At 52.6% G+C, this 57,671-nt stretch carries 40 protein-coding genes and 1 pseudogene (1 of these 41 only partly in view); 21 read left to right on the forward strand and 20 right to left on the reverse strand.

From position 1 onward, the window contains the following. Nucleotides 1-392 precede the first annotated feature (392 nt). The 8 genes from JIN87_RS11225 to JIN87_RS11260 all read right to left on the reverse strand — a co-directional run bounded on the left by JIN87_RS11225 (nucleotide 393) and on the right by JIN87_RS11260 (nucleotide 9,963). Complete coding sequence (locus JIN87_RS11225) at nucleotides 393-1,682, reverse strand: Gfo/Idh/MocA family protein (protein ID WP_200355655.1); 1,290 nt, start codon at nucleotides 1,680-1,682, stop codon at nucleotides 393-395. A gap of 126 nt (nucleotides 1,683-1,808) precedes the next feature. Next, nucleotides 1,809-2,546, reverse strand: coding sequence for a 3-keto-disaccharide hydrolase (locus tag JIN87_RS11230; RefSeq protein WP_200355656.1), 738 nt, complete (start codon nucleotides 2,544-2,546; stop codon nucleotides 1,809-1,811). A 101-nt stretch (nucleotides 2,547-2,647) separates the two neighbouring features. Continuing rightward, entirely contained in the window at nucleotides 2,648-3,787 is a 1,140-nt protein-coding gene (locus tag JIN87_RS11235) for a Gfo/Idh/MocA family protein (protein ID WP_200355657.1), read from the reverse strand. Nucleotides 3,788-3,836: 49 nt separating this feature from the next. Further along, nucleotides 3,837-4,874, reverse strand: a complete 1,038-nt coding sequence (locus JIN87_RS11240) for a TIM barrel protein (RefSeq protein ID WP_200355658.1) — start codon at nucleotides 4,872-4,874, stop codon at nucleotides 3,837-3,839. Between the two features lie 34 nt (nucleotides 4,875-4,908). Continuing rightward, a complete protein-coding gene (locus JIN87_RS11245) occupies nucleotides 4,909-6,180 on the reverse strand; it encodes a cupin domain-containing protein (protein WP_200355659.1) in 1,272 nt (423 codons plus the stop codon). 171 nt (nucleotides 6,181-6,351) lie between these two features. After that, nucleotides 6,352-7,107 (reverse strand): helix-turn-helix domain-containing protein, encoded by a 756-nt coding sequence (locus tag JIN87_RS11250; protein ID WP_200355660.1) that lies wholly within the window; start codon nucleotides 7,105-7,107, stop codon nucleotides 6,352-6,354. A 139-nt stretch (nucleotides 7,108-7,246) separates the two neighbouring features. Further along, nucleotides 7,247-8,833, reverse strand: coding sequence for a sulfatase family protein (locus tag JIN87_RS11255; protein ID WP_200355661.1), 1,587 nt, complete (start codon nucleotides 8,831-8,833; stop codon nucleotides 7,247-7,249). Between the two features lie 197 nt (nucleotides 8,834-9,030). Then, nucleotides 9,031-9,963 carry a ThuA domain-containing protein gene (locus tag JIN87_RS11260; protein WP_200355662.1) on the reverse strand — a complete coding sequence of 311 codons (933 nt, stop codon included), beginning with the start codon at nucleotides 9,961-9,963 and terminating at the stop codon, nucleotides 9,031-9,033. A 187-nt stretch (nucleotides 9,964-10,150) separates the two neighbouring features. Between JIN87_RS11260 and JIN87_RS11265 the strand changes: the two genes are divergently transcribed. Beyond that, nucleotides 10,151-11,527, forward strand: a complete 1,377-nt coding sequence (locus tag JIN87_RS11265) for an IS1380 family transposase (RefSeq protein WP_200355663.1) — start codon at nucleotides 10,151-10,153, stop codon at nucleotides 11,525-11,527. Between the two features lie 555 nt (nucleotides 11,528-12,082). On the opposite strand, the gene JIN87_RS11270 is transcribed toward JIN87_RS11265, so the two are convergent. Continuing rightward, complete coding sequence (locus JIN87_RS11270; protein WP_200355664.1) at nucleotides 12,083-13,303, reverse strand: FG-GAP repeat domain-containing protein; 1,221 nt, start codon at nucleotides 13,301-13,303, stop codon at nucleotides 12,083-12,085. 87 nt (nucleotides 13,304-13,390) lie between these two features. On the opposite strand from JIN87_RS11270, the gene JIN87_RS11275 reads away from it, so the two are divergent. Further along, on the forward strand, nucleotides 13,391-13,882 hold the full coding sequence (locus JIN87_RS11275) for a hypothetical protein (protein ID WP_200355665.1): 492 nt from the start codon (nucleotides 13,391-13,393) through the stop codon (nucleotides 13,880-13,882). Nucleotides 13,883-14,698: 816 nt separating this feature from the next. Continuing rightward, on the forward strand, nucleotides 14,699-16,192 hold the full coding sequence (locus tag JIN87_RS11280) for a Gfo/Idh/MocA family oxidoreductase (protein ID WP_200355666.1): 1,494 nt from the start codon (nucleotides 14,699-14,701) through the stop codon (nucleotides 16,190-16,192). Between the two features lie 193 nt (nucleotides 16,193-16,385). Here JIN87_RS11280 and JIN87_RS11285 read toward each other — a convergent pair whose 3' ends face one another. The 9 genes from JIN87_RS11285 to JIN87_RS11325 all read right to left on the reverse strand — a co-directional run bounded on the left by JIN87_RS11285 (nucleotide 16,386) and on the right by JIN87_RS11325 (nucleotide 32,130). Continuing rightward, nucleotides 16,386-17,885, reverse strand: a complete 1,500-nt coding sequence (locus JIN87_RS11285; protein WP_200355667.1) for a sulfatase — start codon at nucleotides 17,883-17,885, stop codon at nucleotides 16,386-16,388. Between the two features lie 271 nt (nucleotides 17,886-18,156). Beyond that, nucleotides 18,157-19,113, reverse strand: a complete 957-nt coding sequence (locus tag JIN87_RS11290) for a TIM barrel protein (protein WP_200355668.1) — start codon at nucleotides 19,111-19,113, stop codon at nucleotides 18,157-18,159. Between the two features lie 293 nt (nucleotides 19,114-19,406). After that, the gene (locus tag JIN87_RS11295; protein WP_200355669.1) at nucleotides 19,407-21,053 is read right to left on the reverse strand and encodes a N,N-dimethylformamidase beta subunit family domain-containing protein; all 1,647 of its coding nucleotides are present in this window, start codon (nucleotides 21,051-21,053) and stop codon (nucleotides 19,407-19,409) included. 47 nt (nucleotides 21,054-21,100) lie between these two features. Further along, on the reverse strand, nucleotides 21,101-23,104 hold the full coding sequence (locus JIN87_RS11300) for a hypothetical protein (RefSeq protein ID WP_200355670.1): 2,004 nt from the start codon (nucleotides 23,102-23,104) through the stop codon (nucleotides 21,101-21,103). After that, nucleotides 23,082-24,536: a sulfatase gene (locus tag JIN87_RS11305; RefSeq protein WP_200355671.1), complete on the reverse strand. Its 1,455-nt coding sequence runs from the start codon at nucleotides 24,534-24,536 to the stop codon at nucleotides 23,082-23,084. The genes JIN87_RS11300 and JIN87_RS11305 overlap by 23 nt, the downstream gene beginning before the upstream one ends. A gap of 98 nt (nucleotides 24,537-24,634) precedes the next feature. Continuing rightward, complete coding sequence (locus JIN87_RS11310) at nucleotides 24,635-26,137, reverse strand: sulfatase family protein (RefSeq protein ID WP_267909384.1); 1,503 nt, start codon at nucleotides 26,135-26,137, stop codon at nucleotides 24,635-24,637. Between the two features lie 139 nt (nucleotides 26,138-26,276). Further along, nucleotides 26,277-27,887 carry a N,N-dimethylformamidase beta subunit family domain-containing protein gene (locus JIN87_RS11315; RefSeq protein ID WP_200355673.1) on the reverse strand — a complete coding sequence of 537 codons (1,611 nt, stop codon included), beginning with the start codon at nucleotides 27,885-27,887 and terminating at the stop codon, nucleotides 26,277-26,279. Nucleotides 27,888-28,046: 159 nt separating this feature from the next. After that, a complete protein-coding gene (locus JIN87_RS11320) occupies nucleotides 28,047-29,636 on the reverse strand; it encodes a N,N-dimethylformamidase beta subunit family domain-containing protein (protein WP_200355674.1) in 1,590 nt (529 codons plus the stop codon). 238 nt (nucleotides 29,637-29,874) lie between these two features. Next, on the reverse strand, nucleotides 29,875-32,130 hold the full coding sequence (locus tag JIN87_RS11325; RefSeq protein WP_200355675.1) for a PVC-type heme-binding CxxCH protein: 2,256 nt from the start codon (nucleotides 32,128-32,130) through the stop codon (nucleotides 29,875-29,877). A gap of 870 nt (nucleotides 32,131-33,000) precedes the next feature. On the opposite strand from JIN87_RS11325, the gene JIN87_RS29065 reads away from it, so the two are divergent. Both JIN87_RS29065 and JIN87_RS11335 read left to right on the forward strand, forming a co-directional pair. After that, entirely contained in the window at nucleotides 33,001-33,417 is a 417-nt protein-coding gene (locus JIN87_RS29065; protein WP_200355676.1) for a PaaI family thioesterase, read from the forward strand. An 8-nt stretch (nucleotides 33,418-33,425) separates the two neighbouring features. Continuing rightward, on the forward strand, nucleotides 33,426-33,851 hold the full coding sequence (locus tag JIN87_RS11335; RefSeq protein ID WP_200355677.1) for a hypothetical protein: 426 nt from the start codon (nucleotides 33,426-33,428) through the stop codon (nucleotides 33,849-33,851). A gap of 752 nt (nucleotides 33,852-34,603) precedes the next feature. On the opposite strand, the gene JIN87_RS28580 is transcribed toward JIN87_RS11335, so the two are convergent. Beyond that, a complete protein-coding gene (locus JIN87_RS28580; protein ID WP_267909385.1) occupies nucleotides 34,604-34,732 on the reverse strand; it encodes a hypothetical protein in 129 nt (42 codons plus the stop codon). Between JIN87_RS28580 and JIN87_RS28760 the strand changes: the two genes are divergently transcribed. The 5 genes from JIN87_RS28760 to JIN87_RS11360 all read left to right on the forward strand — a co-directional run bounded on the left by JIN87_RS28760 (nucleotide 34,715) and on the right by JIN87_RS11360 (nucleotide 39,892). Beyond that, nucleotides 34,715-35,470 (forward strand): helix-turn-helix domain-containing protein, encoded by a 756-nt coding sequence (locus JIN87_RS28760; protein WP_200355678.1) that lies wholly within the window; start codon nucleotides 34,715-34,717, stop codon nucleotides 35,468-35,470. The genes JIN87_RS28580 and JIN87_RS28760 overlap by 18 nt on opposite strands. 246 nt (nucleotides 35,471-35,716) lie before the next feature. Next, nucleotides 35,717-36,286 (forward strand): SRPBCC family protein, encoded by a 570-nt coding sequence (locus JIN87_RS11345; RefSeq protein ID WP_200355679.1) that lies wholly within the window; start codon nucleotides 35,717-35,719, stop codon nucleotides 36,284-36,286. A 60-nt stretch (nucleotides 36,287-36,346) separates the two neighbouring features. Beyond that, nucleotides 36,347-37,243: a TIM barrel protein gene (locus tag JIN87_RS11350; RefSeq protein ID WP_200355680.1), complete on the forward strand. Its 897-nt coding sequence runs from the start codon at nucleotides 36,347-36,349 to the stop codon at nucleotides 37,241-37,243. Nucleotides 37,244-37,341: 98 nt separating this feature from the next. Continuing rightward, the gene (locus JIN87_RS11355; RefSeq protein ID WP_200355681.1) at nucleotides 37,342-38,400 is read left to right on the forward strand and encodes a 3-keto-disaccharide hydrolase; all 1,059 of its coding nucleotides are present in this window, start codon (nucleotides 37,342-37,344) and stop codon (nucleotides 38,398-38,400) included. A gap of 70 nt (nucleotides 38,401-38,470) precedes the next feature. Continuing rightward, entirely contained in the window at nucleotides 38,471-39,892 is a 1,422-nt protein-coding gene (locus JIN87_RS11360) for a sulfatase family protein (protein WP_200355682.1), read from the forward strand. A gap of 94 nt (nucleotides 39,893-39,986) precedes the next feature. On the opposite strand, the pseudogene JIN87_RS11365 reads toward JIN87_RS11360, so the two are convergent. Further along, nucleotides 39,987-40,314, reverse strand: a pseudogene (locus JIN87_RS11365) (alpha-hydroxy-acid oxidizing protein); the annotation flags it as partial. A gap of 921 nt (nucleotides 40,315-41,235) precedes the next feature. On the opposite strand from JIN87_RS11365, the gene JIN87_RS11375 reads away from it, so the two are divergent. The 11 genes from JIN87_RS11375 to JIN87_RS11425 form a co-directional block, all read left to right on the forward strand. Next, the gene (locus JIN87_RS11375; protein ID WP_200355685.1) at nucleotides 41,236-42,888 is read left to right on the forward strand and encodes a methyl-accepting chemotaxis domain-containing protein; all 1,653 of its coding nucleotides are present in this window, start codon (nucleotides 41,236-41,238) and stop codon (nucleotides 42,886-42,888) included. 14 nt (nucleotides 42,889-42,902) lie between these two features. Continuing rightward, on the forward strand, nucleotides 42,903-43,199 hold the full coding sequence (locus JIN87_RS11380; protein WP_200355686.1) for an STAS domain-containing protein: 297 nt from the start codon (nucleotides 42,903-42,905) through the stop codon (nucleotides 43,197-43,199). Then, a complete protein-coding gene (locus tag JIN87_RS11385) occupies nucleotides 43,196-43,561 on the forward strand; it encodes a response regulator (RefSeq protein ID WP_200355687.1) in 366 nt (121 codons plus the stop codon). The genes JIN87_RS11380 and JIN87_RS11385 overlap by 4 nt, the downstream gene beginning before the upstream one ends. A 20-nt stretch (nucleotides 43,562-43,581) precedes the next feature. Beyond that, nucleotides 43,582-45,546: a chemotaxis protein CheA gene (locus JIN87_RS11390; protein WP_200355688.1), complete on the forward strand. Its 1,965-nt coding sequence runs from the start codon at nucleotides 43,582-43,584 to the stop codon at nucleotides 45,544-45,546. A 38-nt stretch (nucleotides 45,547-45,584) separates the two neighbouring features. Continuing rightward, nucleotides 45,585-46,088 carry a chemotaxis protein CheW gene (locus JIN87_RS11395; RefSeq protein ID WP_200355689.1) on the forward strand — a complete coding sequence of 168 codons (504 nt, stop codon included), beginning with the start codon at nucleotides 45,585-45,587 and terminating at the stop codon, nucleotides 46,086-46,088. Between the two features lie 33 nt (nucleotides 46,089-46,121). Then, nucleotides 46,122-48,215 (forward strand): methyl-accepting chemotaxis protein, encoded by a 2,094-nt coding sequence (locus JIN87_RS11400; RefSeq protein ID WP_200355690.1) that lies wholly within the window; start codon nucleotides 46,122-46,124, stop codon nucleotides 48,213-48,215. An 85-nt stretch (nucleotides 48,216-48,300) separates the two neighbouring features. Next, the gene (locus JIN87_RS11405) at nucleotides 48,301-48,687 is read left to right on the forward strand and encodes a response regulator (RefSeq protein WP_200355691.1); all 387 of its coding nucleotides are present in this window, start codon (nucleotides 48,301-48,303) and stop codon (nucleotides 48,685-48,687) included. Between the two features lie 19 nt (nucleotides 48,688-48,706). Further along, nucleotides 48,707-49,561 (forward strand): CheR family methyltransferase, encoded by an 855-nt coding sequence (locus JIN87_RS11410; protein ID WP_200355692.1) that lies wholly within the window; start codon nucleotides 48,707-48,709, stop codon nucleotides 49,559-49,561. A 32-nt stretch (nucleotides 49,562-49,593) separates the two neighbouring features. Further along, complete coding sequence (locus JIN87_RS11415) at nucleotides 49,594-50,676, forward strand: protein-glutamate methylesterase/protein-glutamine glutaminase (protein WP_200355693.1); 1,083 nt, start codon at nucleotides 49,594-49,596, stop codon at nucleotides 50,674-50,676. A 282-nt stretch (nucleotides 50,677-50,958) separates the two neighbouring features. Next, a complete protein-coding gene (locus JIN87_RS11420) occupies nucleotides 50,959-52,323 on the forward strand; it encodes a hypothetical protein (protein WP_200355694.1) in 1,365 nt (454 codons plus the stop codon). A 390-nt stretch (nucleotides 52,324-52,713) separates the two neighbouring features. Further along, nucleotides 52,714-57,671 carry the 5' portion of a putative Ig domain-containing protein gene (locus JIN87_RS11425; RefSeq protein ID WP_200355695.1) on the forward strand. Its footprint extends 2,653 nt past the window's final position, so 4,958 of the gene's 7,611 nt are visible here — the first part of the coding sequence; its start codon is at nucleotides 52,714-52,716; its stop codon lies beyond the right edge, outside the window.

A 57,671-nucleotide genomic window follows, 5' to 3' on the forward strand; every position in this document is an offset into this window, starting at 1 on the left:
TTCCCCTCTCTGAAGCGATATTGCACTTCCTTATGGAAGCAAATCAAACCCGCACTTCAGTCACGCAAGAGAACCTCACTCAACGATGACACCCTATCTCTCGATCGGAAACTCCCGCCAAAACTTAAAAGCAGGACGCAGATCCCGGCAGCCCCAATCCATAGCACTGAGGGGCAAATCTGCCTGATGCCCTTTTACCGGCGAAACGCCTAACGAAACAAATGCAAAAATAGTCTCAAAGAAGAGTCGAACCCCATCTTGAACCAACAAGCCCAACAGTTTCCATTCTAGGCCAATTCAAAAAAAGCTCTGCCGTGTGGAGATGCTTCCACTCCGGCAGAGCCAATATCCTGTTACGACTAAAAAACTTAGGGTAAAACTCCTCGGCCAATCTAAACCCGATACGGAGCTCGCCTTTTGTAGGTACGCATCTTGTTGGCCTTCCGATCTCCGATGAATCGTTCCTTCACTGGATCAAATCGAACCTTGCGTCCCAGCTTCCAGCTGATGGCGGCCGCAAAGCAGGCCATGTGTCCGTAGCGCACTGCCGTGGAGTTACAAACCGGCTGTTCCCGCGTTTTCACGCAATCGAGGAAATTGCGGACATGAGTGACAGGATCCGTTCCTCTTAGCTGGTCGTAGTTTTTATTTTCGATGAGCTTGGGATTGCTAGCCTCCAATTTCTGAAAATCGCCTGCTTCCACCCACGCTTCATCGCCGACAAAGCGAACCGGGCAAGAGCCCATTCCCTTGATCCACTCGCCAACGCCTTCGCCAGAAGACAATCGCAGAACCAGCTTTATGCCGTTCTCATACTTAGCATGTATCAGACTGTCCGATACGGCTTCAAACTCAATCGGCGTCGTTCCGTCGGCATCGGCTGCCCACTGGCACAGATCAATCGTGTGCGTGCCCCACTCCGGGAGTCTCCATCCAGAATACAACCCTTTGTGGTTGCGCCAGCGCCCTCTGCAGTACGCTTCATTAAACGGAAGCCAGGGTGCCGGTCCTAGCCATTTGTCCCAATTAATTTCCGATGGATCCGGCTCGGGTTCGGCCGGCAACGGCTCGAGGTACTCCTGAAGTTTCAGAATGCCAGCATGTACCTCTGTAACTTGCCCCAGCTTTCCCTCCCGGGCCAGATCGACCGCGAGCTTGAAATTCGGGACACTTCGTCGCTGCGTTCCCGCTTGGAACACACGTTTGTGCTTCGTGATCTCGTCATCCAACTCCTGGCATTCCTGGATATTCATCGCGCACGGCTTCTCGCAATAGATGTCCTTGCCCGCACGGGCTGCGAGGATGGACGCGGTCGTATGCCAACGATCCCCAGTAGCAATCAGAACCGAGTCAATATCGTCTCGTTCCAAGATCCCGGACATATCGTCGTAGGTCACGCAATCCGAGTTCCCGTATTGGCGGTCCGTCATGCGCTTGACGATTTCACGCCGCTTCTTTTGCGGATCGGCAATCGCCACGAACTGGCTGTCCTTGTGCTTAAAAAAGCCCGCCAAGACACCACGGCCCCGTCCCCCCAAGCCAATGCCTCCCACGACGATTCGGTTGCTTGGCGCTACCGTTCCATTTTTGCCAAGTGCGCTCGCGGGTATAATGGTAGGCATACCAATCGCGGCTACCGCCGCAGCCTTCAAAAAGTCACGACGTGTCCTATTTGTATTCATATCTCCCATACTTTAATCCTCCTAATAAATCGTTTTTGTCGCACAATGATAGTCACACTCGTCACGGGGCGACGATAGAGCCGAGAATAGCGTTCATTCGAGCAGATAGGCAAGTCTGCAGCTTGTTCAGTTCCCCGCGACAGCCTCCCGAAGTGCCGACTTCGCAGCGTCTCCACTCAATTTTTTCAAGCGGATGTCTTTCACGTATGCCTGCATAGCAGGCCCACGATGCAATTGAATTCCGATTAGGCCACTCGTTTGAGCGCCGGGAAAACGATCGGCAACAGCGACAGTGACGACGCCATTCACCTTGTGAATCATTCGCTTCCCGACTGCGATAACCTCATAATCGTTCCACTCGTAGACGTCGAACTCCTCATCGCTCCCAACTTTACCCTTAACTTCAGGGAGTGACTTCCCCTTCGCGTTAACCTTATCGGTAACTAGAACCTTCTGGCCACGCCGTGCAACGATACCTCGACCGGTTCCTTCGCTGTAATACATACCCATGTATTCATGTTTTGGATGAACATCCAACTGAGGTCCCGAGAGAGCGTGTGCAGCTCCCTCGACACTCTGAGCCCGGTACATGACTCCCGAATTGTTCTCGCCTGCAATCTTGAGTCGAAGCTTCAAATGAAAGTTCGAAACTTCCCCTTCCTTCCAAACGAGAAAGGTATTGGCTTTTAATTCAACTCCCTCAGTCGAGCCCACGATGGCGTTGTCCTTAACGCTCCAAAGCCCCTCCTGCCCTTCCCAACCAGAGAGGTCCTTGCCATTGAAGATGGACTTGAATCCATCCTCAGCATTCACAGCGGCAGTGAAGAGAAGCCAGCTAGTTAGAAATGTGATGATGTTTTTCATTGCAGTCAAAAGAGGGAAGTTTTTGTCAATCAGCATATGCCAGCGATGCTTTGGGCAGGGGGTGAATAGATCGTTTCAAAAGGTCGAGAGAGCGACTTGCATTATGCCTGCTTCACCTTTGTCCAGCGGCCAGTCTTAGCCGATTTCAGGACTGCGTCGGTGACATAGTCAGTTGCGAGCCCGTCTCGGAAATTCGGTCTTGCCGGCTCACCGGAATCGAGACCAGCGATGAAGTCAGCCACCTGATGGGTAAAGGTGTGCTCGAAACCAATCTGCACACCTGGAATCCACCAATGCTCGATATACGGGTGTTCGCTCTCGCTGAGGTGGATTGAACGCCACCCGCGCACATTGCCTTCATCGCGATGATCGAACCACTCAAGACGGTGCAGATCATGCAAATCCCAAGCGAGCGACGCGTGCTCTCCATTCACTTCGAAAGTATACAACGCTTTGTGGCCACGAGCATAGCGGGTCGCTTCAAACGTCGCCAAAGAGCCATTGTTGAATCGCGCGAGAAACGCCGACGCATCATCGATCAGGACCTCCTGCTTCTTGCCGGTCAGAGCGTTCTTACGCTTTTTGACAAAGGTTTCGGTCATACCAGTGACAGACTCGATGCCGCCGTTGAGCCACATCGCCGTATCGATACAGTGAGCCAAGAGATCGCCTGTCACGCCACTGCCGGAAACCGATGCGTCCAGCCTCCAGGTCCCAGCACCACCCTGTGGGACGTCGGCGCTGATGGTCCAATCCTGCAGAAACTTTGCCCGATAATGAAAGATCTTACCAAGCTTGCCTTCCTCGATGAGCTGCTTGGCCATGGTGACTGCTGGGGCTCGTCGATAGTTATACCAAACCATGTTAGCCACACCGGCCTTCTCGACAGCGTTGACCATCTTGAGAGACTCAGAGGGGCTCATCCCGAGCGGCTTTTCGCAGAGGACCATCTTACCCGCCTTGGCGGCCGCAAGCGCGATCTCTGCGTGCACATTGTTCGTAGCCGCAATATCGATCAGGTCGATATCTGGACGTGCGACGAGGGCTTTCCAATCCGTTTCTACAGATTCGTAGCCCCAGTTCTTCGCGAAGGCTTTTGCTTTCTTGCCATCACGCCCGCACACTGCCTTCAGCACTGGACGATGCCCAAGAGAGAAAAATTGGTTGGCTTGACGAAACGCGTTTGTATGGGCACGCCCCATGAGGCCGTAACCGACCATTCCGATATTCAGTGGCTTCATATTTTGGAGGTAATTACTTGGAGTATTGTTTTATGAATACAGGCCAGAGTTACTCTGACCAGCCATGGTTGTTTCGCACTTCGATCATTGCAGCTAAGATGTCGTTCCACGTTTGCTGCTTCGTCATCACGTCATTTGAGAACATGCAGCCATCCCAGCAAATATGTCTCATCGCCTTGGTGACTTCGCCGTTGCCGTCACGAAGCCAATAGCCGGAATCGCGAGCGATGTTGAGCTTGCCCTTCGGATCCGTGGCTACGCAATGACGACCAGTCTTCTCGTGGTTGCCTGAACCGAAAACCGAGCCGTCATTCTGAGCGACGTGAAAGTCTATCGTCCAAGGACGCAGAGCGTTGGTCAGCGTTTTCATCGCTTCGTGAAAGACCTCTGGTTCCCAATTGTATTCATCAGGGACGATACGGTGCTCTTCTGCATTCTCGCCCAAGGTGTAAAGCAGTGTGTGCGACATGTCGGCTTGGAAACCGACCACATCCGGCATCGCCGTTTCCTCGAGAAGATTGATCATATGCTTCCAGCTATGCATCCCTCCCCAGCAAATCTCCCCTTCGGCAGCGATACGTTCGCCAGAAGCTTGAGCGATCTTGCCAGCCTCCCGGAATGTTTGAGCAATGAGAGAGGTATTGCCCTTGGGATCCTTGTCCCAATCCGTAACTGAGGCTGCGGAATCCACGCGGATGATGCCGTTCGGACGCACCCCCAGTTCACGCAGTCTCGAAGCGATCTTCGTAGACTTTCGCACCGCATCGAGCCAAGCCGAACGATGAGCTTCGTCGCCCATCGCCGACGCGTCGAACCAGACTGGAGCAACCACCGAACCGATTTCAAGTCCCTTGGCGGAGATCTTTTCGGCAAGCGCTTTGATTCCATCATCCGAAATGTCGATGTCGACATGCGGACTGTAGAGGAAGAGATCGACGCCATCAAACTTCACGCCATCGACTTCGGCATTCGCCGTCAGGTCGAGCATGGTATCGAGTTCGATCATAGGTTCAGAATCGGATTCGCCTTTACCGACGATACCAGGCCACATGGCGTTGTGTAGCTTAGGGAAATTGTTTTCAGACATAGTCTTTCGTAGTGTTAAATTGGGTACTTGGATTCTAGAACGAGTTATTTCGATACGCGCCCATAGCAGGAGCATCAGGATTCACCTCTGGTCCAAAATAACGAAGACAAACCAGAGGTTCAGTGCCGCTTGTGTTGCTAAAGGTTATGCCTTTCTTGGCACCCTCCTCGGAGCAAAAATACTCATCCTCGGTCAACTCGTGGAATCGAATCATCTTCGGGCTCACCAATGGCTCGCCGTTGATCGTACCACTACCTTGCACGCAAATGAGCCCATACGCCCCCGAATCCTTGACCAAGGCGCTACATCCCGGATCCACTGTCAGTTCCTTTGCGGTAAAATACTGCATTTGATCAACCTTCCCATACACGATCCAGCGATCAAGGTAGCCTTCATCGCGCGTGTCGGCGACAGGCACCGGTTCGAGGTAGTGATTGTCCTTGAAATTTGGATCTACGTTTTTGTCCCAATCCAGTTGATCCACGATAAAGTCAATATCCTGATGTTTGCTCTCAGGCATGTCCTTCACAAGTAGACTCCACGGCACCTCCCGACCTTCCACGAGATTCTGATACATTCCAAAAACATCGCTCCCCCATTGCGGCTCGTATGTACAAAGACTACCTGGTGCGTGCAGGATGCAAGGGTCGATCAACCAGCCCGTACCTGGCTTGAGACGATACGCCTTGGACAAATCAAGGATACCATTGTCGCCCTTATTCCAATCCTCGATGCACTTACGAACCTGAGCCTTGGTCGTACCTGGCTCCAACCCCATGAACGTATAAGGAAAATTGTTACCTACATTATTGTGCTGCGGCGGAAAATAGTAGGACTCCGGTTTTCCTTCTTGTCCAACCAAAGCCGCCTGCTCTGCGCTTTGGTGCATATGATGTGGGATAGGCCCCATATTGTCGAAAAATTTCGAATACACCGGCCACTTGCCATACTTGTCCCAAATCGAACTACCGATCAAAGCAGCGCCACAACTATCCACCGCGTCCCTGAGAGTAAACTTGCTGTCGCCAACCACGCAATAGCTCAGCCCTTCATCATCGGCTCGACCCACATTCGCCGTCTCGGTTGTAGAGGCAAACCAGCGTTCGTCGATACCTCCACGATCCAGCCCATAGGCATAGGTATCATCGGGGTGGAGCTTGATGCGTAGTCCGGGCTGAAGAAAGGAGCGCGGCACCCAAGCGGGAGCGAGGCGAAGCAGCCCTCCCGTCCTACTGAGTTCACCTTCCACAAGGGATTGCACGTTAGTCTCGACTGATTTTAATTCAGTAACGCTATTGATGGCCATATCTGATCAAGGGGGTTGAAAGAGTAGACAGGGTGGGTCTACATAGGTCAGGGGTCACGATACCCTAATGTAAACCTTCAGGCCTCGATAAACTAGACTTGAAACGGCAAGAATTGGTCCAAAAGCGTCACCGGCCGCTTTCAAAGATAGTCCGCAACCGGAAGCCAAACGCTACTGATAGCGCTCACGATACTCGCTGGGCGTCTCCCCCATCGCTCTTCGAAATTCCTTGGCGAAATGGCTCTGATCCGCGTAGCCAAACTCGCTCGCGACCTCAGCGATGGAGTTCTTGGAAAAAACGAGGGAGCTACAACTCATCCGAATCCTCAAACGCCGAACGTAGTCATGAGGCGTACTACCGTAGGCAGCGCGAAACCGCCGCTCGAACGCGCGAACCGACAAGTTGCAGGCCTTAGCCAAATCGGAGTTGGTGATCGGCTCCTTGTAATGCTCGCTCACGTAACGAACCGCTTCGCTCAAAGGAGAATTCCTCTCCCGGCTCGTAGCCAAATTTTCAAGCGGACGCGTCACCCCGGCATTTCCTACGATTTGGCCAGCTGCATCATGCAACGGGACCTTCGAAGTAACGCACCAGCGCGCCGTGTGGTCGAATCGACCAACGAGTTCAAGCCGAGAGCGAATATGCTCACCCTTCAATACGCGCTCGTCATCAATCCGGTACTGGTTAGCCAGCGTTTCCCCGCAAAGCTCAAAATCGTTGTGCCCGATAACATCCTCGCGCGTCTTCAAGCCGAAATTAAGAATAAAAGGCACGTTAGCCCATTGATAGGTCCCCTCCACGTCCTTTATCCAAAGCGGCACATCCTCTAGATAATCAAACAATCCAAGCACTTCCGGAGCCACAACACCAATACGGGCGAACGTAGAATTTAGGTCTTCAGTCTTTCCAGGGAGATTCTTATCCATCAACTCAGAGTCCGCACAATGGGCAGGCTCACTCGCCCCCGCAACAAAATCATTGCACAAGCTGGAATTTGACACGCGTATTGCAGCCTCCCCTACATTTTCCGCCTCCAGCTCAATCCCGGGAAATGTCACCGACCGACTAGTTCCAGTGCTCGGCAATGACTTTCTGCAAATCCGGATATGCCTCGTCGCCATCCTGGTACTCGTCCTTCAGACGCAAGAGCTCCAACTTCAGTTCCTCAATCACAGCCCTGTATTCAGGATTGTTGTACGAGTTGTTTATCTCGTTCGGATCTTTTTCCAAATCGTAGAACTCCCATCCCGCAGGCGTTTGCCGGTCCACCGCCCCCGAACTCCCAAGAGGTAGCCCGTAAATGAAAATCAGCTTATAACGATCGGTCCGCACCCCGAAGTGCCCCGGATTGTGGTGACCATTCAAATGCATCCAATAGCGGTAGTAGACCGACTCGCGCCAGCCCTCCGGCTGCTTCCCAGTCTCCAGAATGCTTCGGAACCCTTTCCCCTGCATCTCCTCCGGCACGGGAAGCCCCGCATAGCTGAGAAGCGTTGGTGCGAAATCTATATTCGCGCATAGAGCTTCGGTGTGGCTGCCCGCAGGAATGTTGCCCGGTAAGCGGGCGATAAAAGGCATCCGAAAGGCTTCCTCATAAATCCAACGCTTATCGAAGTAGTCGTGCTCGCCCAGAAACATGCCCTGATCCGAAGTGTAGATAACCAAGGTGTTCTCCTCCAGACCTGACTCCTCGAGATACTCCAGAACCCGGCCAATATTCTCATCCACCGCCTTCACGCAACGAAGGTAGTCCTTCACGTACTTCTGGTAGGCCGCCTTGGTTTTCTCCGTCTCGGTCATACCCGTCACATCGATCGGTCCCGCGGCCCATTTCGGGCTCGTAACGTCGTCGATCATGTTGCGGCGATCCGCTAAACGATGCGAAATCGAAGTGCCAAAATCACGGGTCGCCTCCGAACGATGACTGAAGTCCTCCCAAAGGCTATCCGGCTCGGGCAACTCGACGTCCTCTAGGAAGGATTTATGCCTATCCGCCGGCTCCCAGCGTCCATGCGGCGCTTTGTGATGGAGAAAGAGCGCGAAGGGTTTGCTCTCATCCCAATTCTCCAACCAATCCAAAGCATAATCGGTAATCAAGTCGGTGTAGTAGCCTTCCACCCGCGGCCCGGCATCCCTTCCCGTTTTGTAAGGCGTCCCCTTTTCGAGAAAGATGGGGTCGTGGTAGTAGCCCTGCCCTGGCCCCACCTTCCAATAGTCGAAGCCAAAAGGCTCCGTATGCAAATGCCACTTACCAATAAGAGCCGTTTGAAAACCACCCTTGCGCAGCAAATCGGCCACATTTATCGCATCTGCCGGAATTGGGTCTCTCAACGTTTTGACACCATTAATGTGCCCATACTGGCCAGTAAGAATGCTCGCCCGGCTTGGGGTGCAAATCGCATTAACACAAAATGTCCGGTCCATCCGGATACCTTCCTTTGCCAAACGATCGATATTGGGCGTCTTGAACACATCCGTCAGATGGCTGCCATAAGCGCTGATCGCGTTCGTCGCATGATCGTCCGACATGATGAACAGTATGTTGGGACGCTTGGCGGCTTCAGCTGAGGCCGCTGCGATCGACCAAACGAAAGTCAGCCCCGCACTTACAGAGGTAAAAGAGCTAAAAAGATATCTTAAAACTGAGTTCATTGCGTCTTGGCCTAGAAGCGACCTGTTATGGATATTTGACCTGGAAAGTCGCAACGAGACTCAAATCCACTCCTCAAAAACCTAAGAACTTACCCCTCAATTTCGCTTCATTTCCAAAAAATCAGTTACTGGGAGGACATCAAATAATGAGTCTCTTGCCGTCGGCGGGTCGACGCCCCGCCCTACTGTCTCTAAAATCACTCAGTTCGATTCCATTCTCTAAACTTGGCCTCCCATAGTGTACGCCTTCCATTGGCCCATTTTGCGTCAGGCACTCCCGGATTCATACTTTCCAGGAACTCCAGTGATGGATTTTCTGATACAACCCCCTCTTCAGGAATCTCTATTCCCGCAAGCCACGCGCAGGCGTTCAACACGAGCCCACGCATCTCAGAATGGCCAAGGTTCCAATAGTGATGCAGTCCTGTAATGGCAAAACCACGCCCTTTCTCCCCGTTATCAGCCACCCAGGCAACATGCTCCGGTCTTCCGCTCTGGGCGCTCACGAATGGATTTCCCCAGTGGGGACCATGTTTCCTCTGCCTAGTCTTATCGGGTGGGACAGCGGTTAACAGCGGAGTCACCCCTGTCATATCTTCCCGGAAACGCATGTTGTAGTACCACTCGTCATCGATGACGAACGGTTCAACTCCCCGATTCACCTCATGGTCAGGTATCGTTAGAAACTCAGCTTCCCAATGGGGATTCACAGACCAATAGGTTTCATAATATCCCCCAATGCACTCCAATATCCGGTCGCCCCTAGCTCCTTTTTCAAACGCACATGCATAATGCATGACCCCCAATCCGACTCCCCTGTCATGAAGCTCTTTGAGCTGAATCATATGAGAGTCTTCGAGTATGTGCTTGTGAAGCCCATCGGAATAAACAACCACCGCATCCGCGCCATCAAAGAAGTCAAAATCCTCCGGCCACCCGCCCTCATGAATATCGACAACCAAGTCTGAAACGCTGCCCCTCAAGCAATGAGCCAAGTACCTCACACCTCCTCGAAAGTCATGCATCCCATAGGAATGACTGTCTGGGCCTGCTATGAATACGATTCGTTTCCCTAGCCCCTCTTTGACGTCCATATTGTTCTCCGTATCCGCACATACTATACAGGACACACTCGCAACGAGAACGAATAGCAAACTCCTAAAATAACACATAAGGCTCCCCTTGCTTTTTCAGCTAAACCCACCAGTTTCATAAAAACGTATCCAACGAACGGATAAGGAATTGCAAGTGACTGATTGGCAACGCATTGTTTTGGTTACCACACTAAAACTAACGAAAACCAAAAAGCCACTCGAAGTGAAGTTACCAAAACGCCTTTCCAGAACAAGAAAATCCTCCATTCCCGTCATCAAATTCGAAAGGCACAACCTTAGCTCCTACGGCGGACTTGTCGTATTCCAGAAGCTCTTCGCCGATCTCGGACTTTCGGCCAGGCTGGGCAAGTGCGTCCCGGGAGGATCCAAGCGCTCCCGCCATGCCAGCTACTCGCTGCTGTGGCGACTGCTCGTCGTCAACGCCCTGATCGGCATGCGAAGGCTACGCGATCTCGATCACTACCGTGACGACCCTATCGTTTTGAAAGCTTTGGGCGTCGATCGCCTTCCGAGCGTCCCGACGGTCAGCCGCATGCTTGAGGACTGTGACGGGGTATCCGTATCCAGACTTCAAGCGCAGAGCCGGGATGTCGTCCTCGAGCGGGCAGCCGTCGAAGGCTTCGCCACCGTCACGCTCGACTTCGACGGCAGCGTGATCTCCACTGGGCGCAGGGCTGAGGGATCGGCGGCGGGCTTCAACAGGAAAAAGAAGGGAGCGAGAAGCTACTATCCGCTTTTCTGCACGCTAGCCCAGAGCGGGCAGGTTCTCGACCTCCTCCACCGCAGCGGCAACGTCCACGATTCCAACGGTTCGGTCGAGTTCGTAGAGCGCTGCGTCGAAGCCGTCCGGGCGGCATGCCCGCGGGTGCGGATCGAAGCCCGCATGGGCGGAGCCTTCTTCTCGGAGAAGATGATTCGAAAGCTCGATGCGCTCGGCGTGGAGTACGCCATGAGCGTTCCCTTCGAACGCTTCGCCAAGCTCAAGGCCTTGGTCGAGCAACGAATGCGATGGACTGCTGTTCCCGGTGGCGAGCGGGAGCGATCCGCCTTCGAGAAGAGCTGGAAGCCCGAAAGCTGGAAAAGCAAGGCTCGCTTCCTGTTCGTACGCTCCGAGAATCCCAAGCAGAGCAAAGGGCGGCTGCAGCTCGATCTGTTCTCGCCAGTGGAATACGGATACGACTACAAGTGCGTGGTCACCAACAAGCGATGCTCGCTCAAGACAGCCGTCGTCTTCCTCGAAGGGCGCGGGGCGCAAGAGAACGTCTTCGCCGAACTCAAGAGCCAAGGAGCCTTGGCCTACGTGCCCTGCCGCCGCCTGGCGGCGAACCAGAGCTACATGCTATGCTCGATCATGGCCCACAACCTCGGCCGCGAGCTGCAGATGAGAACCTTCGAGAAGCTGCGCCCGACCACTGCCAAGCGGCCCGCCCTGTGGGTGTTCGAGAAGATCCAGACGCTGCGAAACGCCTTCTTGTGCAAGGCGGGCCGTTTCACTCGCCCCGGAGGTAAGCCCACTTTGACGCTCAACGCCAACCCCATCGTCGAGCAATACATGCGAAACTACCTCGGCGCCGCTTGAGTATTTATGAAACAGTTAGCTAAATTCAAACGATTGTCCAATAAACACGATTCGGGCAGTACCGATGCCCGGACGGCTACCCACTATTAGGTATCAAGACGGAATCACAAGCTCATCGGACAGTCTCCAAGCTCTCTTCTTTCCCAAAGACTCACGGACAAGATCACACCGATTGCAAATACCTTAAACTAATCGCCCTCCTGCATGATCCACTATTTCCGAATTGGATCATCCCCCCTGTTCAGACGAGGTATAGGTATAAATAGAAGATTCAGGAAAAATGCCGGCTGGGTCACGACCGTGAATAAGCCCACTATACCACTACTGAACTTTCGAGGCGACTGTGCCGTTCTCCATATTCAAGGTCTCTTCCATCTCCTCGAGACTCTTCCCCTTGGTCTCGGGAACGATAAAGATGCCCCATATGCAGCCGACACACACTGTAGCGATGCGACAGAAAGCACCACAGCAATGAGAGGAGAGATCGTTTTTAGTATTCTTATTCCAATGACAGTAACAATCAATTCAGACAATTAGCAGATACTCGTTGCACCGCTACTTTCGCCCTTCATTGAAGATCGCATAAGTGCCGCTCTTCCCGGCCACCACGATATCCAAGCGACCATCACCATTCAAATCCGCCGTATTGATCTGGAGCCCTGTGCCGGCACTTCCGGTCATGATCGTTTTCCGATTGAAGCTCTTCTTTCGTTTATCCCAATTATAGTAGTACAGCACAGCCTCTTCGTTGCCTCCTGGATCCTTCCCATTGTGGGCAAACACCCGCTTACCGGTAATCAACTCGTCCTCTCCATCTCCATCGATATCCGCGAAGTGAAGAACATGCGGCTGAGAAAAGCTATCGTCGATCAGGTGCTCTTTCCACTGCAATTTTCCATCCGCCGCAGGCTCTAGTTGTTCTCTCCAGAACAAGCCGTAATCGTGTCCAAGACCGTATATAAAGTCGTTGCGTCCGTCGCCATTAAGGTCGCGCACCAGCATCGGGACTGATGCGTGTAGAAACCAGTCCTCGTGCAAGGTCCAAGGATTGTCACCGATCCCTTCTGCAGGCTGCTCATACCAACCGGATTGGAAAAGCACATCCACTCTGCCGTCGCCATTCAGATCACCCACGCCTAGCCCATGCCCGTTCTTCTTTAGGCCAATCGTTATTTTGCTCAAACTGGGCACTTCTTTCAGCTCCTTCTTCTTGCGAGGACCTTGCTGCACAATGACCTCACGCTCTTCAGTCGTAAACTTCCAAGCGACAAAGTCGTTTTCCTTGAAGTAAGAATTAACGACGAGTTCCGGAATGCCGTCGCCATCCAAATCCCTCATAACTTCCGCTTCATTCCGCGTGGCTCCCGCATCCTTCAAAAGATGCTTCTCCCACTGGTGCCCGCGCTTCAAACCTTCGTCCCCAGGATTCCGATACCAGTGAATCTCAGACGTAAAGAAAGACATCGATATCACATCTATCCAACCGTCGCCGTCTACATCATAAGGAAAATCGCCATTGGAGTGAACGTACCCCCTGTTATCTTCAATCGCGCGTACAGGTCTTGGCGTATAGTCGGGGCCCGCAAACCAGTTGCGGCCTGCTACGATGTCCAGCACGCCATCCTTATCCACGTCGAAAACAGCACTTCCCTCATTTGCATCCAAGGCCAGCAGCTTTGCGGAAAACTTAAGATTTGGTTCCGCGCCGCATAAGGACGCAGACAAACCAAGCCCTAGGATTGAGAAGAGAGAGAGGGTAATGATTGGCGATTTCATAATTATGTTTCTTACAAGATTTAACCTGCTAGCCACAGCTGGTCACCTGTGTCATCTAAGCACCGAGTCATAGAAGAGTTAGGGGTTATGACATCAAAAGAGCAGCTAATGGGGTCCGTTGATTTCCAGATCGAAGTCGTACCCTTGGGTGCCGGGACCAAAGCTTCGGTCGCGACCAAGGTGCCATTTTCCGACATAGCCGGCGGCATAACCGGCTATCTTGAGGGACTCGCAACGGTCACCGTATCGTGCGGCAAAGCCATAGTAGTCTGCGGCGTATCTATAATATCTTTACAACAACAACCTACATCGCCCCACCTCATATTGTCGATAAAGATAAAGACGATATTCGGTTGCGAAGCAGAGAGCATCGAACCGGCAAAGCATGCGAGGGACGGGGCTAGGGCTTTAAGCGCATTCATGGGAACAAAGGGATGGCAAAGACGAGATAGAAACAGGGATACTCGGAGCTTCTCCATTTTGAGAATGGAGAATATTGCAACCAAACTAACAAACAAAGGAAATCAGTCACCAAAAATAATCGCGGGCGACTTTGATGCTCCCAGATCCCAAAACTAGTTAGACGGTATAGGGAGCGCGTCTTTTGTAGCCTCGCAGGCGATTGGCTTTTCGACTGTTGATGAAACGCTCCTTCACTGAATCAAATCGAACCTTACTGCCTAGCCTCCAACTGATCGCAACAGCGAAACAGGCCATATACCCGTAGTGCATTGAGATCGAGTTGCTTGATGCCACCGCTCCATTTTAGCCGAGCGCGCTGGTAGGAATGATCGAGGGCATTCCAATTGCGGCGATCGCAATGTTTTTCAGAAAATGGCGGCGACGTATTCTCGCTTAAATGGGGTGACTTTTCGGGGTATTTAGTTCAGGTCAGACGGGTGTGCCGCAATGACACCCACATCGATTTTCGTTCGTATCAAATGAGCCATTACAATTGCTCCCCCCTTTCGACGCTACTGCCACCTTGAAGCGTAGTAAGCTACGCAAGAAAAAGCAGAGCGAACGAATCCAGGCTCATGCGACACTTAGAGACGAGTCCAACATTTGTGGGAGCGTGCCTGTCACGCGATTACTGGCTGTTTTCCCTTTTCGAATAGCGTGACAAGCACGCTCCCACTTTACTCAATTCAAGAAATTCCGTTTTCTTGAACCGTCTCCCCCCAGCAAGCGGATTACCTGCGTAGCCCTCTAGGTTCGATTGAGGAGCAAAGTTATGCATAAAAGGCTAAACGTTCCACAATTGCGCTCGCCAGAATTCACAAGCTTGATTCGACACCCCCGATTCGCCACCTTGCGCCTTGATCGGATACGGATCAACAAGCGGTCGAATCTGGTTAATTCATTCGTTTTAAACCTCCCAAAGGACATCACCCCATGAGTCATATTACACGTCGTAAATTCATCCAAACATCAACTACAGCCGGGATCGGGATCCTCGGCGCCCCAGCTATCCTCAGCACCGAGAACAAGGGCGACAAGCTGCGCGTCGCCTTCATCGGAACCGGGGGCATCAATAAACGCCACATTGACGACACAATCAGCCACGGCGATATCTGCGGAGCCTATTGCGATGTAGATGCCAACCTCTACGGCAACATCCACAAGGGAATCAAAGGTCTAGAAACAGAAGGTAAGACTTGGCTCGCTAAGCAGTGGAAAGCCGCCAAGCCCTTCCAGGACTACCGCGAAATGTTCGACAAGGCAGCAGACAGCTTCGATGCCGTCATGATCGGCACACCGGACCACAGCCACTACCCAGCGACGGTGCTAGCCATGGAGCATGGCAAGCACGTCTTCACTCAAAAGCCTCTCACCCACACCGTTTGGGAAGCCCGTCAACTCGCCATGGCCTGCGACAAATACAAACTCGCGACCCAAATGGGCAACCAGGGTCACGCCAACGAAGGCAACCGACAAATCGCAGCCTACGTGCAAGGCGGACATCTCGGCGATATCAAAGAAATTCACTGCTTCACCAATCGTCCGGTCTGGCCTCAAGGCTTCATCTGCCCTCCTGGCGGCGACCCCGTCCCAGAATCGCTCGATTGGCAAAGTTGGCTCGGCCCTGCCGCTGAACGACCTTTCCTTGGCGAGCGTGGTCTCGATGCCGGTCGCAAGAAAAAGCGAGGCGGCTGCTACCACCAATTCAACTGGCGTGGCTGGCTCGACTTCGGCGGCGGCGCTCTAGCCGACATGGCCTGCCATACTATGGACTCGATCTTCATGTCGCTCGACCCTGGATTCCCGACTCATGTCGAAGCGCTCAACGTGGACACCATGACCGATTCAGCCTTCCCCAAGGGCTCCACTTTGAAATGGACCTTCGGCCCAACCGCCACGCGCCCCGGCTTCGACGTTTATTGGTACGACGGAACCGACAACGCCTACATCGACAAGAACGGCAACCCGCGTCGTCACGAACGACTCGAGGAAATCGCCAAAGGCGCAAAACTCTCTAACTCCGGCAACATCTACGTCGGAACCGAGCGTACCCTACTCGTCTCTGGCGACTACGGAGACAGCTGCCGTATTATCCCGGATGATGCCCGCATAGAGCTCGCTAAAGAGCTCAAGGAGAAGACCGGCGACCACCGTCCTGCCCGCGTATACGAACCCTCGATCGGCCATCACACCGAGTTCCGCGAAGCTGCGATCGGCAACAAGCCTTACGAATATCCGGGTTCGAACTTCAAATATGCCGGCCCCTTCACCGAAACCATTCAACTGGGCAACGTCTGTCTGCACTTCCCAGGAAAGAAACTAAAATGGGACGGGCCGAAGCTCCGGTTCAAAAACAGCCGCGAAGCCAACAAGCTCATCAACAAAGAATATCGCGAAGGCTGGGACTTCAAACTCAGCAAAGTCTAAGCGACGCGTTCATCAGTTCGACGAGCACATGACGTGATCTTACGAAGGACCGGCAAAAGCCGGTCCTTTCAGGATGTCGAATAACTAAAAGCTAAAAACTAATCTCTTCAAAACTCCGTGTAATCCGTAGTTAAAAACAAATCACTGGACAATCTCCAAGATTATTAGCCTCGTTTGAGGCATATGCAGCCCCTCAATCGCGATAATCCACGCTATCTTGCGGAACGGGATCGTCCTTGCCGATGACCTGCCCTTCCCAGACGGGCACCTTGTCGTAGTAAGTGAGTACGCGAGCGCGACTTCCAGGAGCTGGGCCATTGTCGATTTTAGGTATCCACTTTCTCATGGTCTTCATCACTCCCGGCCGCTTCGTCGCCAGATTCGTCCACTCGTGAGGATCGTTGACGATGTCATACAACTCCTCGGCACCGTCCACGTAGCGGATATAACGCCACTCTTCGTTCACGATGGCGAAATTGCCTTGGTTGTGCGATGTAATGGCTGGACGACTACGCGGCGCTTTCGCGCTGGTGAGCTGACGCGACAAACTCAAACCTTCCAAATGATCGACTTCCGGCAGGTCTGCCAGATCCACCAAGGTCGGATAAATATCGAGCAGCTCGGCGGGGCGATTACACACTTGCCCTGGGGTGACTCCTGGACCGGCGAAGATCAGCGGCACCCGCGTCGAGTTACGCCAAAGCGTATTCTTCCCCGTAATCAATTTCTCTCCGAGGTGATAACCGTGATCGCTCCATAGCACGACGATCGTATCATCGGCATGTCCGGTCCTTTCGAGGGCATCGAGAAGACGACCAATCTGACTGTCGATGAAGCTGGTCGACGCCATGTACGATCGCACGAGATTGATCGCCTGATCGTTTTCTTCGATCCACTTCTGGCGCGGCTCGGGCAAACTCCAGTGCGTCCACCATGAAGAACGGGGCGTGTCGTCACGGTCGTCCTTCGGCATTGGCGGGAGGATCGAGGCATCGTTTGGATACAAATCGAACCACTTCTGAGTCGCGAAGCAGGGCACGTGAGGAAGAAAGAAACCCGCACTTAAGAAGAAGGGCTTCCCTTCGGGCATATTCTCAAGCATCTTGATCGCCCCCGATGCGACTTGCCAGTCGCTCTTTGTGGTGTCGTCATTATCCAGTGGATAAACGCCCCAGTCCATCAAAGGATGATTCCCAAAGGGCGTGGTCGGAATCAGTTTTTCGGGAGGCATCGGAATACCGAAACCGCCCTTCACACCCCAGTGCTGAAACTCGGGATTGGGAGTATTCGCAGGTTGCTTACGCAGGCTGTGATAGATCTTCCCATTGCTGTAGGTCTGGTAGCCATTGTTGGCGAAGTGCTGAGGCAGCGACAAGAGGTCCTCCCACTGAGGCACATCCCGAAACCAAGGCGCCAAGCCGTGAATCCCCGTCGTGCTAGGACGCAACCCGACCATCACACTGGTACGAGAGGAATTGCACAAGGGCGACTGAGTATGCGCGTTCGTGAAAAGCGTTCCCCTTGCAGCCAATTTGTCGATGTTGGGCGTCTTGACCAAAGGGTGCCCGCCCATGCAGCCAATCCAGTCGTTCTGATCATCGATCGCGATGAAAAGAATATTCGGCTTATGAGCATGTAGCCAAGTCGAAGACAAAGCCAGAAAAGAGGTAATAAAAAGTAGGATACGATTCATGGATTCAGGACACAGTCGATTTAGGATCCTTGGGGTGATGGCGTTGTTTTTAGAAGTGTTTCTTGGATACAATTGGCATTTTCGAGTGAGAACATAGCCAGAGCGATGACACAGATTCGTATCATGGGATCTAGGGGCTTATGTTTTATCCACGGGCCTCGGGGTAGATTGAGCAGCAAAGGACAAGGACCAGTCTCAGGGAAAACCGGATCGGATTCGACATGCATTCATATGCGCGAGAGGTCAATTCGCGTGCAAAGAGAGCCTGAGACTATTCGACGCCCGCCAACCGCTTCACTTGCTTAAAAGCGCTAGTGAAGCTCGTCTTGGAGTAGTGCTCCATGCCGATGAAGCCATCGTATTTCAGGCGACGCAGCTCGTTGAAGATGTGCTGGTAATTCACCTCTCCGGTTCCCGGCTCCATACGCCCGGGCACACCGCCGACTTCGACGAACTGGATCAGCCCTTCCGCCATGCCCTCTCGCAGGTTCCGCGTCAGGTTACCCTCGGACTGCTGCAAATGGTGGATATCAAAGTCCAGCTTCACATGCGGATGGTTCACTTCGCGTATAATCTCAAATCCTTCCTGAGCCGATTGAACCGTAATCGTCGGTTTCCAATATTGATTGAGCGGCTCCAAGGTAAGGTAGACGCCCGCCTCTCCCGCGATATCGCCCGCTTTCCTCAAACCGGAGATGATCTGCTTGTACTGCGTGGCCCAAGGGATCGTATCGGAACGCAGGCCCACGAAACTCACCAAGTTCTGCGCGCCCAAATCTTTGGCCGCCTCGACCGCTGTCGTGAAGAAATCGAGGTATTCCTTCTCTTTTCCCGTGACGGTCAGGCCCGTAGTCAGACCCACTTGTCCCGTCCCCGCCAGGGAGGCGCAGCGCATGCCATGCTTATCCGCATTACGACGGTATTCGTCCAAATCCAAGTTGCTAAAGCCCCCAATCTGATAAGCCTTAGCTCCCAAACTGGCCGCCAGATTGAAACGCTCATCGAGCGGCACATCCTTAGCCTGCCTCACGAAATTGGCATTCATATGCACCGCCAAAGTGTACCGAGGAGGCGGTAAGGTATCCGCGTTCTTCTTACGCTTTGAAGAGTCGTCCGCCGCCAGCGCCTTCCCCGCCAAAACCACCGGAAGCAAGCCCGCCGCCCCCGCAATAAATTTACGTCGAGAGTACTGACTATCAGTACGAGAAAATCCGTGTTCGTTATTCATTAGTTTCCAAATCTAGATTACTTTCACAATTATGTTTTGCCCACTACCGAGCTCCAAGAACGACATGAGAAGGATAAGCGAGTGCCACTAAGAGACGGTACAACAAATCAAATATACTACGACTAGGGAAATTGAACCAACCGCTTCGCTGGAGTTCACTGAGATTAGGAGTTGAAAAGCTCATAACTGAAACCCTATCCCTCCAAAATTCCATGTTCTCCGTGGTTAAATATAAATCTATTGGACAGTCTCTAAAATCCCAACGTAGCCTCAACAAGGCACGCCCTATAACATCAGTGGCTCAATCCCATTCGTACAATCCGATCGAAGAGATTGGCCGCCATACGCTGCACGCGCGGTTCCGGCCCCTGAGGTTTCACAGCTCCATGGGCTGGCAGCACGTGCCCCGGAGGCGAAGACATCGCCTGCGCCCACCAGACCGAACCAGCGTTAAAGACGAGATTCCCCTTTGAACCGTCGTAGATTATTCCCGCGTGAGGCGGTTTGGGCTTTCCATTTCCCGCCTTCGTCTTGCCGTTCGCAAGAATTTCAAATCCCGGCAAGCCTGTGGCGGGGTTGCTGTTCCACTCCCACCCAACAATGCCTTTCACCGTATCCCCTTTCTTCATACCGGTGCCTTCATACAACCAATGATCCGGCTTCGCGCAGACCCAATCTCCTCCCCCTACGTTTCCAAAGGTATAACGGTTCCCCAGCAACGGCGCCGCATCCGGCCCAGCCGCATACTTCTCAAGAAATCCCCGTTCTTGATAAAACGCCATGGCATCCGCTTTGCCCAAGAACAGACTTTCGCGGCGTATGACCTTATGAGGCGTTTCCCCGGAGTCGCTCAAAGACACGACCGCCCAGGCTGTATTCCCGCTCAAAAACGCCAGATTGACGCCCGCATCCCGCGCCGCAGCAATATTCTCAAACATCTCCCGCGTCCAGAACTCGTCGTGCCCCACCGAAACAAATCCCTTAGCCCGCTGAAGCCCCTTTCCATCCGCATGCGTATCCACTCCGGAGATATACGACACATCATAGCCCTGCTGCTCGATCCAGTAGGAAAGCGGAAACTCCCATAGCAAAAACGCGCCCGAACCAATCGTATTGGGATTCTTGACAAGATGGTCTTGACTGAAATCTGCATGAGGGCGATCGAAACTCACCGATCCCGTCCCGCTCGGATCGACGTTCCACTTCTTTCGTCCATTCGCATTGTAGTTCTCTTCGTCGCCATGATAGATGGACCATCGATCATCCGGCCAACTGTTATAACAGGCCCAAGTGACGTCGCTGCACTGAAAAAGGAGATCGCAAGGACGGTCGTCCCTCACGATGAAAATGACATAACTTTGCAGGCCCTGCCTGGAGGTCAGACGTCCCCGAAAACCGCCTACCACCCTTTTCGTCGTGAGCTTGCCGAGATAAACGCCGCTGACCCAATCATCCGGAATCACAAACTCCACCGAAGGCTCCCATTTGCATTCGCGTAACCGATTTTCACCTACAGGCGGATCGGGTTGAATCTTCCCCTGAATAGAGGTGAATTTCTTCATCGAACGGCCGCCCATACCGCCGTAATAGCCCGTGCGGAAGATTTCCAGATCGAATTCCGCGACCGGATTCGTACTCACCATCACCTTGAGTTTTTCGCCAGGCCGCACGCTGGTCGCGGAACAGTAGCCCTCGATGCGCGGAGAACGCCACCAAGTATCCGGGTCAATGTAGGTGTTGGCAAGTCTCCAGTCCCTCGTACCCAGCTTGGCGTTCTCGAGTTGGATCCGATTCTGTTTTTCTTTTTTGGATACACTCGATCCCGCAAAAGCACTCGAGGAGCCAATCCCTCTGGCGGCGAGGCCAAACCCGGCGGCAGCCACGCCTTTAATGAGGTCGCGGCGGTGCAGGCCGCGCTTGGAATCGTTTGATTCGTTCATTGAGTTTTTTTAAGCATTTCAAAATAGCCAGCCTCGGCAACACCGACTCAGTGTTCAGAGAATCCTGCGATTACAGGGCCGAGCCTTTTGGGCAAGAGCCGTCCATAGGTTTTCTTCCAGAGCACCTCACCACTCACGAGGGTTTGTGCCAGCTTCTCATCCCAGATATGCAAAAAGACTTCCTGCCCGGTAACGCTATGGCTTTTGCCCAATTCCATTTCCTCCTGACCTGGCTTTTTGATCCAGAGGCGATATCGATATTTCCCAAGGGGCTGCTTTCGCGGAACGTCTACAAAACTCACACCCCTCATCGTCACATCTGCCGCAATAACTCCCTCTGCCTTAAAGGCAGGCGCCTCAAGACCGTCTTCAGGACTGATTTCAACGCGATAGGTGGTTCCCGGTTCTCCCGTACAAACCAGCGCTAGGGTATCGCCCCTCATGATGCCAACCGGCACGTCCATACTGAAAGGATGCATGCCGTCAGTCAGATTAACCTTTTCGAAGTTTCGCGTCTTTCTATTGATTTTGTAATAACCTTTACCGGGCTCGACTAATGGCCCCTTTGTCGCATTTGGATCCACGAACTGCGAAAGCGCGTCCCACAGTTTATCATTTAAAGCGAAACGACCTTGGGGGGTTCTTCGCCATGCATGGCCGGCGCGTGCGATATAATCCACGTGGAGCCGGACCTCTCCCTTCGCCTTCATTTTTTCTTCGAGCCTATTCGCATATTCAAGATGGTTGAAGTGAGGCAGAATATCATTCGTCCTTACTTCCAGAAATACCGACGTTCCCGCATCCAGGATCCCGTCCATCATTTTGTCCGAGAAGGGATTCCAGTCCGGGTTGGTCCTGTCTTTTCCTGCTTGGACATAACCCGCTACTTCAAACGCATCCTTACCGATGAAGTGCGTATTGATCAGCGCCTTCTGGTTGACGTCTTTTGCACGGAAATGGACGCCATCTGTCACCGGATATTTCCACCCCGGTTTCCAGGAATCGTGAAACCCGGTCATCCGGCAGAGATTCATGAGCTGCTTGGGATAGGTGGTCGAAAAGGAGAGTTCTTTGTTATCCGGATTCGAGGCAAATGAACCCGCCGAAACAAACTTTATGGTGTAATCAAGGTTCAGGGGATTGCTGGCCATTTTCACAGCAGTGAGTCCGCTTCGGGAATTGCCGGTCGTCATGACGCAGTGACGGTTTCCTCCAAGTTCTTCGGCAGCGAAATCGATGATTTTTCCGAATTGCCTGAAGGCCTGCGGATTTGACGTATACGTCGCCCAGGCGCCTCCCCCATTCCAGATGACTCCGATCGCGCCGGTGCGTCCCTCAATACCGCTCTTGGCAACCATGGAGCCAAAGGCATCCCCTCTCCCATTGGGTGTCGGCATGAACACATGCTCATTAAGATCGTAGTGCCCTACGGTAATGATCGGGTAAGTGCCTTCAGGCGCGTCGCTCTTCCAGTTTGGCGGTAGGAAGAAGGTCGCCAGGCAGCCCGGATCCTCGTCGCTGGCTTTAATGATCTTTCCATGTACCACTTGGACATAACCGGGAGCCTCTTTGAGCCGGGTGGGAGCATTTCGACCAGTGAACGCATCCGGACGATAAAACTTCAGATCGACACCGGTCGCTTTGACGACTCTTTCAGCTACCGCTCCAGCCTGCTTATCACTAACGGCTCTAATACTGAAATTCATGCCCACATAATTATTCAGATCCGGCAGAAAGTTGTTCTTTCCCTCCCGATAATAATAGTAGGAGCTCCCAGGCTGATATTTCTCTTCTGGCGGCGGCACCCTGTATTGCGGCTGGTCGCTGGCCATGTATTCAAAGGCGCCTTTCTGATTACTCCAGTGGGTGACAATGGGAAGTTCGTGCTGAACGCCTTCCTGAGCGCTTGCGCTCGAGAAGCCGAGCCCTACCGCCGCAAGGCCCAGACAGGCCGCTACCATTCCTTTGATGAGATCGCGGCGATGCATGCCGCCCTTGGAGTTCTTCGAATCTTTCATACTACTCAAATCACTTCTTTTTCCTTTTTTCAAATACGGTTTCCAAGAGCCCGATTGGTTGATGGTGCGTAGGAATCGCTTTACGCATCTTCTTCTTGATCGCGGCGTATTCAGGATTGTTCGCGAGGTTCGTCCACTCCCATTTATCCTTCGCGTGATCGTAGAGTTCCTCTGAACCGTCGGCGTATACAGTATATCGATACCGTTCGGATCTTAGGCTGTAATTTTTGTATCCAAAAGTCGTTAAGGTCGTTTCATCCCAGGACGCCTCCGGGTCCTTCATCAAGACCGAGAGATCGTTTCCTTCCAGCTGACCTTCCGGCAGCTCGAGTCCAGCCAAGGAGGCCAAGGTTGGATAAATATCCAGCAGGTTCGCCGGCTTGTGAGAGCTCGATCCCGGCGTGGTCACGCCCGGCGCTACCCAGATCATGTTGACCCGCGTGGCCCGTTCCCAGAGAGAGAATTTCGCAAAACGCTCTTTTTCGCCAAACTGGAAGCCATGATCGCTCCAGAGCACGATGATCGTATTGTCGGCATACTTCGATTCCTTGAGCGCCCCGGTAATCCGACCAATCAGGTCATCCACCATTGCGGTACAGGCCAGGTAAGCCTGAATCGCATTTTTCAACTGCCCCGCCGCGATTATTTTACTAGCCTTCTGATGCCCCTGCTTCGAACTCGCCGCAGGCACATCCTTCATATCGCCTTCAAGAAGACCTTGCGGGAGCTCAATCTCATCCAATGGAAATCGATCGAAATATTCCTGAGGAGCATAGAAAGGCTTGTGCGGCAGGAAGATGCCCGTCCCCAAAAAGAAAGGCTCCTTCAGCTCGCCTCCCAGCAGCTTCTCTTCAGCCCAGTTTGCCACTTTCCCATCGCCCGTATCGTCCACTGTAACCTCCGGGTGGAAAGGCCCCCAGTCGGTCTGCCCCCCAAATCGTACGCCGCTTTGGGGGAATCCAGGCTTGGCAAATTTGTACATGGTGCTCGGCATATCCTGCGTCTTGCTCGGGTAATATTCGTCGAAGCCACGCCCTTTTACTTCTCGAATGAAATGCCCGCCATGAAACAACTTTCCGGCCCCCGCCACATAGTATCCATTCTGCTGGAAAAGCTCCGGCAACAAAACCGAGTTGTTGAGAATCGGGTTTCGAGTCAGCGAATTCGAATTTATATAATTCCCCGATGTGGCTGGACTGATCCCGCTCATAATGGCCGCCCGCGAAGGACCGCAGGCCGGAGCCGCGCAATGGGCATTGGTAAAGAGCATTCCCTCTGAGGCGAGCTTCGCCATCTGCGGCGTCTCAGCCTGAGGATTGCCCTTCAGCATATCCGTCCAGTCATTCAGATCATCGATAGCAATGAACAACACATTCGGTTTATCCGCACCAGATGCCCCACTAAGCAGAAAGCACAGTGAAAGCCCCAATGACAGGAGTATTGTCATCAACTTAAGCGTATTCATATTTCCTACACAGAGTTCTTTTTTTTGCCCACGAAGTGCACGAAGAGTCACGAAGTCTTTCTCTTAGTGATTCTTCGTGTCCTTCGTGGGACAAAATACTACTTCCCTTCCGCCTTCCATTGCTTCATTAGATCGATGTTGTCCTGCAATTCTTGGGCGGCCTCGTTCTTTCCTCTCTTCACCTGGGATCTGAGGTATCCCTTCAATTGACTGTCGTAAGCGGCGTCCGACTCGGGGAAGCGTCCCTGGTCATCGCTTTCAATGATCCAATTCGATAGAATCGCCCGCATTTCTCTCAGCTTCTCGAGATGCCTGGGATCGTCTGCCAGATTGCGAATTTCCCAGGGGTCGTCGCTCAGATAATACAGCTCTTCTTCGGGTCGCGTCTCCGCCATGATCAGCGATTGAACCGCATTCAGCTTTCCATCGGCATGGAGCTGCTTCAACGGCCCCATGAACGGTTTCTTATCTTTATATAAGTTGGGCTGCAAATACGGCCGCTTGGGATAGAAATTGCGAATGTACTTGTAGTTGCCTTTGCGGATACTGCGAATCCGGTCGGTGGTTTCATCGCATCGATCACGAGCGGACACTACATACTCCCTCGGCTTCGCCTGCGGACCGAAGAGCGGTCGGCCCTGCATGTACTCTGGAATATCGATTCCCGCGAAATACAAAGAACTGGCCGCCATATCGATGTGCTCAATCAGTTCATCGCGCGTAGTCCCTGCATCAATACGCCCCGGAGCCCACACCACAAAAGGAATCTTGATGCCTTCTTCGTAGAGAAATTGCTTTCCCCGCGCTTGGCTAATGCCGTGGTCCGTCATGAAGAAGATGATGGTATTGTCCAAAACCTCGTCTTCCTCGAGTCGCTGCAAAATACGCCCCACTTCCCAATCCGTATATTGCACGCTATTGAGATACTCGGCCCAGTCCTTTCGAAACACAGGGTCATCGGGATAATAAGGAGGGACACTCACCTGGTCAGGCATAACCAAGTCTTCCAGTTCCTTCTTAACGCGGGCATAGGCCGCAGGAATATTTCTGTATTTCCCCCCAAAAAGCTGGACCTGCGCGAAGAAAGGCTGCTCGGCCTTACGTCCCGACCATTCCGGGGCATCGTAAATTTCCTTTGGGTTCCACACGAAGTCATAGTCGGCCTTGCCAAAATCCTTGAAGCCTATGTTCGTATTAGAGGTGTAGTAACCCGCATCCTTGAACAATTCAGGCACCATACGCACCGGTTCGGGCAAGTACTGCTTGATCTCACCGCGGCCCGAAGGGTGGTTGTGCGCCCCGATGCTCGTCTGGTACATCCCCGTAATCATGGCGCTACGGCTTGAGGAACAAACCGCCGCGGTGACGTAGGCATTGCTAAAGACGACGCCTTCCTTCGCGAGTCGATCGACATGGGGCGTATCCACAAGTGACTGCCCCTGGTACCCAAAATCGCAAGACATGTCGTCAACAACGATCCAGAGAATATTGGGCCGTTCCTGGCTCGCACTGCACAGTGAGAGCCCCAATGCGACGATCGCTGCGAATCTTACGGTACTGTTGAGATACTTTCGTATTCGTTTTGTGGTTACCGTTTTCATTCAGACAGTCTTAATCTTTTTAGATGTTGTTTAGTAATTGAAAAGGTAGGGCTTGACGGCCCGGCAAGCCGCATCGGTTGGGCATTTACTTAGCTAGAGCGGATCGCCCGGCGGTCGATCCCAACCTGCATATTAAAGACTATGCCTTCAGCATACGCTGAAAGAGGTTGTGAGTGATTTTCTGGACACGCTCGTCCACCCCTTGCTGAGCGACTCCATGCCTGGTCGGCGTTTTGTGCCCCGGTGGGCTCGAGAGCCCGTTGGCCCACCAAATGGTCGCGGCATTAAAGACGACGTTTCCCTTCGGCCCGTCGTAGAGCGTCGAGGAATATTGCCCCACCGTCTTACCGTTAATCGTGGCATCTCCTTGCGCGACGATATTCATCCCTGGAAGATCCATAGCCGGGGCTCCATGCCACTCCCAGCCCAGGAGCCCTCTAACGGAATCCCCTTTCTTCATCCCGGTCCCCTCGAAGAGCCAGTGATCCGGCATCGCGCAGGTCCAATCGCCCGCACCCATGCCGCGCCCAGTCTTTTGCTGATGATCCAGTCGCCCACCCATGAGCTGCGCACCATCGGGACCCATATTGAATTCAAATCCTTCCTGGTTTTGCAGCACCTTTTTTTGAGCTGCGGGAATCTTTTTAGGCACCGGCAAAAACCAACCTTCACGCCTCACCGCCCGATTGGGCGTACCGTCGCTGGAAGGCATCATCGGCACAACACAGAGAACGGAATTGCCTCCGAAAAAGGCTAGGTTTACGCCTGCGTCACGGGCTTTGCTGACATTGTCGTACATCTCCACCGACCAGTACTCATCATGACCTACTGAGATGAAACCTTTGGTACGTAACAATCCCTTGGGATCCGCGTGCGTATCGATATTGGAAATATAAGACACGTCGTAACCGTATTGCTCCATCCAATACGCTAGTGGGAATTCCCAAGGCAAGTACTCGCCGGAACCGCCGGAAGTCTTGTGCTTGTTAACCGGGTGAGTGAACAAGCCGTAGGGCCGATTAAAGCTCACCGTTCCACTGGGGACTCCCTTGGTATTGAAGCCAGGGTGATCGGTATAAATCGAGTAGTCCGCGGGCCAACGATTGTAGGCGCTCCAGGTCAGTTCGCTACATTGAAAAAGAAAATCGCAGGGACGGTCGTCGCGCACGATAAAGATGACATAGCTCTGAATGTTCTCCTTTTCCGCCGTCAGTTTCCCCAAATAGACACCGCTCAGCCAATCGGAAGGAATCTCGAACTCTACCGACGGATCCCAATTGCACTCACGCACATAGTTTTCGCCCACCGGCGGGTCTTCCTGCGTCTTACCCTCGAGGTCGTCGAATCGCTTCATCAGTCGGGCCCCGTCTCCATTGTAATAGCCAGTACGGAAAATCTCCAATTTGAAATTGGAAACGGGATTCGTGCTAACCATCACACGCAGCGTTTCCCCTGCCCGCACGCTGTTGGCAGAACAGTAGCCCTCAATCCACGGGCAGCGCCCATTGTTGAGGATTTTGTTGATCTTCCCAGGAAGCTGGCGGGTCTTAGTCAACTGCCAGTCACGCGTGCCCGGCTTCGAGTTTTCGATCTGAATCAGATTTCGTCGGGACGAACTGGATACATTCGATTTCCCGATCGACTGCGAAATGCCGATCGAGCCCGCTGCTAGTCCGAGACCGGCGGCGGTCACTCCTTTGATGAGATCCCGACGATGGAGGCCGCGTTGGGGGTCATTCGATTTCTTCATTATTTTGGGGTATTGGTTGCCCACGAAGGACACTAAGATCACGAAATGGTTGATGGGATTAGCTTACGTATCCTTCGTGATTCTTCGCGTCCTTCGTGGGCGGTTCGTTTTTCTATCGTTTGAGTTAGTTTTAATCCGGTTTCTTCTCTTAGAATAAGACTAAGGTTTGATCATGCGTTGAAAGAGGTTGTGGGTGATTTGCTGCACGCGCTCATCTACCCCTTGTTGAGCGACCCCATGTCGGACAGGGGTCTGGTGTCCTGGCGGGCTTGACAGCCCATTGGCCCACCAAATGGTGGCCGCATTGAACACGACGTTGCCCTTAGGGCCGTTGTAGACCGTCGCGGTATACTCCCCTTTCTTGTCGCCGGCCATTGTCGGGCCTTTAGCCACAATCTCCATTCCGGGCAGATCCATCGCGGGTTCAGCATGCATTTCCCAGCCCACTAGCCCTTTGATCGAATCCCCTGCCTTCATCCCGGTCCCTTCGAAGAGCCAGTGCTCCGGCTTGGCGCAGGTCCAATCGCCAGAACCATTGAATGCCAATAGAGGCGTCCGCGCCCCCATCAAGCGGGCGGCATCTCGATCAAAGTCCGGCTTGAAGCCCTTCTGATGGATCATATTTGGAGGCAGCTTAGCCCCTGGCGGCAATGGATTGAACCAGCCTTCCCGGCGTATCGTTCGGTTGGGTACGCCCTTACTGGATGGGAGCATCGGCACAACGCAGAATACCGCATTGGCACTCAAAAAGGCGAGATTCACCCCTTCATCGCGGGCCTTGCTCACATTGTCGTACATCTCCACCGACCAGTACTCGTCATGCCCCACCGAGATGAAGCCTTTCGTACGCAGTAGGCCCTTCGGATCGGCGTGCGTGTCGACATTGGAAATGTAGGAAACATCGTAGCCGTGCTGTTCCAACCAAAAGGACAATGGGAATTCCCAAGGCAAAAATTCTCCGGAACCGCCGGAGGCCTTGATCTTGTTGACCGGGTGAGTGAACAAGCCGTAGGGCCGATCAAAGCTCACCGAACCGCTAGGGAAACCAGTGGTCGATCCCCCTGGATGGCTCGTATAAATAGAAAAGTCCGCCGGCCAGCGATTGTAGGCAGACCAAGTCAGGTCGCTGCATTGAAACAGGAGATCGCAAGGACGATCGTCGCGCACGATGAAGATGACGTAGCTCTGAATGTTCTCCTTCTCCGCCGTCAGCTTCCCCAAATAAACGCCGCTCAACCAATCGGAAGGAATCTTGAATTCCACCGAAGGATCCCAATTGCACTCGCGCACATAGTTTTCGCCCACCGGTGGATCTGCCTGCGCCTTGCCCTCGAGGTCGTCGAAACGCTTCATCAGCCGGCCCCCATCGCCATTGTAATAGCCAGTGCGGAAAATCTCCAATTTGAATTTGGAAACAGGATTCGTGCTCACCATGATGCGTAGCGTCTCCCCTGCCCGCACGCTATTGGCGGAACAGTAACCCTCAATCCATGGGCAACGCCCATTGTCGAGGTTCTTGTTGATCTTCCCAGGGAGCTGACGGGTCTTAGTCAGTTGCCAGTCGCGCGTGCCCGGTTTCGCGTTTTCGACCTGAATCAGATTCCGTCTCATCGAACTGGATACATTCGATTGAGCGAAAGCGAGCGAGGAGCTGAGTCCTCCCGCAACAAGGCCCAAACCAGCTGCGGTCACGCCTTTGATGAGATCGCGACGATGGATACCGCCGCGGAGGTCATTGAATTGGTTCATACTGTGATAGGGGTTAAATAAAGGTCTGTGTAATCTGCGTCTCAAAAAAGGCCGACAATTGCCGAAAAGAATTCGTCTCTGAAGAAACTGAGGAAATCTTTAGGGAGATCATTCGAGGAAACTTGTAGGGGAGCGAAAACACAACTCACTGTATTAATATTTTAGATACTTTTAAAAAGGACACTTGGCACTGTCTCAATTTATCCGACTTCCAATCAACACTCCCCCTCAGGTTGCTCTATTTCGCTTTCTGCAAGTAGGCGACCAGATCGGCGAGCTCCTCGGGGCTCAAAATCCCATCGAAGCTAGGCATCAGCGAAGCACTTGAATATTTAGCTTCAATAATGTCCTCGGTGCGAATGGTTACTTCCGCTCCCGGCCATGCGGCCAGCGTCATGGAATTCTCCGTCTCATCAATAATGAGACCTGAAAACGCCCCTTCTTTCGTACGAACGTCCACTTTCTCGTAGTAACGAACGATAGAAGTTCCCGGGAAGACGATGGCTTCCAATATATCCCACTTGCCCCGTATGGCGCCGATATGCGTCAAGTCCGGACCATAGTCCACTCCCTGATCGCCCAACCGATGGCAAACGATGCAAAGCTTGGACGCATCCGCGAAGATCTTCTCCCCTCGCTCAGGATCCCCTCTGTGCTTTGCGAAGTGACTTCTGAGCTCGCCCATGCGCTTGAACTGATGTGTCACCTGCGCCGGATCGATCTCGGGCGGATCAGCCGGCGTAATGTCGGGACGCACATTCGGATTTGGCCCGCTACGAGCCACTTCCTCCATGCTTTGGAGCTGCTTTCCTAGCGGATGGCTTTCTGAAACGCTCTCGCCCGCCCCCACTTCGAAGAGCGCGTAAGTAATCGAATGTTTCAAGAACGGGTCGAGCTCGCCCTTCCCCGCCTCCAGCAACGCGTCCGTCGACGAAGGGTCGCCAATTCTGCCCAAGGCCATCGCGGCAATTCGGCGAATGTGCGTATCCTCAGAACGCAGGGCTTCGCTTAGAGCCGCCACCGCCTCAGGATCGCGCCAGAGCCCCGCGCTACGGATAGCCACCGAACGCTCCTCCGGGCTTCCATTATTGATTCGCTCCCTTACCGCTTCGCGAGCGGCAGCGCCCTCGATCCGGTGCAAGCTCCAGAGCGCAGGCACGCGAGCCTGCGCAGCTTTGAGAGCATCGATCTGCTCCACACTCGCCAATGCCTCAATGGCTCGGCTCACGACTACAGGGCGCTCGTCGGAAAGGTAAGCGATCGACGGGTTTTCCCAATCCAGCTCGAATCCACGCGGATCCTCATGCCTCTTGGCCCCGGTTTTTCGAATACGGTAAATTGCGCCCAGACTCTCTTCATTGGCATCAGACGAAGTCGGGCAACACATCGTATACCAGTTGCCCGTATCCGCTACGAGAATACTGCCATCGGCATCTTCGATCACATCGGTTGGATGGTAATCAGATTGATCGCTTTGCAGCAGGACATCGATCTCCGAGGAGAAACTAGATCCTGAGCGACTCAACTTATGCCTCGATACGCTTCCAAGGTTGAAGTCCGCGCACAGCAGGTCTCCCCTAAGGCCCGATGTGCCATTCCGAGGCATCATGACTCCCGAAGAGGCCGAAGGCCCCAAGTGACTCATGATGGGCAAAAAGTCTCCCGTTCGAGGATGCCCGGAAAGGACCGCAGGATTCTTCCTCCCGTACACCCCTCCGTAGACCGCATGCAAGATACCGTCACGCTGACCGGGATGAGTCGCAGGGTGCACAAAAAACGTTCCGCTAAGAAAGCGTTCTCCCGTCTCGCCGAAGGCCAAGCCAACCGGATTGTTCATGCCGCCTGTCATGACGACCTCAAGCTCAGTGCCATCCGGCCGCGCTCGAAAAGCATGGGCAGCCTTCGAACGGTGAAGCTTGCCGTCCCCTAAGACGAAATTCTGCTCCAGATAAAATCCCTTGGTCCAGTAAAAGTAGCCGTCCGGACCGAGATAAGGGCCGTGCATGTCATTGCCGCAGCCTTCGATCGTTCCACCATTAAACCAGGACGTCCGCTCGTCCGAAACATGATCTCCATCCGTATCGCTAAACTTCCAAATATGCGGCGGTGCTCCAACATAGACATCTCCCTCGTAAACGAGAATCCCCTCGGGAAACGGTACTTTATCCGCGAATACAGTCGACTCATCGAACAAGCCGTCGCCGTCGGTGTCGACCAGGCGCAGAATACGGTGGCTCGGATTCGACAACTGAAGCGGCGCCTTTTGACTGTCCCCTGAACTGTCCGTGACGTACAGCGACCCGTCCTCGTCGAAGTACATGTGCATCGGCCGCTCGACAAGCGGAGGCGGCGCTACAAGCTCCAACTCATAACCATCCGGCAAGGTAAACGTATGCGGCGGATAATCGGTGTTCGTCACCGCCGCGCTTAACGAGACACATACGGATGCGCTCAGAAGCAAGCTGGCAAAACAAAGGGGGGGGATAGATTTCATTATGTTGATAATAAGCTATTAGTAAGGTCTCATAGAATTATCTGGCGGGCGGTAACGAGGCTTGGCCGGCGGAAGCCGGTTTCACCCCAATTTTGATCAGTGAAGATCCGATATGCTCCCACCTCTTACTCTAGCTGAAACACGGGTGATGAGCTTGCTCTGATGACGCAAGAATGCGTGCTCTCGTCTCAAAACGCCCATCAATCGTACGCATTCCGTGCGTCGATCTTGAGTTTTTGCCATCCGGCCATACTGCAGAAACAGAAACATACAGGTAGTCATTTAGCTTATTTAGAGGGGTGATCACTTGCTAAGAACAAGAATAGTCAACAAGCTCCAAACAAGTCAGCAAGGCGGACCATTGACTGTCAATTTGTCAAAAGCTGTCCCAAGAGTCGGGAGGTACCTGATCACTCTCCCACAAAGCGCCCGCCCGAAAGAAAGTTCATCAGCAAATGAAGGGACGAATTCCTTCGCAAAGCTCGTAGACGCGTACCACTCTATGGTGACAGACCAAGATGTAACGGTCGAAACACAGTACGGTCTCCGTATTGGCGGTTAAGGACTCCGATCCTTAACCGCTTTCCGTTAATCCTCTCCCTTCAACTAAAACATGGATACATAAATTTTCATTCCCACGAACCTTTGGGAAGGTGGCTGTCAATGCGTTATCACCAACTGGCTCGCGCCAGACCAAGGGCTTGTCCAGGCAGGTGCCCCCTCGTCGAGGTCATGGTCGAGAAAGCCCAATTCGAGATACCCGCTCCAGCCAGCGGGAAGCTCCCTATCGAAGCCGAAGTAGACGATATCGTAGACAAAGGCGACATGATCGGCTTGATCTCCTGAGCATGTCGCGTTGACTCGAAATAAGTGGATTTAACTCAAATACCATTTCATTCCCTCCTCGGGCTCGAGAGATCGAGCAAGACGGGATTCGTCTTTTCGTTTCCCGATGACGAAAAATATACAAACCATATTGGGATTGTTCATGCGAGCGCCTTGACTTCGCTCGCCGAAATCACAAGCGGAGAATGCATCGTTTTATTGTCGAAAAGCCTACCATTCGAGATCGTTCCAGTGGTATGCCGACTTGAAACCCGTTTCAAACATCCAGCCGAAGGGGCCATACATTCTAGGTACCTGCTAAAGGACGAAGAGTTTGAAACCTGCGCTAGAAGACTTGAGGCGAGAGGGAAAGCAACCTTAGCAGTGGAAGTCGAGGTCTGCACCAGCAACGGACAACAAGTGCTAACGGGAACGGTCAATTATTTCATTTCCAAGAAATAGGTCGGCGAATGAGAACAAGCCCCCTCTGTGGCATCCAGATCCTGCATACGCCCAAATCCGAGAGGAATCTCTCCTCGATGAAGTGTGAACGGTCAGCGGAAACGAGGCTGCCTCGTTTGGTCGACATCCCCCTGCATGATCGCGCCCCGCTCGTACTTGCGGCAACGCAACTTCGCCAACGCGCGTTTCAAGATGCAACAGATGGGCTGGCCCCTCTACCTACGCCGAACCGGAGGCGACGTGACACCTCAATCGAAGTCGGGGTTAACGCGGTGAATCAATTTTATGAATACTGCGGACTTCCCGACCGCGTACGTCCCGAATCGCATATAGACTATTCGGAACTGCTCTCTCACAACCGCTCAGACATCAAGCTCCACGAACAAGAGAGAGAACTTAGAGAAAGGCTCGAAGCCGCTTTGGCACTAAGATAGGTTTAGGCCGTGTCTTCAAATTAGCTCAAAGCTGGCAGGAGCCCATTTTTTCGAGAACAAGGCGGGCGAATGGCGGCTGGAGCGAGCTCCTGTCCCTTTCGCCTAACGCAGTTCCCGTAAAAATGGGACCTGTCGCGAAGCGATTCGGCCCAAAGCGAAGGTCGCGGCGTCCGCCAAAGCCAACCGACACTTGTGTCGCAAGGCTTTGGCAGCCTTGCGCTGCTTCGATTTGGGCTCGAACCAGCAAAGAGCTAATTTGAAGACACGGCCTAGCCAGCAATTCATATGAAGATAAGATCGCTGAACTGCAACACGACCAAAGGTCCCGCCTACAGCACTCACGCATTCGTTCAAATCCACATCGTAGGGCTCGACCGCCGAGCGAGCCGCTCTGCTGGATCCACGCAAAGCTCTCGCAACCTACCTGCGCACACAATTTGAGCTTCCCCGCACATCAATGAGCCTCGAAGCAAACACGCAACTCCTCCATCTTTAGTCCCCGAAACCCCAAAAAATACTCATTCAACCATGAAACACGCTCCTATTCGGCCAATACGAAATCTGGCTCGAACGGACTTCCGAAGGCTGGAAGATCAACAAGCTGGCCCAAGCCAATCGCACGCTAATATACACAGCGGAAGCAAATCGATCCGCCGAAAAGTGACCTGACACTTAGTCCCCAATTCCGTATTGAAACGTATCCAAACGCCGCTACATACTAGATCACCCTGAATACTTCATCCACATCCAACCTACTCCGCATTCCAGGCGACCTTAGCGATGAGCCCAATAGTCGCTTCCTGCGGGCCGGCGACCTCTACTTCGGCGAGTACCATCAACGCGTCGAGCAAAAGCCACGCAACGTGTTCGTAACTGAGCACACTCTCATTTTCGTTTCCAAAGGGGCGAAAGTCTTTCGCTTTCCCAAAAGCGAAGTGGTTGTGGAAGCGGGCAAAGCAATATTTCTCAAGCGTGGATGCTACCTTCTGTGCGAGAGCGTAGCCCAAGACTATCAATACGAGAGTATTTCCATATTCTTCAATGAGTCTACCTTGCAGAACTTTTGGCTGGGTCTCGAGATGTCGGATACGGATTCCACCCCCATCTCTTCCGAAAACAAGGAGATGGTCATTCTTGATATGTCCCCTGCTTTGGACGCCTTTCGGGACACCATTTTAAACTGTTTCTCCTACAAGGGCAGCTTTCTGGAACAGCTCCTTACCATGAAGCTGCAAGAACTGCTGCTCCTTTTGCTCGACACTCCGATTGCTCCCGAGCTGAAAGCCTTTTTCGGCGAAATTTTCGACGAAAATCGCACCGACCCGGAATATGTGGTTTCCGAGAATATGCTGACGCCTCTCAGCCTCGAGGACTACGCTCGGCTCTCCAACCGCAGCCTCTCTTCTTTCAAACGTGCCTTTAAACAAAAGACCGGTCAAACGCCCGGAACGTGGATCCTAGAAAATCGCCTCAAACACGCTCGCATGCTAGTGCAGGCCACTACCAAAACCGTCGGCGAAATCGGCGCCGAAAGCGGGTTTGGCAACATATCTAGCTTCATCAGATCCTATCGCACGCGCTTCGGAACAACGCCCGCCGCGGACCGCAATTCCGCCTAGAGTGGTGTCAGCGAAATATCTCACACAATTCCCGTAGTTAGAATTTAAGTGGGAAGCGGCCTTGTGCCGCGATCTCAAGCGGAGTAATCGCGACACAAGGTCGCTTCCCACAAGACATAACTAATGCAACGAACATAGCTGACACTACACTAGTTCCGCTTTCTGGCACGATTTGCGCATTCTTTGAACGTCAAAGCACGATCTTTGGCGTAGATGTATCCGTAATTCGCAGACAGTTTAGTCTCTATGAACTCAAAACGACTAAACGCCAAATCAATCGTAAAACGGCTCTGCCTCAGCTGCCTCCTCCTCATGACTGTTTCCACCTTTACTTCCCAGCACGCCTTCGCGGGTAAGGCCAAAAGCGTCAAAAAGGACAGTCACGTCCAGACTTCTCACGAATTCCAACTCCCTGCCTCAGCAGTCTGGAAACTTATTTCCGGCTTCAATACCCTTCCCAAATACCATGCTGCCGTTCCTGAAAGCCATTTGAGCGAGGACGGCTCCATCCGCTACCTCACCATTTCCGAAGACGCTGGCGGAGGCGTCGTAGTCGAGCGCTTGATGGAGTTCGATCACGAAGACATGAACTTCAGCTACAAGATAATCGGACTCATCGAAAGCCCATTGCCTGTTGAAAACTATCAAGCGTGGGTGAATCTCGAATCGACGGGAGCGAATTCCTGCAAGCTCTACTGGCAAAGCACCTTCGATATCCCAGAAGGCGGCACCAAGAAAGAGTCGGAAGATATCATCGAAGCGATCTATAAAGGCTGTTACGACGGCATCATCCGCGTGCTCGTTCAGGATTCCTAATCGATTCCGAGCGCCAACGTTAGATAAAAGTTTGAGATTACACCCAACCTCTCGTCGTTCATGAAAATTGTTCTGCCGTTGGCGCTTTTACTTTCCGTTTTCACAGTATCCTGTATCCAAGAAGAAGTGACCGGTCCGGTCGATTTCCCTCTCGGAACCTTCAACTTCGATTTCGCCCGACTCGGGTCCGACGAAGCCAGTCAGATAAAGGAACTAGAATCCATCGGCTACGGCGGATTGGTCATGAATCTGACGAATCCCAAAGAACTCAAAACCCTCCAAAAGTATCAAGCGGCAGTCGGCGACGGAGCCTTTAATATATACGCCGCCTATGTCGTCGTCGATTTCGCGAAAGACCTCGCCGTCCAAGACGCGTACCTCGACAAGGTCATCCAAAGCCTCAAGCAATCGGAATCGAAGCTTTGGGTCATCCTACGCGTCCGTGACGGAAAAACCGTCGAACACGAACAGATCGTCAACTTCCTTCGTTCCACCGCAAAACGCGCCAAAGCGGGAGGAACAGAACTGGTCATCTATCCCCACTATTCCGGCAATAATCCAAACAACATTTGCCTCATCGAATCCGCCGAAGACGCGATTCCTTTTGTCGAGGAAATCGGGAGCGACAATCTCTTCATCTCCCTCCACCTCTGTCACGAAATCAAAGCAGGCAATGGAGACCGCCTCGATGAAGTGGCCGCCAAGATAAAACCTTGGCTCCGACTTCCCTCCATCAACGGTTCCGACATCGATGCGGTAAATGAAGTACAAGGATGGGATCGCGGCATCCAACCATTGACCCAAGGCAACTACGATGCGTCCAAGCTGCTCAGCGCTCTCAACTCCGTCGGCTACGAGGGTCCAGTCATCTTGCATACCTGGGGCCTTCAAGACGAAGCCGCCGACCACCACCACACTTCCTACGACCGCTTCCAAGAAATGCTGAAGGAGCAATAGAAGCGCATTGCGAGAACCTACTCTCTTGAGACGACAACATTGGTTTCCGCAGTCAGCTGCACTAGCGAAATACGCGGAAATAATGAACAATCAGTCTCATGATTTCTCGTACCACGCTTGTTGTTCTCATCACAGCTCTACTCGTTTCCTCTGCGTATAGCCAAGGCTCTGGCCCCGAATGGACTCAAATCGCCAAGGCTGACCAAGTCCTGATGGGCGACTACCAAGGCAAGTGGCTCAACACGCCCACCAAAGGTTACCTCAGATCAAATCCCAAGGTGTGTGCCCAAGTCATCAATACCGGCATAGGCAAGTATCGCATAAACCTGCTCCCCGATCACAACCGCCGGGCCGCGCTCATCTACTCCGGCGAGGCTACGCTCCAAGGAGATACAATTGTTCTGGAGGACGGCGATTGGAGTATTCGCGTCGCCGAGTCGGGACTCACCGGAAGCGGAAAAGTCGGCGGGCAAGAGGCTAAATTCTCCCTCAGTCGCCTACGCCTAGGATCGCCAACCCTAGGCGCCAAGCCTCCCAAAGGCTCTCTCATCCTTTTCGATGGAAGCAACTTCGATCAATGGGAACACGAAGACGGCAGAGCCGTCACCTGGGCGCTACTCGAAGACGGAGCCATGGAGGTAAACTCGAGGTTTAAAAACAAAAGCTCAACCCCTCCCATCGGCGGAGATATCTACACAAAGCAGTCCTTCAAAGACCTGCGCTTTCACATGGAATTCCGATACCCAGTCGAACCGGAGCAACAAGGACAGCTTCGCGGCAACAGCGGTCTCTTCTTCCAAGGATACGAGGTGCAAATCCTAAACAGCTACGGTCTAGACGGACTCTGGAACGAGCTCGGAGCACTTTACAAGTTGTCTCCACCTAAAGTAAACGCCGCACGCCCACCATTGGAGTGGCAAACCTACGATATCATCTATCGAGCTCCCAGATACGACGGAAATCAACTCAAAGAAAACGCTCGCATCACCGTCAGCCTAAACGGCATCGTAGTGCAACGCGATGAGGAGCTCATTCACCAAACGGCAAATGGACAATTGGGCCGCAATAAACCCGCCCCCAAGGAAGCCATGCCCATTCGACTTCAAGACCACATCAACCGTATCCAATTCCGCAATATCTGGGCCGAAGAGCTTTAGAAATTCTTAAGCCACTCGCCCTTCTACCCTCGAAGTCCATAGAGCACAGCAGAACAAACCAGGACACGCTATGAAATCTCAATTCAAACAGGCTGCGGCAATTGCCCTTCTATTACTCGCCGCCCCTCTAGCCATCGCTAAACCCAATATTATCTTCCTCTTGGCGGACGACCAACGTAGCGATGTCCTCGGTTCCTACGGCAACGCGCTCATCCAAACGCCGACCCTCGATAAACTCGCCGCTCAAGGCGTCCGTTTCGAAAACGCCTTTTGCGAAGTCCCTATCTGTGCGGCCAGCCGCGCCACGCTCTTCTCCGGCCTCTCCCAACGCACGCATGGCTTCAACTTCTTCGAAAACACAGTCCCCGCAGAATACCTCCCAACCAGCTATCCCGCGATGCTGAAGGAGGCCGGGTACCGCATCGGCTTCGTCGGAAAATACGGCATGGGCTTTGCCAAACCGGGACTGAGGGATCAATTCGACTTCTTCGAAGCAATTGGAAGGAATCCCTACCTCAAAGAGATGCCCGACGGCAACCTTCGCCACGAAACCGACCTATGTGTGGACGCCGGTATTCGTTTCATAGATACTGTTTCAGAAGAAGCGCCCTTCTGCCTTTCCATCAGCTTCAACGCCTCACACGCCGAAGATGGAGATAAGCGCCCCGGACAGCATTTCCAATGGCCCGAATCGGCAAACGGACTCTACGAGGAGGTCGAAATCCCAGCTCCCGCCCTGTCTGACGACAAATATTTCGAAGCCCTCCCTCCTTTCCTTCAGGATAAAGAAGGCCTCAGCTACGAACGCTACTTCTGGCGCTGGGACACTCCGGAAAAATATCAGACTAACATCCGGGCCTACTACCGAATGATCACCGGCATCGACAACGCCATCGCCCGCCTCCTTGAAACCCTCAAAGCCAAAGGACTCGATCAAAACACCATCATCGTCTACTCCGCCGACAATGGCTTCATGATGGGCGACCGCCAAACCGCCGGAAAGTGGAATCACTACGATCAGTCTCTCAGCATCCCATTGATTATTTACGACCCTAGGCTTCCCCAATCGAAACGCGGACGCGTCCTCACGGAATTGGTCAGCAACCTGGACATGGCTCCGACCTTCGTGGATATGGCAGGTCTAAAAGTCCCCGCCGTCCACCAAGGGCGTTCCCTAGTCCCCCTCATCCAGGGCCAGACCGTCAGCTGGCGCCAAGACTTCTTCTGCGAACACCTCTTCGACTGGTACAACGACTGGCACGCCGTCCGCAGCGCGAAATACAAGTACGCGGTGTATTACGATGATGACTACGAATGCCTCTACGATCTGGAAAAAGACCCGAACGAACTCCACAACTTGGCCCAGAGCCCTGAATACGCCAGCGTGCGACGCCATATGATAAAGCGACTCGAGGCCTACAAATCCGAATACCCGAAAGTGGAAGGTGCCCCCACCCAAACAAAGCCACGCCCCAAAGCGAAAAGTCGCTGATAATCCTTCCTCCAAAATAGCTCACTCCTACCACAAAAAGGTTTGATATCTTCGCTACCCAACTTCTTCGGCATAAGTCGACAGGCCTAGTTAATCAGACAGGCTGCAGAATGCTGCGGTTGAGCAGTCTGGGGGTCGTGTAGCCACTGAGCGCCATTGTGACGTCGTACTCACCGAGTATTTGCCGAATCACTTTTTGCACGCCTTCCTCTCCGCCCACCACAAGGCCATAGGCGTAAGGGCGGCCGAGCAACACGGCATCAGCCCCCAGTGCAAGCGTCTTTACGACATCGTCGCCATGACGAACTCCACTGTCAAAAAGGACGCAAATATCATCCCCCACCGGCATCGACTATTCCCGGCAGGACATCCAAAGCGCCTACGGCACCATCAATCTGCCTACCTCCGTGGTTCGAAATGACAAATACTTGAGTAGATACCGTATATCTCTGGTAGCTGTATTTTATTTTCAATACAGCTCTACAGAACACATGCTTAGCGGCTGTGTCACACTGATAAGCAAATCACTGTTCTTGTGATGCTCCGTACGCATCGCTGAGTTTAAAATTAGTCTTGCTCAAACTGACTGTTAAGCCGTGAGCCGCATCGCGACTGCTTCAGCAGTTTGATTTTTGCCGCACTGTTTTTTCCACCTCGCTTTCGATTGCGTAGCAACGAAACGGATGCCCCCCCCTACGTTCTTCCTCTAGCTGGCAAGTTTCGTAGTTTAGCCATCTAGTGACGGCTCCCCCTATCGTCTTCAATTGATTTCTAATAAAGGTCGTCCTATCGGGGCGGCATTTTTTGTACCCATATCCTCGGGACAGCCCCAGATCCGTTGAAAAGAACGATATAGGTAACTCGCACTATGCGAGCCCATAACTTCCCTGCCCTTAAATCAGTTTATCCCTAGTCCGATATCAGATCTTCCTCACCCTCGAGATTCGGTCCTTTTGTGACGTTTTTTTGATAGAGTTCTAAACAGTTCTTAATCTTCAACTTACGCAACCCTCAACCAAAATCACCCAAATTCCCAATGAAGACTTCAGTGCAATTACCGTAACTTACAGGGTTCTTACCCATCTTGTAAAACAGTGCTTACGCTTAGCCCAATTCCATCCATTCGACTAGGCTGCACTACAACGGAGGTAGGGCAAAATTCTCTACATCTAGTCTAGTCATTCAACTCTCCGACCCTCCTAATAGCCATCAAATCTCCTCTCGCAAAGCTAAGCAATCCGACGCGGAAACTCGCAGCTTATATTGAAAGAATCAAAAGCAGCGGAAAACGACTCGATGAAACGGCATCCTCTGTTGAAGCGAGTTTCGTCTCCTTTGGTGAAGTGTTTCGCGAACAGGTCCTATTAAGTGACAGTCTCCTTGAACAGGGCACCCGCATCTCAAACTTCGGGAAGTCTTCCGAAGGCAATAAAAGCGTCTTCCAACAAGCGATCGAACTCATCAACTCGACTCTAGAGTTTGTACAGGATTCCTCAGAGAAAACAGCCGGACTACTTGAGGCTTTTGAACAATACCAGCAGAAAACCGCTACGGTAAAAAGAGGAGAAAACCAGCTCTCCCAAACGCTCATCCCCCTACAAATCATCGAGCGACTCTTCCGTATCGAGTCCTCCACACTTCCGGTCGAAATACAAAGCGCCTTTGACTCACTCACCGAAGAGATTTCAAACCTCCACAATCAGATGCGGCTCTCACTCAGCGAACAGTTTGAAGAGCTAGCGAGAACTGAACGGCAAACGATCGAAACAAAAAGCTTTCTAGAGCAACATTCCAAGTCACTCTCGGAAAACATATCTGCTGCAGCGCAAAACACTCAGCAAACCATCCTCAACCTAGAAAAACTAATCGAGGAAGGTACTCACAGGGCTAGTCTGCTAGAACAAAGCGCGAAGGAGCTCTCCTACGAAACAAACCAAGTCATGGTAGGACTCCAATTCCAGGATGTGCTCCGTCAAAAAACGGATCATGTCAACGAAGCGATCTCGCGCTTGAGCTCGATCATTGAATCCCCAACCACCACAAAAAGAGAAAAGATCAGCCAAGTATACTGCATTTGCGAAATAGAGGACTTGCAGGTAAACGCAATCGAAGAGGATTTGAAGGAAGCCTCGCGCACAATCTCTTCCAGCATCAGCACGATCCTAGAGCGTCTCCACAACATAGATACAATCAATCTTTCAGATGCCGCTCTAAAGAATTTAACCAGATCAAACCGGGAAATAGTCGACACACTTCTCGAAACCTTGGAACTGGCTTTCGAACTCGTCGATCAAGCGGTTAACGGCATAGCGGTAATTCACAAAGCAATATCCAAGTTTGAAGGAGCCGCGAGTGATGTTTCAACAACTCTCAGAGGAATCGCCATAGATATTCGCCTGATAGCCCTTAACGCCCAGATACAAGCAGCGCAGGCCGGAACGGGTACGGGGCTGGAGGTTCTCTCAGAAGAGACCTGTAAACTCTCCGAATCATCGGAAAAATACACACAGTCGATTGGGGACGAACTATCTGAGCTTATCGCACTATTCTCCGAAATCGAAAAGCAGTGCGGCACCATCCAGCAGAGAACCGAAGAGCACTTTAGTTCGACCCGTTCAGATCGAGAAACACTAAAGGGAAAGCTCCTGCAATCGCACAACGAAACGAGCGACGCCTTAAACGAGATGGTAAACGTTCTCGAGTTGTCGCGAAAAAACGCGGTCGAGATGCGATCTCATGGTCAGGTAAGCGACGTACCCAAAACGAGCATACACGAACTCTCCGAAACTCTCACACTTGCGAGAGAGTTTGCGAAGAAAAAGACAACCCCTTCCGAGATCGAAAGAGCCCGGAATAGCCAAGAAATCCGAGCCCTCCAAAGCCAATACACAATGGCTTCGGAACGGAGCATACACACCTCGGTTCTCTCTGGCAGTGGATTCGAATCAGAGAATGCAGCCACAGAAGCCGACTTTGAAGAGGTAGAACTCTTCTAAAACACGAGAGAGAAATGAACACTACAGAACATCCGACAACGCCGCCACTAGAACTCGCGGGCTCCCTATCAATTCAAAATGCGTCCAATCTCCTCGCAGAACTTCTACAATTCCTAGAGTCGAACGAGAAGCCACGCATAGACTTAGAAGGTATCGATTCAGTCGATACAATTGGTCTCCAGCTCCTAATTTCCGCTTCAGCCAGCAACGACGTCACATGGCTAAACCCACCCGAATGCCTCCGAGACCACTGCCAAGCAGTAGGCTACGATTTTAAGAACTTCTCCAACCAACAATCGAAGGAACAATGAGCAAAACGATTATGACAGTGGACGACTCTCCCAGCGTCCGACAAATGGTAGGCCTCACGCTTTCGCGCCTCGGCCATCGAGTCCTAGAAGCGGCGGACGGTAGAGACGGCCTCGCAAAGCTCCAAGCAAGTCATGTGGACCTAATCATCACTGACCTCAACATGCCAAACATGGACGGCATCACGATGATTCGCCACATCCGCTCCAGCCCTAAGCACAAGTTCATGCCCATTCTCATGCTCACCACGGAAACCCAGCAGGAGAAAAAGATGGAAGGCAAAAAGGCGGGAGCTACCGGCTGGATAGTCAAGCCATTCACCGAAGAAAAACTCAAGTCCGTATTGAGTAAAGTACTACGTTAGCCAACCCGCATTTCCCAAAAATGAGTCAGACCAAACCCACAGACGTCTTTCTGCTTGAAGCCGAAGACCTCCTTTCCGTCATCGAGCAAGGAGCTTTGGACATCGCGCAGGACATGACTGACTCGGACTGTATTAACCGTCTTTTCCGAGCCTTTCATACAATCAAGGGGTCCGGAGCAATGTTCGGCTTCGATGAAGTCGCTGCATTCACCCACAATGTCGAAACCGTTTTAGACGAAGTTCGTTCTGGAAAAATCTCTTTCACTCCCACGCTCATCGAGCTGATTCTCGCATCCAAGGACCACATAAAAAACATCCTAGCGGAAGATGCGGACAAGAAGACAGGCGAGACTCTCACTTCTGAACTCGCTTTGATACTAGGAACGACTCAAACGCAGCCCTCCCCCTCTCAAGAAGCGAAAGAAACTCCCGCACAAAAGGAGTCTGGCCCGAAATCATACCAGATTTACTTCAAGCCATCTCCCGACATCGCTGCCCACGGACTAGAGCCCGCCTCTCTACTCGATGAACTCCGGGACCTTGGCGCTTGTCGCATAGCCATAGACCTTGACGAGCTTCCGAAGCTCGATGAGTTGCAAGCCGAGTCATGCCATCTCGCATGGAACATCGAGCTAGAAACAGAACAAGGCATCGATGCCATAAAGGACGTTTTTATTTTCGTAGAGGACGAGAGCACAATTCGTATTGTCCAATCTGATACACCTCAATCATCCGCTGCGAATCAAAACAATGACTCCGCAGAAGCCGCTCCAAAGCAACCCGCTAAAGCTTCCCCCAAAAAGTCCGGAGTTCCTCAAAGCAACGTTCGCGTCCCTTCCGAGAAGCTGGATAGACTCGTAAACCTCGTCGGAGAACTGGTCATGAACCAGTCGCGCCTTAGCCAGATATCAACGAGCATCGACTCGACTGAACTGGACACCCCTGTAGAAGAAATTGAGCGCCTCGTCTCTGAACTTCGCGACAGCGTCCTAGGGATACGAATGATGCCTATCGGATCCACTTTCGGACGCTTCAGACGTCTCGTCTTTGATCTTTCCAGCGAACTAGGCAAGGAAGTCGAGCTCATAACCGAGGGCGAGGAAACCGAACTAGACAAAACCGTTCTCGATCAACTCGGAGATCCGCTGGTTCACCTCATTCGCAACAGTTTAGACCATGGGATCGAATCGCCGGAAACACGCGCGGCCCAAGGAAAATCCCCTCGAGGGACGCTTAGGATGAGCGCCTCGCACGAAGGCTCCCAAGTCGTCGTAAAAATAGAGGACGACGGACAGGGCATGGATCCAAACAAGATTCTGGAAAAAGCCATCGAAAAAGGAGTCGTCCCCCCAGACGCCAATCTCTCAGAGCGTGAGATCTTCAATCTCATTTTCCATGCCGGCTTTTCGACCGCGCAACAAGTCACCAACGTCTCCGGTCGCGGTGTTGGGATGGACGTCGTCAAGCGCCAACTCGAATCCCTCAGAGGATCGATTCAGATATCGAGTAAACAAGGAGCCGGCACCACAGTCTCTCTCACCCTCCCCCTCACACTCGCCATCATCGACGGCCAGCTCGTCGAAATCGGAGGAGATCGCTACATCATGCCCATGTCTGCAATAACGGAAAACGTTGAAATTACCGCAGATGAAAGAACCACTCAAAACGGTCGCAATCTTATCACCGTTCGCGGAGACCTTGTACCCTATATTCGACTACGAGAGCTTTTCGAATACACGGACGCCGCCCCTCCAATCGAAAAAGTTGTCATAGTAAAGCACAACGGAGAGCGCATTGGCTTCGTCGTAGATCGCGTCTTGGGCAGCCACCAAACAGTCATCCAATCTTTAGGAAAATTCTACAAGGAGATCAGAGTCGTATCCGGATCCACAATCATGGGAGATGGGAAGGTCGCCCTCATTCTCGACGTGGCAGGACTTATCGCTGACGACGCCAACAGGTTCAAACTCGCTGCCACAGTGTAGTAGCCAGAAACCAATTTCAAACAACACCCCACACGAAAATGACAGACAATAGAGAAGAACCGAAGCAGTTCATCACCTTTAGACTCGGGGACGAATTGTTCGCCATCAACGTCTCGCAGGTTAGAGAGGTTCTAGAACTCTCAGAAATAACGAAAGTGCCGACCGCGCCCGACTTCATGAAGGGGGTTGTCAATGTACGCGGCACTGCAATACCAGTTGTCGACCTCCGCCAGAAGTTCGGACTACCAAGCGTAGAGAACACCGTTAACAGCAGAATTCTCGTACTCGAACTAGAACTCGACGGCGAGGAGTGTATCCTTGGCGGGATCGCTGACAGCGTGCACGAAGTCATCGAACTGGATCAAGAATCCGTCAGCCCACCTCCATCCATCGCCATGCGCTGGAGAAGCGAGTTTATTCAGGGCATGGGTAAACATCGAGACCAATTCGTCATCCTACTCGATATCGATGCCGTCTTTTCAAGCGAAGAGCTCGCCCTAGTAGAGCCAAACTCAAGCCCTACGACAACCTCCGAGTCGTAGTATCAACTAAACACTTACAAACAGAGAAAAACAATGAGCCTCAAAGCAACAATAGACAACCTACCGATCGGCAAGAAAATTGGATACGGATTCGCAACCGTAATGACCATATTCGTCGCAGCAGGCGGCTACTCGATTTGGAAAATGAAAACCTCCGCCACCAAAGCGGAACACCTTTCCGACGAGTACGTACAGGAACTGAACCTCAGCAGCCAATTCATCGAAACAGTTCAAGATGCAGATCGAGCGTCAACACGCTTTTTCTACACAGGCAACTCCGATGAACTAAAGGAATGCCTCGACCATATAACGGAGCTCAAGAAGCAAATCGTAGAGTTCCAGGACCTCGCAGACAACTCGACTCAGCTCAAACTTCTTCAAGAAAAAATAAAGGAGACTCCAGAACTCGTCAAAGCTCTGGAAGGTTCGGTCCACGCAAGCCTGGAAGCCGACAAGGAAATCGACAACGCTTTCGAAGTAGCTCGGATTAACTCAACTGACGCAGTCGCAGCATTCCAAGAGATTCTCGATCAGCAATACGTAAAGACCGAGAGAGACATCAAAGCCGATGTAGACAATGAAATCCTCCTCGGAAGGCGCATCAAAATCATGCTCCTCAACAACGCCATCAACGCCGTTGAGAGCCTGAACTTCGAAATCGAAAAATCGAGAGCCGAGCGCGATCCTTCTTTGCTTCGTGAAAACATCACGCTTTTCGCCAATATCGAGTCCGCGATCGAAACGACACGCCCCCTCTTCACCAAAGCGAGCGACCAAGCCCTTATCGACCGGGCAGACGCAGGAGTCGAACGCTACCGAGCAGCCACTGAGAAACAGTTGGAGCTAATGGAAGAGATGATAGAAATCGGTGATCGTCGCAACCAAGCCGTGACCGCGTTCACTATTTTCGCCCAGTCGGTCATGGACGCTGCAAACACCGCGGTTAACAAACTCTCGAAAGAGACTGCAGAAGATCTCGCCACAGCATCCTACCTGAACATCGCTAGCGTCGTCTTGGCAATCGTCACCGGAGCTTTTGTATCCATAAAGATAACACGTCTCGTTACTGAGCCACTCTTCAAAGCGATCGACTTGGTAAAAAATACCGCGAAAGGCGACCTCACCCAATCAATCGAAGTCACCTCCGAGGACGAGATCGGCCAAATGGTCGCCTCCCTCAACGAGATGACAGAGAATTTGCGAAACGTCGTTAGCGAAGTCAGCGACGCCGCAGACAATGTCGCTTCCGGCAGCCGTGAGATGAGCGCATCCGCGGAAGTACTCTCAGAAGGTGCCACCGAACAAGCTTCCTCTGCCGAGGAAACCACGTCCTCAATGGAACAGATTGCCGCGAACATCCAGCAGAACTCTGACAACGCTCGCCAGACGGACCAGATCGCCACCAAGGCTGCGGAAGACGCCCACAGCAGTGGAGAGTCCGTATCCCGCACTGTATCCGCGATGAAAGACATCGCCGAGAAAATCAGCATCATCGAGGAGATCTCACGCAAAACAGACCTACTCGCCCTCAATGCTGCGGTAGAAGCTGCACGAGCGGGAGAACATGGCAAGGGCTTCGCTGTCGTAGCAAGCGAAGTGCGTAAGCTCGCCGAACGCAGTCAGAACGCAGCTGCGGAAATCAGCAAGATCACAAGCGATGGTGTCGAAATTGCAGAGCTAACGGGCGACATGCTGCAAAAGCTCGTTCCCGACATTCGCCGTACTGCCGAGCTCATCCAAGAAATCAACGCTTCCAGCATCGAGCAAAGTTCAGGAGCAAAGCAGGTATCAAAGGCGATCCAGCAGCTAGACAAAGTGACACAGCAAAACTCTTCGGCCTCAGAGGAAATGGCGTCCACAGCGGAAGAGCTTTCTAGCCAAGCGATCCAACTCCAAAACTCTGTTGCATTCTTCCAGATCGAAAGAAGTGGCGTCGAAAGACGAAAGCCTACGGTCGCCGCTCCTACCAATCGTATCAGCAAGTCTAGCGGAGGAATCAAAAAGGAAAAGAGCCTAGAGTCACAGGTCATGTTGAACCGCTCTCAACCGCCAGCAGGCGTTTCCATCTCACTCTCCGACGGGACACGTGGCGGCGACGATCTGGACCAAGACTTCAAGCCATACTAAAAGAATAGTTCAAACGGCCTAGGAATCCAGCTCCCAGCCGTACTCTCCAGATATATCTACTCAGAATCCAAGTAATCAATACAAGATGTTAAGAGTACTAATAATCGATGACTCAATTTCGATTCTGGCACTGCTCCAAGATACAATAGCAAAAGCCGGATACGAGGCGCACACAGCGAAAAACGCCAAAGAAATAAATGAGAGTCTCAATGGAAACGATTTCGATCTCGTCATTACCGACATCTACATGCCGGAGCAGGACGGGCTTGAGACCATCTTAAACCTTCGCATAACGAAACCTGACATACCAATCGTAGCGATGAGTTCAAATACTGGATACAGTGATGTACTGGATGTAGCTAAGAAGCTTGGTGCGCGAAAGTGCTTGAGAAAGCCTTTCACGCAAGAAGCGATCCTTGATTCGCTCCTAGAAACGATCGGACCGGGAGCTCCCTCCAACTCAGCAAACTAACCACTCCCTTGGAGCCTGCATGAGCATCGAAACAATCCAGCAAGAAAGTCTCAACCTCACAAAGGGAAGCTTCGATTCGTTCTCGCAATACATCACAAGAGAACTCGGCATCAAAATGCCGAGGTCCAAAATCTCCATGTTGCAAGGGCGACTGCGCAAACGGGTTCGCGCTCTAGGACTCACAAGCATCGAGGACTATCAAAAGCTCCTCTTCAAGTCATCGAGCAACAAAGAGGAGCTCGTCAATTTCATCGACGCAGTTACCACCAACAAAACTGACTTCTTCAGGGAGCGTTCACACTTCGACACTCTCATTGAATCGACGCTCCCGCAATTGGAGCGAAGTGCAAGAAAGCCTAGCCTTTTCAATCTCTGGTGCGCAGGTTGCTCCACAGGTGAAGAAGCTTACACATTGGCCATGGTACTTTCCGAGTACGAGAGGCTTCACGACGGATTCGACTTCTCAATATTTGCAACGGATATTTCTCAGCGGGTGCTCACCAAGGCACAAACTGCGATTTACACCGAGGAACGTATCCAGGACATTCCTACAGAATTGAGGAAACGCTATCTCCTACGCAGTCGCGACCCACAGAAGCGAATATATAGAATCGTACCGAACCTTCGTTCGCGAATCTCTTTTGATCGCCTCAACTTCATGAACGAGAATTATTCGGTCAGCCGACGCTTTGAAGTAATCTTCTTTCGAAATGTGATGATCTATTTTGATAAGAACACTCAAGAGAAAGTAGTCAATCGACTGGCAAAACGATTGAAGCCCGGCGGTTTCCTCTTCGTTGGACACTCAGAGTCTCTCGCTGGGTTGGACATTCCGTTCGAATCGGTGGGATCATCCATATACCGCAAGAGCTGATTCACTCACACATCAAAGGCAAACGACAAGCAATGCCCCCACAAAAACAAATCCGCGTACTAATTGTCGACGACTCCGCCTCGGTACGGCAGACGATGCTCTCGATACTTGAGTCTGATCCCAGTATTGAAGTTATGGGCACAGCTTCTGATCCATACGTCGCCGTTGAGAAGATACAAAAGGAAGTTCCTGATGTAATCACGCTAGACATAGAAATGCCGCGCATGGACGGGTTGACCTTCCTGGAGAGGATCATGTCCCAGCACCCGATCCCGGTGGTCATCTGCTCCAGCCTCACCGAGACAGGGTCCGCCACCGCGCTGGCAGCCCTCGAACGCGGGGCGCTGGAGATCATCACCAAACCCAAACTCGGGACAAAACAGTTTTTAGAGGAGTCCAAGATCCTCATTTGCGACGCGGTCAAATCCGCCGCACGAGCAGGCAAGCCCAAGAAAATGGACCCACCACGTTCTCAAGCGGTTCAACCCAAGCTAACCGCAGATGCGGTTATGGCACCCAGACGCTCGAGCCAGGCAATGCTCAAGACTACCGAAAAGATAGTATCGGTAGGAGCTTCCACGGGTGGAACCGAAGCTCTGAGGACCTATTTAGAAGCGCTGCCACGAGACGCCCCCGGACACGTGATCGTCCAGCACATGCCTGAAAAGTTCACCGCCAGCTTCGCCAAACGGCTCGATCAAAGCTGCGAGGTCTCGGTAAAGGAAGCGGAAAACGGCGACACCGTACTACGTGGCCACGTGTTGATCGCTCCCGGAAACAAACACATGCTCCTCAAACGCAGCGGAGCACGCTACTACGTGGAGATCAAAGACGGCCCACTCGTCTGCCGCCATCGCCCATCCGTAGATGTCCTATTCCGCTCCGCCAGCCGCTACGCCGGTCCAAACGCAATCGGAATCATCATGACAGGCATGGGAGACGACGGGGCGAAAGGCATGTTGGAGCTCAAGGAAGCCGGAGCATACAACATCGCTCAAAGTGAAGCGAGCTGCGTAGTGTTCGGCATGCCCAAGGAAGCCATAGCTAAAGGAGCGGTTCATAAGGTAGCCCATCTGCATCGTCTCGCTCACGAAGTGATCGAAGCGGCCAGCTAGTCGCTTGATACCCCCAATGGGCACAACCGCTTCCCGGCGGCGGCCTACCCCGGACCTCAAACTGCTCCGATTGGCTTCTCCGAAAAACTGGCTAGGTAATCGATCGAACCCAAGGCCTCACTTTCAATGTTACAGTGAGACTCGGCTTCTTACCCATTGACATTCGAAGCTCCATAAACGGGATTCTCCACACCCACCCGCTTATAGGGCCGAGCAATCGGTCTAATTCCCAAACCATCAAACAAGAGGCATCCCCCGGGATGCGCCTCACAATCCCCCCCCATGCGAAAAGTAATTTGTGCCTACTTTTTTCTAGCTTCGTTGTTGCTCCTTCCACACGCGTCAGCGGCCGACGAGATCACCGACGAGGATTTTGATGTAATCGAAATCCAAGGCTTCGAGGTGTTCTCCAACTCGATAACCGTCATCGATGGCATCACCGGCAAAGAATACGAAGGCAAGCACCCCGTCGTTCTCGGTTTCCGACGCGAGTTCGACAACCTACTGCTCAAATTCCACAAGCGGCTGCTTATCGAGGAACACAAAAAGCTCAAAACGCACTCCGACAGCTTCAAAACCCTTCCCGCTGAATTAGACCAGCTTGCTGCAAGTTTCGGCTTCAAAGGAAAACTCAAGATCGAAGGCCCTCGCCTCACCCGAGAATTTTCCATCTTCAACCGAATGATCAAGGACCCCTTCTTCAAGATCGACGAACTAGTGGTCTGGGACATCAATCAGCTAAAACTTCGCAACAACCTCCTGCCAAAAAACAAGTACGCCAAGAACCTCCGCCCAAACCCGGAGACGGGAGAATGGGAACGACGAATCCTCACCAAATGGGAGGTATCCTGCGTCAGACGAAACCGTAACAATAACGGCACACACCATTTCTACACCCACAAGCAACAAGGCTTTAACTTGGACACTAACAAGGGTTTCCACCTCATCGACCAAGGTCTGCCTTGGGACGTACCTCCCCATGCATTTCGTGAAGTCGAGCTACAGTATCCAATCCTTGTAGACACGGCGATAAACGTAGACGAACAAGTAAGAGAGCTCAGCCGAGACTTCATAGAAAACCTCTTCTACATCTACGACCCATTCAGTTGGGTTGCCAGAGGCAACACCCGCTTCCCTTGGGGATATAACCGGGAAATTCACGACCTCATCAGATCTCAGAAAATAAACGTGAACCAGAGGAACTGGTTCGACCGTGTCCTTGCTACTTTTCTAAACGACGTCGCCACTTTGAAGTATTGGAGCGCAGACCTGATCTACGCCCAACAAATGGCTTCCTCCTCCCCTAAGAACCGAAACATTCTCGGAGAAGACCTCGATCTCTTAAACTGGCACAAAAAGGAAAAACGGCAGGTCAACTACGACATCGACACACCAAATACGATCCCAAACATCAGTTTCGACAACTCCGGCCGAGCCCGCTACATCCTCCTTGACGCGTATCGCCGCTATGGAGACAAATTCGTAGACGCTCTACGGACGCGGGTTCTCGCAGTCAGTGAAAAGACTGACGCCAAACAACTCGTCCGTGACGCTCTCGCCGAAGCCTCAGGTGTTTCTGCAAAGAAATACATACCTGCTGCCATCCGCGCGCAAAAAGCGGAGCTAGGACAATTTCTCGCAAAATAGTCGTAAACATCCCAGCCTCCGTGGATGGAACAGGGTGAAGCGAACAAGCGTCCTCGACCCGATTCTAACCGTATTCTATTTCCAGATACAGTCCGACCTTGAAAGCACTTGCACAACTGTGCACGTTAGTGCCATTTCCCCTTTATTTATGGGCCTTACTTGAGTTTAGGGCATTCTAGGGAATACGCCTCAAGGGGGCGTTAAGGCTTCGTTAATCAATGTAAATCTCGGATAAACAGCCGTCGGTTTAATAGGTTTCGCTTTAGGAAGAGTATCAAACTCCGAAGCCAAGATTCAGTCGATTATGCACCCGTGAAAACGAGGCTGCATCAAACGGCCAGAACTTTTCGCACTCCTCCTATACCTCCGCACCGCAAACACGAAGCTCATATGACCCGAACAGCTCTTCTTAGCGAACGCCTGCCTATCTTCTGGAAACCTCTGCTTCTCCTAGCCACGCTCCTCTGCGCCACTCAAAACAGCATCGCCCAAGGCACGCCCGATTCGCCCGAAGAAGAACTCCTAATCAACGCGGTCGCCGGCTATGAGCTAAACTTTCCGCTAGATCCGACATCCGAAATCACCGGAATCCAGTTTGCCGAGCTTCCCGAGGGACTCGTCCACGACTCCACCACACAGACGATCACAGGAATCCCCACCCAAATCGGAGTCCTGGAGTCCACTGTCTCCTTCACCGAAGCCGGAGTGGCCAAGTCCATCCCAGCACGCTTCGAAGTATTCGATCCCAACAATTTCACTGGAGATCCACACAATCCCAACCCTAAGGACGAACACCATGCCCCCCAACCTCACTACATTCCAGGCAAAGTCGGGCAGCAGCTCTACTGGCAAGTAGACTTCCCCGTCTACAGCAGCGAATACGACTTCGGCGTGACCCCAACAGGCCTCCCCTCCACAACGCCTCCAGGCGTCGAGTTCGTAGCAGGAGAAGCCTCATTCATCGGCACCCCTTCCGCTCACGGCGACTACTATTTCGTATTTCTCGTAAACGACTCAACCGAGTCCTACGAAGTTCACTACCTTTTCCAAATCGAGCCGGCAGAAGGCGGAACCGACGCGGATGGCGACGGCATTCCAGACGACTCTACCGGAGTAGGTCACACGGATCCTACAGGTTCGCACGAGGAAGATGACACTCTCTTTATCACTGCGATCCTCGGACACCCCCTCGACTTTCCAATTGATGCGCCAGCTGAGATCACGATCCAAGGCGTAAATGGCCTCCCCGCTGGGCTCTACTATGACGCCGACAAGCGATCAATCGCTGGCACACCTACCGAGACTGGCCACTTCGACGCCTCAATTTCATTCGTAGAAGCTGGAGTCAGCGGAGAACACCCCGTCAAAATCGACGTTTTGCACGACGACGGAACCGCGGTAGGAAATCCAGGCGACGGCGCTAGCGGACCGGAAACACACTACATCCACGGAAACGTAGGATCTGAGCTTGATTACAATATCTTCCTTCTCGCCAAAGGTGAAGCGATCGACTTCGGAACGCGTCCAGACGGCACTGCCTTCGAGCTTCCTCCTGGCATCTCCTACAACGTGGAAGCCTCATCCTTCATCGGAGTACCACAGGAAGAGGGTGAGTCAGACTTCGTAATCGTCATTCCTGATGAAACCCAATCCTACGAAGTCCATTACCGTTTCCTCATCGGTCCAAGTGACGGCACACACGTGAATCCAGAGCCGCTACACATCCACGGAAACGTGGGCGAGCCTCTCTACTTCCAAGTCCCAGTCGCGATTGCAGGTGCAGGCTTCGACTTCGCAACTCGTCCCGACGGCACTCCATTTGAACTCCCTCTCGGAATCGGATTCAACGCTGAAGAAGTGTCCTTCTCTGGCACCCCTGAGGAAGCTGGTGACTTTGACTTCGGGCTCTTAGTTTTCGATCCAACCGGAAACGGCTATGAAATGCCCATCATTTTCCATTTCGGCGAAGAAGGAGACTCAGCAGGCAACCCAACCGATCCGAATCCACACCCACACGAAACACCACGCATCTTCGGAATCGTAGGCGAACCAATCGAGTATCACCTGCCATTTGATCTAACAGATTTTGGTATCGATTTCGCATCCCGCGCAGACGGAACGCCATACGAACTCCCTCAAGGGATCGAGTTCAACGTCTCTGAGAGCCTCTTCAGCGGAACCCCAGAAGAAGCGGGCATCTTCGGTTTTGCCCTTCTTCTCACCAGCGAAGATGGCACGCATGAAGAGCACTTCATTTTCGACTTCATCGACAACACGTCTCATAATCCCGGATACACAGAGGAAGCGATTCACATCGTAGGGAATGTGGGCGAAGAGCTAGGCTTCGCGCTTCCCCTTGAAGATGATGTCTCTCACCTGGAGTTCGATTGGCTTCCAGAAGGCATCCAGTTCAATCCAGAGACACGCACCCTAGTCGGCAAACCGCTCTATCCCGGGTACTACGAAATTGCCCTCCACGCGCTTCGAGGCGAAGAGAATATCCTCTATCCTGTATTCTTCGACATTTTTGGCGACTCCCACGACCACGGTGGTCACGGCGAAGAATTTAAGGTCCACGGCTGGGTCGGAGAGTTCATGTCCTTCCCTCTTCCATTCGACACCGCCTCGACTGAAGTAGAGCTCACCACCTACAGCGATGGTACCGCCGCGGTTATCCCGGTCGGAATCGAGCTCGATCAAGACAACGCGTTTTTCGTCGGATACCCGCAAGAGCCAGGCTTTTACGCCTCTTCCATCACCATTACCGATTCCACAGAAACACGTGATATCCCAGTCTATTTCGACATCCTCCATATGGAAGGTCACCACGATGGACACCACCAGCCCGACCACCACGAAGGGCCCCGCGACATCGTACTCTTCTCCGAAGTAGGAGCTCGCTTTTCTTTCAAGTTCCCTCTCACCGATAGTGAACAAGCGTTTCTAAAAGATTCGAATGGAGACGAGAAGCTGGATCTCCCAACCGGACTTAACTACGATCCCGACAACCTAGCCATAACCGGATCTCCATCGAAAGCAGGAGTCTATCGTCAAGTAGTCCTGATTGAAGGCCCTGACTTCAACGAAGAATTCAACCTGATCTTCCTCGTCAGCGATCCACGCCCCGCGCCACGCCTATCCTTTTATTCAGAAAGCGAATACACGCCAGGCGACCCATTCCGTTTCCAGATCCCGGCCACCGGTTCTCCTACGAAGTACGATGTCATCGGACTTCCTGACGGAGCCCAAATCGATGCCGAAACCGGAGTGGTCTCTGGGACGATTGAAAAGGACGAAGACTTCGACCTATTGGTCTCGGCAGCAAATGAAGACGGCATCGCTTACGGTATCCACTTCCTAGATGCGGAGTACGAGCGTGAAGACGATCCGACAGCACCCGAAAATCCTCATCCCGAAACGAGCGAGGAAGAAGATGTTGAGCCGTTCTTCGCACGCCTCGGAGTCCCTTTCCGTCTTGAAGCACCATCGGAATATTCGGAAGCCGCCTTCGCCGTCATCGAAGGAGAAGCTTTCCCAGATGGGATCTCCCTCGATCCAGAAGAAAATGCAGTCATCTCCGGCACCCCAACAGAAGCGGGACTCTTCAGTACCAAAATTTCCATTACAAGAGATTCGATCACCGAGACGTTCACCCTCTGGTTCTTTGTCGCAGACAGCGCATCTGCTCCACAGATTCTAGCCGAGGACTTCATCCATCGCCGCGTCGGAGAGTCCTTCGACCTCACGCTCCCGATTGTTAACGGTCCAGCCGAGATTGAAATCATCCGTGCGCCGGAGGGAGTAAGCTTCGATAGCGCTTCAAACTCCATCCGCGGGGTCATCTCCGAAGCCGGACGCTACGACATCCTCCTCACAGCGAAAAACGACCACGGACTGGGAGTCCACTACGTCGAAGTCGACATTTGGCAGGACGACTCCGGCTACAACCCAGGCGAAGCAGAAATCCACCCTCACTACGCATTTGGCATCGTAGGCGAAGCGCTCCACTTCCCACTACCAATCGATCCGGCCAAAAGCCAATTGAAGTTCGTCGCTAATGACGAAGGCACAGAGTCAACGATTCCACCGGGCCTCAGCTTCATCGAGGACTTCGCCATCATCAAAGGCGTGCCTGAAAAGGAAGGCTTCTTCGACGTCTTCCTCGAGATCACCGAATACGGCTTCACACGCCGCGAGCACATTATCTTCGAAATCTACAACCACGATTCCGTCCCCACAAATCCAGACTTCCCAGAACCGGGGCACGAAGAGCCGGACGACGGTCACGTAGAACCAATTTTGGGCAAGGTCGGCGAACGTCTCTACTTCGAAGCACCAATCTCTGGTGAGAACATCAGCTTCGAACTCGTCACAGGTCCCGACGGCTCCGCATCCGACTTGCCTCCTGGGGTAGAGTTCGACCCTCAACTCGGAATACTCTCTGGCGTTCCGACTGCATCCGGCATCTACCCGATCTGGGTCAAGGTCGACGAAAACGGCAGCGTTCGAACGCACTTCGCCCCAATCATTGTAAGCGGCGTCGAAGGCTCTCCCGTCATCGTGAGTTCCGACTTCATTACAACCGCTCCCGGAGAACACTTCACCCATCAACTCGCCGTCGAAAACGAGCCAAGCGAAGTGAGCATCGAGTTCTTCGATGTCCCGGGTGTGTTGAGTTTCGATCCAGATAGCCTACTGCTTGAAGGCAAGTTCGAGTTTGGAGGTTTCTATATTCTGCTCGCCTCGGCGACAAACGAAGTCGGAACTGGCTACGGTCTCATCTACATCGACGTGCTCGGCCTCAACAGCGATGGCAGCATGCCGCATGATATTCCTCTGCACATAAACGGAGAAGTAAACAAGGAGGTCGACTTCGAGCTACCAAGCTTCATTCGCGGATCAAGCTTTGTAATCGGAACCGATCCAGCAGGTATTGAAACGGATCTACCAAACGGCCTGACCATAGACGAACGCACCGGGCGTATCAGCGGTACACCTACAGAGTCAGGTTACTCTTTCGTCTGGGTCATCGTTGACGACGGCGAGCTTCCCTCTCTCGCGATCAATATCGGTGTCGCAGAAGGCATGCTCACTCCGATGATCATCAGCCCGGAAGTCTGGGTCGGCCATCAAGATGAGGAATTCTACTATCACGTGCACGCAACCGACTTCCCATCCGCCTACTACGCCGACGGCCTTCCCGAGGGCTTGAGCCTCGATGAGCAGACAGGACTCATCTCTGGAATCCCAAGTGTATCCGGAGACTTTGAAGTCCAGGTTTCCGCAGAAAACGAAGCTGGCTTAGGCGAGACCAGAAAGCTCCTCATCTTCATCGAAGAGAAGATTCG

The sequence above is a fragment of the Pelagicoccus mobilis genome (genome assembly GCF_016595505.1).
GTDB lineage: Bacteria > Verrucomicrobiota > Verrucomicrobiia > Opitutales > Opitutaceae > Pelagicoccus > Pelagicoccus mobilis.

Bases quoted from the DNA above. Each gene is read 5' to 3' on its own strand.
- JIN87_RS11225 (WP_200355655.1), bottom strand. From the start codon at position 1,682: ATGAATACAAATAGGACACGTCGTGACTTTTTGAAGGCTGCGGCGGTA.
- JIN87_RS11380 (WP_200355686.1), top strand. From the start codon at position 42,903: ATGAACACTACAGAACATCCGACAACGCCGCCACTAGAACTCGCGGGC.
- JIN87_RS11250 (WP_200355660.1), bottom strand. From the start codon at position 7,107: ATGGATAAGAATCTCCCTGGAAAGACTGAAGACCTAAATTCTACGTTC.
- JIN87_RS11415 (WP_200355693.1), top strand. From the start codon at position 49,594: ATGCCCCCACAAAAACAAATCCGCGTACTAATTGTCGACGACTCCGCC.
- JIN87_RS11355 (WP_200355681.1), top strand. From the start codon at position 37,342: ATGATTTCTCGTACCACGCTTGTTGTTCTCATCACAGCTCTACTCGTT.
- JIN87_RS11345 (WP_200355679.1), top strand. From the start codon at position 35,717: ATGAACTCAAAACGACTAAACGCCAAATCAATCGTAAAACGGCTCTGC.
- JIN87_RS11335 (WP_200355677.1), top strand. From the start codon at position 33,426: ATGAGAACAAGCCCCCTCTGTGGCATCCAGATCCTGCATACGCCCAAA.
- JIN87_RS11410 (WP_200355692.1), top strand. From the start codon at position 48,707: ATGAGCATCGAAACAATCCAGCAAGAAAGTCTCAACCTCACAAAGGGA.
- JIN87_RS11360 (WP_200355682.1), top strand. From the start codon at position 38,471: ATGAAATCTCAATTCAAACAGGCTGCGGCAATTGCCCTTCTATTACTC.
- JIN87_RS11275 (WP_200355665.1), top strand. From the start codon at position 13,391: ATGACATCAAAAGAGCAGCTAATGGGGTCCGTTGATTTCCAGATCGAA.
- JIN87_RS11290 (WP_200355668.1), bottom strand. From the start codon at position 19,113: ATGAATAACGAACACGGATTTTCTCGTACTGATAGTCAGTACTCTCGA.
- JIN87_RS11390 (WP_200355688.1), top strand. From the start codon at position 43,582: ATGAGTCAGACCAAACCCACAGACGTCTTTCTGCTTGAAGCCGAAGAC.
- JIN87_RS11245 (WP_200355659.1), bottom strand. From the start codon at position 6,180: ATGGCCATCAATAGCGTTACTGAATTAAAATCAGTCGAGACTAACGTG.
- JIN87_RS11395 (WP_200355689.1), top strand. From the start codon at position 45,585: ATGACAGACAATAGAGAAGAACCGAAGCAGTTCATCACCTTTAGACTC.
- JIN87_RS11255 (WP_200355661.1), bottom strand. From the start codon at position 8,833: ATGAACTCAGTTTTAAGATATCTTTTTAGCTCTTTTACCTCTGTAAGT.
- JIN87_RS11295 (WP_200355669.1), bottom strand. From the start codon at position 21,053: ATGAACGAATCAAACGATTCCAAGCGCGGCCTGCACCGCCGCGACCTC.
- JIN87_RS11405 (WP_200355691.1), top strand. From the start codon at position 48,301: ATGTTAAGAGTACTAATAATCGATGACTCAATTTCGATTCTGGCACTG.
- JIN87_RS11270 (WP_200355664.1), bottom strand. From the start codon at position 13,303: ATGAAATCGCCAATCATTACCCTCTCTCTCTTCTCAATCCTAGGGCTT.
- JIN87_RS11315 (WP_200355673.1), bottom strand. From the start codon at position 27,887: ATGAAGAAATCGAATGACCCCCAACGCGGCCTCCATCGTCGGGATCTC.
- JIN87_RS11325 (WP_200355675.1), bottom strand. From the start codon at position 32,130: ATGAAATCTATCCCCCCCCTTTGTTTTGCCAGCTTGCTTCTGAGCGCA.
- JIN87_RS11235 (WP_200355657.1), bottom strand. From the start codon at position 3,787: ATGAAGCCACTGAATATCGGAATGGTCGGTTACGGCCTCATGGGGCGT.
- JIN87_RS11320 (WP_200355674.1), bottom strand. From the start codon at position 29,636: ATGAACCAATTCAATGACCTCCGCGGCGGTATCCATCGTCGCGATCTC.
- JIN87_RS11280 (WP_200355666.1), top strand. From the start codon at position 14,699: ATGAGTCATATTACACGTCGTAAATTCATCCAAACATCAACTACAGCC.
- JIN87_RS11385 (WP_200355687.1), top strand. From the start codon at position 43,196: ATGAGCAAAACGATTATGACAGTGGACGACTCTCCCAGCGTCCGACAA.
- JIN87_RS11230 (WP_200355656.1), bottom strand. From the start codon at position 2,546: ATGAAAAACATCATCACATTTCTAACTAGCTGGCTTCTCTTCACTGCC.
- JIN87_RS11400 (WP_200355690.1), top strand. From the start codon at position 46,122: ATGAGCCTCAAAGCAACAATAGACAACCTACCGATCGGCAAGAAAATT.
- JIN87_RS11305 (WP_200355671.1), bottom strand. From the start codon at position 24,536: ATGAATACGCTTAAGTTGATGACAATACTCCTGTCATTGGGGCTTTCA.
- JIN87_RS11285 (WP_200355667.1), bottom strand. From the start codon at position 17,885: ATGAATCGTATCCTACTTTTTATTACCTCTTTTCTGGCTTTGTCTTCG.
- JIN87_RS11350 (WP_200355680.1), top strand. From the start codon at position 36,347: ATGAAAATTGTTCTGCCGTTGGCGCTTTTACTTTCCGTTTTCACAGTA.
- JIN87_RS11420 (WP_200355694.1), top strand. From the start codon at position 50,959: ATGCGAAAAGTAATTTGTGCCTACTTTTTTCTAGCTTCGTTGTTGCTC.
- JIN87_RS11240 (WP_200355658.1), bottom strand. From the start codon at position 4,874: ATGTCTGAAAACAATTTCCCTAAGCTACACAACGCCATGTGGCCTGGT.
- JIN87_RS11310 (WP_267909384.1), bottom strand. From the start codon at position 26,137: ATGAAAACGGTAACCACAAAACGAATACGAAAGTATCTCAACAGTACC.